The following is a 41785-nucleotide window of genomic DNA, read 5'->3' as shown; positions in this document are numbered from 1 at the left end:
TTGGCGGAGAGGGCCGTGAGGGCGGCCAGGGCGCTCTGGGCCGTCTGCGCGTCGGGGAGGTTCCCGGCCACGGACGGGATGGGCATGCCGCCGCGTATCTGGTGGCCGTTGGCACCGGGGGTGCGGCGGGGGAGGGGGGCGGGGAAGCCGCCGGTGGTGGTGGCGGAGAAAGAGGTCTCGGGCTGGGCCGCCGTCTCGGGGAGTGAGTCGATCCACGCCTGGGCGGAGTGGGCGCGGATGCCCAGTTGGCCGAGGAGCTCCACGGCGTCCTCGCCGCTGGTCTTGCCGCCCAGTACCTGGACGCTGCGTTCGCGCAGGCGGGTCAGGTCGCCCACCACCAGCCAGCCGTCCTGCAGGCGGCGGTCGGGCATGAGGGCCACCAGGACGCGCCACAGCGGCGTCCCGAGGGACGGGACGTCGATGGGGTGCGCGGGGTCGGCCGCGATGAGCTGTTCCTCCGTCGCGGCGGTGCCGAGCCACTCGGTCAGGCGGAACAGGTGGCCGGTCACCGCGGTGGACTCCGGTGACCGCAGCCAGTGGAGCACCCGTTCCTCCGCGGCCCGCTGGGCCTGCGACAACACGTCCCGGTCCACGTGCAGCTCGTGGGCGAGGGTGCGCAGGCTGATCGGCTCGGCGGCGAACAGCCGCTCGATCGCCACGGCCCGCTCCATGGGCGTCCACTCACGGAACACCGCGTCCACCAGCCGCACGAGCGGGTTGTCGGACACGGGCGGCGTGGGGGCCGGGGGCGGTACCGGGGGGGCGGCCGCCGCGGGGGCGGGTGCCGCCCTGGTCGGCGGGGCCGGCCTCACCGGGGGGGAGGACGGCACCATGGGGGCCGCCGCCGGCGGCGCGGCCGGCGCGGGGGCCGGGGCGCCCTGGGACGACACCGCGGGCACACGCCCCAGGATCTCCCTGAACACCGTCGTGATGATCACTTCGGCCGAGGCGGGCACCGCGGGGGCCCGCAGGTCGGCGGCCGTCAGCCGCCGCAGCCGGTCCCATCCGCCCATGCCGTTGATCGCCGAGCGGGCCGGCTCCGGCCAGCCGGTGAGCGCGGGGTCCACCGTGTGCACCTGGAGCGCCGGCAGCACGTCCATGAGGGCGAGGTGGTCCCAGCGGAGCACGGCCAGCCGGGACAGACGGTCGCAGACCCAGTCGACACCGGTCGTGCCGAGCGCGCGACCCAGAGCGACCGACGCCCACCAGCCTCCGGGGAGCCGGGGATCGGCGAGGACCTCGGCGACCTGCTGAGGGCGGCTCCAGCGCAGGGCGGGTACCAGATCACTCAGGCAGATCATTGAATCGGCGTCCATCGGCTGACCGCATCCTCCCGAGTGTGACGCATGTTGCTAATGGTGCAGCTTACGCCGGACGCTGGCAATTAGCGTCATCAAGGAGAACATAGTGCGCACCCTCCCTTTTCGGGGGGCCGAGCGCCGGTTTCCTCCCGCCGCACCGCCCCGACCAGCAAGATCGTCACGTCCGGGCCGCCTCGCCGGGTGAACCGCCCGGCGATCCGGCACCCTCGGTGACCCGGACGTTCCCCACTGTGGCGCGGGCCCTCGCCGCCGTCCGTGAAGGCAGCGGTTCCCGGCGCGCTAACCGCCGTGCGAGGGCTCGCCGGCCAGGGCCGCGACGGGCCGTCCTCCGAGGCGTGTCACCGCTGCCGCGCCCGCGCGGCAGCCGGCTTCGACCGCCTCGTGGTCCGCGGCGCCGCCGAGGAGGGCCGTCAGCACTCCGGCGGCGAACGCGTCGCCGGCTCCTGTGGAGTCGACGGTCTCGCCTCCGGGCCGGCCGGGGACGTGGCGGGTGACCCTGCCGCCGGCCGCGAGCAGGGCGCCGTCGGCGCCGAGTTTGACGATGGCGGTGCCGTAGCGCACGCTCAGGGCCTCGGCGGCGGTGGCGGCGCCGGGGGCGCCGGTGAGCAGGAGGGCCTCGTCGAGGTTCGGGACGATCAGGGTGGCGCCTGACGTCTCGCGCAGGAACCGTTCCGGGCCGAACTCCCGCAGGAAGCCGGTGGACGCCGGGTCCACGCTGACGGCGGCGCCCCGGTCCAGCGCGGCCCGCGTCGCCAGGCGGACCAGTTCCAGGCCGGGCGGGGCGAACAGCGTGTACCCCGAGACGTGCATCCGGCCCACGCCGTCCAGCAGCGCGTCGTCCCAGTCGCCGGGCCCGATGCGGCGGCCGGCGCCGCGGGTGGTGAGCATGGTGCGCTCCCCGGCGGCGTCCACCATGGCGATCACCACGGCGGTGGGGGACCCGGGGTCGATCCGCACGTGCGTCGTGACCCCCGCGCGGGTGAGCTCGCCGACGTGCCAGGCGCCGGTGTCGTACCCGGCCCTGGCCAGCAGCCGGGCGTCCGCGCCGAGATGGGCGGCCCACGCGGCGGTGTTGGCGCCGGAGCCGCCGGGCCGCAGCACGATGTCGGCCTCGGTGTCGGTGCCTGGCGCGACCGGGGACCGGTGCCGCGCCACCACGTCGGTGACGACGTCCCCGATGACGAGCAGGCCCGCCACTCAGCCCTCCACGACGGGGGCCCCGGCCCAGGCCACGGCGATGCGCCCGGCCAGGCGGGTGTTGCCGCGGACGGCGGCGAGGTTGGCCTCGAGGGACGCGCCGCCGGTGCCGCGCACCAGGTAGTCCAGCAGGAAGGGGGTGATCGCCTGGCCGGTGACGCCCTGGCGGTCGGCCTCGGCCAGCGCCTCGGCCAGCACGCGGTCGTGCAGCGCCGGGTCGAGCTGCTCGTCCTCAGGCACCGGGTTGGCGACGATCAGCGCGGCCTCCGGCCCGCCGAGCCGGTCCTGCGCCCGCATGATCTCCGCCGCCTGCGCCGGGTCGTCCAGCCGCCAGTCGACCGGCAGGCCGGTGGTGTGCAGGTAGAACCCGGGGAAGTCGCCGGTGCGGTACCCGGCGACCGTGACGCCCCGGGTCTCCAGGCGCTGGAGGGTGGCGGGCACGTCCAGGATGGACTTCACACCCGCGCAGACGACGGTGATGCGGGTCGTGGCGAGGGTGTCGAGATCGGCGGACTCGTCCTGGCTGGCCGTCCAGCCGCGGTGCACGCCGCCGAGGCCGCCGGTGGCGAACACGCGGATCCCGGCGCGGGCGGCGAGGAAGGCGGTGGCCGAGACGGTGGTGGCGCCGCTGGCGCCGAGCGCGGCGGCGGGCGCGAGGTCGCGGAAGCCGAGCTTGCGCAGGCCCGGCTCGGTGGCGATCCGCTCCAGGCCGTCCTTGCCGAGGCCCACGCGCGGCACGCCGTCCAGCACGGCGATGGTGGCGGGCACCGCCCCGGCCTCCCGGACCAGGCCCTCCAGCTCGGCGGCGACCTCCAGGTTGCGCGGCTGGGGGAGGCCGTGCGAGATGATCGTGCTCTCCAGCGCCACCACCGGCGCGCCCGTGGCCAGGGCCTCGGCGACCTCGGGGGAGGTCTGGATGATCGTCTCGCCGGGACCGCTCGTGTGCATGCTCGCTCCGTGCCCTTTCCGTCGGTACGCTCCAGGGAGATTTGTTCCCCTGATGTGCTGTCTCACCGTACTGTCCGGGTTAGGAGACTTTGTCATGCGACGCTCGCAGTACCAGGTGGTCATCGCGGGCGGCGGGCACAACGGGCTGGTCGCCGCCGCCTACCTGGCGCGGGCCGGGCTGCGCGTGCTGGTGCTGGAACGGCAGCCGTACGCCGGGGGTCTCGCCGTCTCCGCCCAGGCGTTCCCCGGCGTGGACGCCCGCGTGTCCCGGTACTCCTACCTGGTCAGCCTGCTCCCCGGCAAGATCGTCACGGACCTCGGGCTCGGCCTCGAGCTGCGGCGGCGGCGCTTCGCCTCCTACACCCCGGTCGGCGACGGCGGCCTGCTGGTGGACAACGGCGACGAGCGCCGCACGGCCGCGTCCTTCGCCGCCGTCACCGGGAACGAGACGGACTTCGGCGCGTGGCGCCGCTTCTACGCCGGGACGGCCCGCGTGGCCGCCCGCCTGGCCCCCACCCTGCTCGAACCGCTGCGCGACCGGGCGCAGGTGCGCGACCACGTGGTGGCGGACGCGGACCTGTGGCGCGACCTGTTCGAACGCCCCATCGGCGAGGTGGTGGGGGAGACGTTCGCCGACGACACCGTGCGCGGCGTGGTGCTCACCGACGCCCTCATCGGCACCTTCGCCGACCCCGCGACGGACCTGCTCGCCAACCGCTGCTTCCTGTACCACGTCATCGGGGACGGCACCGGCGACTGGAACGTCCCGGTCGGCGGCATGGGCGCGGTCAGCGGCGCCCTCGCCGAGGCGGCCACGAGGGCCGGCGCCGACATCCGCACCGGCATGGAGGTCCTCGCCATCGATCCGTCGTCCGGCGAGGTCGCCTTCCGCGACGCCGAGGGCGCCGAGCACGCCGTCACCGCCGGCCGTGTGCTCGCCACCACCCCGCCCACCGTGCTGGCCCGCCTCCTCGGGGAGGCGCCGCAGGAGACCCCCGAAGGCGCGCAGCTCAAGGTCAACATGGTGCTGTCCCGCCTGCCGCGCCTGAAGGACGCCGCCGTGGACCCCGCCGAGGCGTTCAGCGGCACCTTCCACATCAACGAGGGCCACGACCAGCTCGCCCGCGCCTACGCCGAGGCCGCCGCGGGGCGGATCCCGTCCCTGCCTCCCGCCGAGGTGTACTGCCACTCGCTCACCGACCCTTCCATCCTCGGCCCCGCGCTCCAGGCGTCCGGCGCCCACACCATGACGTCGTTCGGCCTGCACATGCCCGCCCGCCTGTTCCGCGCCGACCCCGAGAGGGCCCGCGCGCAAGCCCTGGCCGCCACCCTGGCCTCCATCAACGGCGTGCTCGCCGAGCCCCTGGAGGACTGCCTCCTGCGCACCCCTGACGGCGCCTTGTGCCTGGAGGCCAAGACCCCCGCCGACCTGGAGACCGAGGCCGCCCTCCCCGGCGGCCACATCTTCCACCGCGACCTGACCTGGCCGTACGCCGAGACCCCCGCCGACACCGGCCGCTGGGGCGTGGAGACCCACCACGACCGCGTCCTGCTGTGCGGCGCCGCCGCCCGCCGCGGCGGCGGCGTCAGCGGCATCCCCGGCCACAACGCCGCCATGGCCGTCCTCGGCACCTGACCATCCTTTGCCATGACCCAGCCGTGCGGCCCGCATCGCCATCCATATCCCGGGTAGGAGCCCGCACCACGGCTCACGCGAAAGGATGGTCAGAGTGGACCACGAGGCTTTCATCGCCCTCCTGAACGAGGACCTGGAGAGCGAGTACCGCTCCATCGTCCAGTACACCCAGCACAGCGCGACGATCAAAGGCCCCGAGTACCAGAGCTTGGTGGACGAACTGAAAGCCCACCTGACCCAGGAACTGACCCACGCCACCACCCTCGCCGAACAGATCACCTTCCTCGGCGGCGTCCCCTCGGTCAAGGTCCCCGACATCCAGAGCGCCCCCGAAGCCCCCGCCGCCCTGGAACAGGACCTCGCCCTGGAGGAAGCCCAACTCCAGCGCTACCGCGACCGAGTAGCCCAAGCCAACGACCTCGGCCTCCCCGACGTCGCCGAAGCCCTACGCCCCCTCCTCCAGCAGACCCAGGACCACGTCATGGACCTGCAGAACGCCCTGGGCCGCTGACCCTCCACCCGCGCGGCCGATTTCACCCGGGCGACAGGCCGGGGCCTCAACAAAGGCCCGGCCTATTCATTCCGCCGTATATCCCCGGCTTATGGCGAGAGGCCAAGAAGGTGCAGGGCACCGGCAAGCTCGTGACCTGGGCCAAAAAGCACCTCCGGCTCACTGTGGAGATCGTCAAGCGCAGTGACGACGTCAGCGGCTCCGTGGTCCTGCCCCGCAGGTGGGTGGTGGACAGGACCCTGTCGTGGATCTGTCAGCGCAGGCGGTGCGTGCGGGACTATGAGCGGTTGTCCGAGCATCACGAGGCCATGGTCTCGCGGGCGATGATCACCCTCGTGGGACGACGACTCGCACGATCCGCATCGGGTGCAGCTCGGGCTGAGTGACCAGTCGCGATGGCGTACTTGACGCACTTGGCACGGTATCTGAGCTGGGAGCTTTGGCCTTCCACCGGGTGTGCCGGATCAGCGACTCGGTCGAAGCCGCACCTTGCCTGATCGCGGCGGTAGCGTCGCCAGCCGGGGGGTGGTCATGTCTACGCTGGTGGCGTGACCTTGGTGTGGGTGACGGGCAATTCAGGGACCGGTAAGTCCGCGGTCTGCGGGGTGTTGCGAGCGCGCGGCTATGTCGCCTTCGACGCCGACATGGATGGATTCTGTCGCTGGATCGACCGAGTTGATGGCGAGGTCGTGATGGATCCGCCGGATCCAGTTCCCGCGGGCTGGCTCGATCGATACGGGTGGGCGATCGTCCGCGAGCAGGTCGAGACCCTCGTCGAGGAGTCTCGCAGCCGAATCACGTTCTTGTGCGGGTCGGCGGAGAACGAGGCAGACGTCCGCGATCTTTTCGACCTCATCGTAGGCCTGGTGATCGACGAGGACATCCTCCGCCACCGGCTCGCGACTCGCACTACGAACACCTTCGGTCGACATCCCGAAGAGCTCGCAGCGGCCCTGAAGTGGAATCCTCGGATGCGAGCTATCTACGAAAGCCATGGCGCGACGATCATCGATGCGTCCAAGCCGCTGACCGAGGTGGTGGACAGCGTGATCGACGCAGTTCAGGAGCTGACAGGGGGCGCCCGATAGCTCGGGGCACGTCTGCGCGCCGCGTGGTCACTCAGCGGCGGTTCCCGGATGTCGCGGTTACGCGTCGCGATCCAATGTGGCTACCGCTCCGTGCTCTCCGCGTGGAACCTGACGTTGATGGGCCAGGCAAGTCACCGTAGTCATGCCAGCCTGCAGCCAGTTCGTCTTTGGCTGTGGTTCCGATCGGGGCATGGTCGGTGGACAGTCAAAGCTCCAGCTCAGATGTCGTGTCACGTGCGTGACGTATGCCGTCGTGATCGGTCACTCAGCCCGAGCTGCACCCATCCGCATCTCCCAGATCGACCTGACGATCAGTGTGTACACGGGCACTCAGGCGCCGGCGCGTTCGGCCGTCGCGTCGACCGCCGTCGCGCCTTCAGGGCCCACGATGACGGGGTTGAACTCCAGCAGGGCCAGATCCTCGGCGTGTGCGAGCGCGGTGGCGCGGGTGGCGAGTTCGGCGAACACGTCGAGGCGGGCCGGTGGACGGCCGCGGCCGCCGGTGAGGAGCGCCGAGCCTCGCAGCCGGCGCACGGCCGCCGCGACCTGCTCCGCCGTGACCGGCAGAGGGAGCAGCGCGGCGTCGTCCAGCACTTCGACCCAGGTGCCCCCGAGAGCCACGACCAGCACCGGCACCATGCCGTCGCGGCGGACGGCGAGCATCACCTCGACCCCCGGTGCCGCCATCTCCTCCACGAGGAGCACCCCTTCCACGGGGAGGGCGAGCAGGCGGGTGGCCGCGGCCCGTACCTCCTCGGGGTCGCGGGCGCCGAGGACGACGGCACCCATGTCGGTCTTGTGGCTGATCGTGCGGCTGCTGAGCTTGACCGCCACCGGTCTGCCGAGGGAGGCCGCCACCGCCACGGCCTCGTCCGGTGTGCGCGCCGTCTGGCCGGCGGGCACGGGGATGCCGTAAGCCCTGGCCAGGGCCTTGACCTCATGCTCGGCCAGCCGCAGCCCGCCGGCGTGCCCCGGGCGGGTGGCCCCGCCGTCGGGATCCGGGCGGGTGGCCCCGCCGTCGGAGTCTGGTCGGGTGGCCGCGGTGGCGGGGTCCGGGCGGGTGGCCCCGCCGTCGGGGTCTGGTTGGGTGGCCGCGGTGGCGGGGTACGGGCGGGTGGCCGCGGCGGCGATGTCCCGCAGCCGGTCGCCGCCGGCGGGGCGGCGCAGCAGGGCTCCGGCGCAGCGGACCCCCTCGGTGAGCCCGGCGACCGGGACGACGCCGTGGTCGGTCAGGCGTTCCGCGATCTCCTCCGGCATGAGCTCGGGCAGGGTGGAGGCGACGACGAGCCGTCCCGGGAGCGCCGCGGCGGCGGCGATGACGCCTTCGAGCGCCCCGTCCCACTCCGCGGCGGCGTCGTCGGGCACGCGCGCGGGCCGGTCGTAACAGACGAGGACCGGCCCTACGGACTCGTCGGCCGCGGCGACGGTGATGACCGCCGCGGTCCGCGGGGCGTCGCCGAAGATGACGGCGGTGTAGTCCAGCGGGTTGCCCGGAGTGGCCGTACCGGGCAAAACGGAGGCGAGCGCCGCCTTGGTGACCGCGCTCAGCACGGCCAGCGGAACCCCATGACGCGCCGCCTCGTCGGCGGCTACGGCCGCGTCCCCACCGGAGCAGGTGACGACCAGCACCCCCCGCCCGGTCTCTGGTACTCCGTGGTTGGTGTGGGGTACTTCTCGTCCGGTCTCTGGCAGTCCGTGGTTGGTGTGGGGTACCCCGCGTCCGGTCTCTGGCAGTCCGTGGTTGGTGTGGGGTACTTCTCGTCCGGTCTCTGGCAGTCCGTGGTTGGTGTGGGGTACTCCCCGTCCGATGTCCGGTACCCCGCGTCCGGTGTCGAGCACTCCGTGTGCGGTGTCCGGCACCTCTCGTCTGGTCTCCTGCGGGGGCTGGAGACGGTGCCTCGCCGGTGTCACGGGTGGCGTGGTGACGGGGCGGCCGGGGGGTGGGGGGCAGGCGAGGGTTTTGGCGAGTTCGAGGAGGTCGTGGGGATTGTGGGCCCAGGCGCCGCCCGCTTCCTCGACGAGGGCGCGCAGGATGCGTGCGTCGCCGGCCACGGCGCCGGTGTGGGCGGCCGCGGCGGCGGCGCCTAGCGGGGTGCCGCCGCCCTTGAGCACAGCGACGCGGATGCCGCGGTCGGCGCAGACGGCTAGGGCGCCGGCGAGCCGTCGCCCGTCTCCCGCGTCCTCCAGGTACAACCCCACCGCGCGCACACCGTCGGTCTCGGCGAGTGCCGTCAGGTAGCCGGCGGCGTCGACCACGGCCTGGTTCCCGCAGGAGACGACGGTGTGCAGCCGCAGGCCGCGAGCGCTGAGCAGCGCGTTCACCGCGAGGTTGCCGCTCTGCGACACCAGCGCCACCGGCCCGGGGCGCCGCGGCCGGTACGCGTCCCCCCACAGCGGCGCACGCGCCGCCACCGCCACGATCCCGTTGCCGTTGGGCCCGCACACCGGCATGTCGTACCGCGCCGCCGCCGCGGCCAGCTCCTCCTGCAACCGCACACCCGGCGCGTCCGCGGCACCCGAAGGCGACGTCTCGGCGAAGCCGGCCGCGAACACCACCGCGCCGCCGCAGCCGTGCTCGCCCGCTTCCGCCACCAGTCCCGGTACGGTCGCGGCCGGTGTGGCGACGACGACGGCGTCCGGCGCGAGGGGCAGGTCCCTGATCCGCGGCACGCACGGCACCCCGTGCACCTCGGCGGCGGTGGGGTGCACCCCGAACACGGGGCCGGGGAACCCGGCCGCCACCAGGTTGGCCACGGCGAGGTTCCCGTACGACCCGGGCCGTGTGGACGCCCCGACCACCGCCACCGACCGCGGCCCGAGCAGACGTGTGAGCTTCACACCCCCCAACCTGACTGACCACCCAGTCAGCGTCAAGCTCTCGCCGCCCCCCGCCGGCCGTGGAATGCACAGAAGAAAGGTTCGAAACGCCCCTGTGAGCTGCGGTGACGCCAGCGGCTCCGGCGAAACGGCTATTGGCGGCGAGAAAGTTTACATTTAAATCCGACTCCGATTGATCGGTTGGTTGCCCGCGCCAACCGATAGCAATTTATCTTTCGGGGTACAGGCCGCGCACCTTCATGATAATTTCCGGCGTCAAACAGAAAACAGGACACCCGGACGGGGCGAGGGAACACGGGATGGTCGGATGAGCGGCCTCAGAACAGGCTTGCGAATCATGACGGGCGCGGCGGGAATGGTGGCGGTTTCCGTGGCGACAAGCCAGGTGTTCGGCGACGGGCGGCTGAGCTGGGGCTGGGCGTACGTCTCGGTCGCCGTGTCGGCGCTGAGCTTGTGGTCGGGAGAGGTGCTGGCCGGGGGGAACACAGAGGCGTGGGCGGCGCGGGGGCCGCGTGGGCGGCGCGGGACGTACCTGCGGCAGTTGCGGGACAGCGTCCGCGCGATCGAGACAATTGGTGTCGGCACTAATCCGCCTTACGCCCTGCAATTACGTCAGGTTTATGTGGACGTGAGCCTCACGCTTAAAGCGCCGCACGACAACGGGCGGACGCCGTGCAACGGCCCACCCGGCGAGCGGAAACCGCTGGAGTCGTTCCTGCGCGGCGACGCGAGCCCGGTGCTCGTCGTCAAGGGCGACCCGGCGTGCCGTGGCCCTACGAGGTCGGCGCGCGGACGCTGCGCCGCCGCCCGGCGGCCGACCGCGAGAGCACCACCCCGTACCTGCGGATCGTGGTGCGGCAGCGGGCGTTCTACGGAGGTGTCGGCTCCGCCGGTCTCCTCGACATCGGCAGGGACGGCCGCCTTCCCGCCGGCCACGTCGAACGGCTGCCCCGCCTGATCTCCTGGGCCGACGCCGTGCAGGTGCGTGAACTGGCACGTGACCTGGCACGTGAACTCGGCGTGCGCGTCGGCGGCCTCGCCAAGGAACGTGACCGCGACTCCGCACTCGACCACGCGAGCCTGTCCGGTTTCCGGCCGTCCGCCCTGGACGCGTTCCAGCTTCTCCTCGCCTGCCGCGCGACGACCAGAGGCCGCAGGTCACGGCCCGGTGAGGAGGTGGCGGACTTCGACGACTACCTCACCGGCCTGGTACGCGGCCCGCTGAAGTCACGCGAGACCACACGCAAGCCGCCGGACATCCTGCTGCGACGCGCCGTTGACCTGCTGCGCGACCTGCCAGGCGACCACGGCGAGCCGATGGCCACGGCACTGGGCCTGGCCGAAGGCGTGCACGCGTCGATCGCCCCGATCCTGGACCGCTCGGCCCCCTGTGACCCGATGACGCTGACTCTCCAGGAGCGCGCCGAGGGCCGCATCATGGGGAACGAGGTACTGCTGCTGGTGCACCAGTGAGGACACGGCCACGGAGGACCGGGACGCCTCCATCGTGACCCAGGTTAAGGAGTGCCGACGCCGTCTACGGCAGCCAGTCGATCTGGCCCGGTGGAGGCAGGCGGTCAGACGAGAGCCGCTCCTCCAGCGCGTGGACAAGGCGGCCCATCGCCGACTTGGTGCGGGGGAAGCGGTGAGCGGCGCTGTAGAGCAGACCCGCGCACGGCCGCCCCTGCGTGAGTCTTTGGACTCGCAGGATCTCGAAGTCACGGACGTTCTCGGTGAGAACGCAGCGGTTCTGACCAATGGCCAGTTCGATCACGCCGTCGTCCGGCGTGCCTGGCCCCGCGTCACACTCAGCGACGGTGATCACGTCGTACCCTCTGGCCCTGAGTTCCGCCGCCAGATAGGGCGCGAACATCTCGTCCAGCAGAAGCCGTGCGCTCACGAGGCCAGTAGGCCCTGCTCACGGCGCCACCGCTCCTCCGCGGCTGTAGCGGCCTGCTCGGCGGCCTTGATCTGCTCGTCTATCTCCTCAGGGTAAGCCGACCAGTAGCGAATCGCGGTTGTGACCTGTTGTGACGTGATGCCCGAGTGTTCGCCGACCATCTCGATGATCTCCTGGGGCGACGCGTCGGTCTCGGATGCACGAGTTGTCTTGACCGCCTGGACGATCTCCCAGACATCCGGGCCGTTCACCGTCACCGCACGCCGTCCAGAAGGCCCGGACCGGAAGACGATGCCAGGATGCTCTTCCATCCGCAGTGCCTCCGCGACGAGCAGGTTCACCGCCGCGGACACGGAGAGACCAGGGTGCTCCATCACGAAACGCGCAAGCTTGTCGAGTACGGCGTCCTCGAACCTGATCGACCGTGGAGTCGGTGCCATGACTACATTGTAGTCAGACGCCGGGACGGAACGCGCTCATGGCGACACGGAGCAGTCCCAGCATCCCTGGTTCCATGATTCACTCGAGATCACGAGGCGAATGCGCCACCAGGCCGTCGGCGCGTCAGACCGGCTTCCGTTCGGGGACGGTCGTGCTGGTGTCCGGCTTGGCGGTGTCCGGTTCGTCGATTCCCGGCATGTCGGTCTCCGGCTCCTGGGGCGGGTCGCTGAGCTGTTCGCGGAGGTAGCTCCACACCACGGCGACCAGGCCGGCGACCGGTACGGCGAGGAGGCTGCCGACGATGCCCGCGAGGCTGCCGCCCAGCGTCACCGCCAGCAGGATCACCGCGGCGTGCAGGCCCAGGCCGCGGCTCTGCACCATCGGCTGGAACACGTTTCCTTCGAGCTGCTGCACGGCGACGATGATGGCGAGCACGATCAGCGCGTCCGTCGGGCCGTTGGACACCAGCGTGATGAGGACCGCGACGAAACCGGCGAACAGCGCCCCGATGATGGGGATGAACGCCGAGACGAAGGTCAGGACGGCTAGGGGGAGGACCAGCGGTACGCCCACGATCCACAGGCCGAGACCGATGAAGACGGCGTCGAGCAGGCCCACGAAGGCCTGGGAGCGTACGAACGCGCCGAGGGAGTCCCAGATGCGTTCGGCCACGGCCGGCACGTCCGTGGCGAGGCGGCCGGGGAGCTGGCGGGACAGCCAGGGCAGGAACCGCGGGCCGTCCTTGAGGAAGAAGAACATCAGGAAGAGCGCCAGGACGGTGGTGACCAGGCCGTTGACCACGGTGCCGAGGCCGGTGAGGGTGGCGGTGACGATGCTGCCGACGCTGGCCTGGATGCGGGAGACCGCGCTGTCGAGCGCGCTGCTGACCTGGTCGGCGCCGAAGTTCAGCGGCGGCCCCGCGGCCCAGTCGCGCAACTGCTGGATGCCGCTCCGCACACCGGTGGCCAGCTCGCCGGACTGGGACGCCACCGGGACGGCGATCAGCACGATGGTGCCGGCCGCGACCAGCAGGAACAGGACGGTCACGGCCGAGGCCGCCAGCGCGGGGGGCCAGCCGTGCCGCCGCAGGAAGCGGGCCAGGGGCCAGGTCAGTGTGGTGAGGAGCAGGGCGATCACGAGCGGCCAGACGACCGACCACATCTGGCCCAGGATCCACAGGCTTACGGCGGTCAGCAGCACGACGAGCAGCATCTCCAGGGAGACGCGCGCCGATATGCGCAGCGCTTCACGGGTCTTCGCGGCATTGAGCGTGGCAGGCACAAGGACACCCTAGACATAGTCCGGCGGAACGGACTCAGACAGGCGCAGATGATGGGGAGCGCCGATGGTAGAGGTCGTGGATCCCGGTGGACGACCGTGGACGGCTTACGGCCCTGCTCCGGTGGGGAGCAGGGCCGTGGATCTCTAGGACGGGCCGACGGCTTTCAGCGTGGTGGTTCCCTCGCCGGTGAAGACGGCCGCGTACCGGCTGTCGTAGTGAACCAGGCCCTCCGTGCCGACCCGGAACACGGGACGGTCGGGGTACCCGGACGGGATGAAGGTGTGCGGCCCGGCCACCAGCCGCAGGTTCCGCGCCTGCCGCGCGTCCCACCAGCCCTGTCCGGACAGGCTGAAGGAGGAGTAGGGCAGCCCGGTGGCGTCGACCGTGACGGCGTGCCCGGTCACGGTGAGCGTCGCCGTACCCCTGCCGGACAGCTCGGAGGCGTACTGCGCGTCGTAGTCGAGGTGTCCCTCGGCCGTGACGCGGAACGGGACGGCGGTCACGCCGCCGATCACGAAGGTGTGCGACCCGGGCAGCAGCCGCACGGCCTGCGTGTGCCGGGCGTCCCACCACCCCTGCCCGCCGATGCCGAAGTTGGGATAGTCCAGGGCGGTGGCATCGATCGTGACGGTCTTCCCGATCAGGGTCAGCGTGCCGGTGCCCTTGCCCCCGAGCAGCGACGCGTACGGCGCGTCGTAGTCGACCCGCCCCTGTCTGGTGACGCGGAACGGGATGGCGGTCACGCCGCCGACCACGAAGGTGTACGGCCCGGCCGGCAGCCGCAGCGTCTGCGCGTGCCGGGTGTCCCACCACCCCTTGCCGCTGAGGCCGAAGTACGGATAGGTCAGGCCGGTGACGTCGAGCGTGATCGGATGGGCGGTGGTGACGGCCAGCCGCTCGTCCATCGCGCGCATCTGCTCGGTGGTCGGCGATGGCTCCGCCGCGGCATCGGCGTCCGCCGTCATGGAGTCGCCGAAGTGGGCGAACGGCAGGGATATCGTCGCCCAGTCGTCGGAGCCCTTCAGCTCCTCGTCGGACCGGGTGTCGCGGCAGCCGGCCGGCTGCCCCGTCACGCTGTCGGCGGTGTTGACGTTGATGGGAGACAGCGGGCCGGTCCGGCTCGGATCCCAGTCGGGTGGGACGTCGAGGTTGCCGGCGACCTTCGCCCCCGCCGCGTTGACGAAGACGAACTGATTCGCGGGGTCGCTCGGGTCCAGTACGGCGGATTCGCTGAGGTTGTCCTCATGCAGCGTCTCAAGGGGCGCCCGGCCGCGCCGCGAGCCGTCGAGCGTGATCCGCGGCGGCGAGTAGTCCAGGATCCGCCCGCCGCCCACACGCCTGATGCCCTCCTGCAGGTCGTAGTTCATCACGCTGACGTAGTTGGGCTTGCAGTTGATGGGATCGCCGCCGCCGTGGTTCAGGTTCAGGTTGTGGCCCAGCTCGTGCATGATCGTGCCCGCGTCGAGGTTGAACACGACGAAGTCGTTGCCGCCACGCTCGCCGCTGCCGCCCGAAGAGGACGGGCACGTCCCGGGACGGGCCGCCATGATCCCGTAGTGGAAGATCGCCCGCCGGGACGCGTCGTAGTTGGCGTTCCGGACCGCGAAGAAGTTCATGTCCCGCGCGCAGGCGTTGACGGTGCGGACCTGCCCGCCCCGCCGGTCGGCCGGATCCAGCGGATCTCCCACGAGGCAGTCGGGATCGGCGGCGTCCGTCAGCCCGTCCGAGTCATCGTCGGCGGGCGGCCGGCCGGCGGCCGGCACGCAGTCACCCGCTCCGGGATCTTCCACGTCGGCGTCCAGGAGGCCGCAGTCGCCGTCCGCGGCGTCCGTCGTGCCGTCGTTGTTGTTGTCGACCCCGTCCACGCAGGTCCCGCCGGGCGCGCCCTCCGCGGCGCGCGGGTCCACCAGGGCGCCGGTGTCCACGTGCAGGGTGATGCCGGGCCGCCCGTCGGGGTTCGGCGGCGCCTCGGCGCCGGGTATCCCCTTGTCGTTGAGCAGGCGCACGGCGGCCTTGCCCGCGTCGGCCGGCGCGGCTGCGAACGCCTTCTTCATCGCCTGGATCCAGGTCCGCCGGGGCGCCCGGCCGGCCTCCCAGTCCAGTTCCAGGAAGACGTCCTTGTGCGCCGGGTCGGCGCCCATCGCCGGCAGGTTGACGTCGATCCGGGAGTCGCGGTCGTGGTCGTAGCCATGGCGCTCCCAGTCATCGAACAGACCGTCTCCGTCGTCGTCCGAATCGGAGGTCGCCCAGGCCTGGTTGGTGTTCCACACGCGGTTCTTGTTCACCTGGAACCGGTTGAGCACCCGGTCTCCGGTCGTGTCCGCCGAGAAGTAGACGGCGCCGGTGTCCCGGTCGATGATCTGCAGCCCCGCCAGGTCCCAGTTGTCGGAGTCGCTCCCGTCGTTGCTCTCCCGTGAGATGTGCTCGAACTCGAACCCGTTGACGAGCTCCCGCGCGGGGACGCACGGCGTCAGCCGGGCCTCCCAGATGAACGTGCCGTTCGTCGTGTCGCCGGTGCCCCCCCGGTGACCGGTGGCCGGGTCGGGCTCGCCGTTCCCGTCGGAGTCGAGGAACGTCACCGCCTGCCCGCCCAGCCGGATGATCTCGGTGGAGTCGTCGCGGATGCCGTCCTGGAAGCCGGTGGCGAGGACGAACCCCAGCCGGCACACCCCGGTACGGCCCGGCGTGAAGTCAGGAGCGGCCTCGCTGGTGTTCCATTTCTGGCCGGTGTGCTTGTGGAAGCGGTGCAGGCGACTGCCGGAATGGCCGGCATTGAAGATCACGAACCCGGTGCCGGCGTCCACGATCTTGAGCTCCCGCAGGTCCCAGTTGTCGGCGAACAGGTCGTCGGCGTCCGTCTGGTGCTCGAACTCGACGCCCTGAGCGAGCTGGGTGCCGTCCGCGCAGCCGTCCAGTTCGGCCGCCCAGACGAATTGGCGATTCCGGTCGTCGCCGGTCCCGCCCCGGTGGAAGGGCTGTCTGTCCGGCTCCCCGTCGCCGTCGGAATCCAGGAACGTCACCGGCCGGCCACCGACCCGGATGATCTCGGTGGAGTCCTCGCGGATGCCGTCGTCACCGGTGGTGAGGATGATCGTCAGCCGGCAGACCTGCGCGGGATCGGCGAGCGCCGGCGGTGGGACGACCGCCAGTGCGAGCGTCGTCAGGATGGCGGCGAGGACCGCCAGAACGGTTTTCCCAATGTTTTCGCGAACGGGCGGTGCCGCGTTCTCAATGTCCATGGCCCTTCTCTAGCTGCGCTTTCGTTGTCCAGCGGTCCTCTGCACAAACCGCGGACAATCACGGCCGAGGCTCCAGCCGCATGTCCCACCAGCCCGCCCAGTCCTGCGCCGCGGTGTCCCCGGCGTCGACCCGGATCCGCAGGCTCGTCGCCCCTTCGTACGGTGATAGGTCGACGTCGAGCCGCGGGGTCCGCCAGTCGTTCCCCACGTCGCGGACGAGCGCCACCCGTCGCGGTCCGCCCTCGTCCAGGACGTACACCGAGAAGTCCACTTCGCCGCCCACCCGGTCACCGGTCGCGAAACCCGGCTCGTCGACGTAGAACCCCACTGACGCCACGAAATGGTCGTTCTCATGAATGGGCCGGGGCAGCGTGAAATCGCCTTCGAGGTAACCATGAGGGACCCATTCCGGGTGGGTCCCCAGCACACGCTCGACGCGGACGCCACTTTCCATGGGAGCCTGGAGCGAGAGGTTGACCGCTCCCGCCTGGACCCGCGACCCCGAGCCCCACGCCACCGGCCCCTGCCCGGACCGCCAGGACGCGGTGCCAGCCAGGGGGATGAGTTCGACGGGTTCGACGGCGCCGCCCCCGCGCAGCAGCACAAGCCCGGCGACCACCACCACGAGCACCACCGCGAGGCCGATCCACCGAACCCGCGTCCCCGGAACCCGCGTCCCCGGAACCCGCGTCCTCGGGACCCTGTCCTCCACCGGGCGGACCGGTGCGGGCGGACGTGCGACCTGGACGTTCAGCTCCCGCCACCGCCGCTCCCACACGGCCTCGTCCCCGCCGCAGGCCCGGACGTACGCGAGTGTGACGTTCAGGGACGGCAGTTCCTTCCCGCCGGCCGCGCTCGCCAGCGCGGACGCCGAGCAGTACGCCTTGGCCGCCAGCGCGCGGTACGGCGGGTTCCCCGCGCCGCGCCGCAGCTCACGGAGCTCATGTGCGAAAGCCTGCACCGGCCCCTCATCGGGGTCGAGCGGCGCTTCCCTCCTGCCCACGCCGCACAGTTGAGCACAGCACGGCCCCCACTGCCAGGGCCGTTCCCGCCCGCGGCCTGAGCGCCGGCTGATCGCGACCCGCCTACAGCGCCGACTGGAACCACACCGTCCTGCCCGACTCGGCGTCGTGGTGCGAGCCCCAGGCGGTCGCGATCACGTTGACCAGCCACAGGCCCCGGCCGCCCTCGCTGTCGGCCTCCACGACCCGGGCCACGGGGGCGCTCGTGGCCGACCCGGCGTCGGTCACCTCCACGTGAACCAGCCGGGAGGAGACGGCCACGCGCACGGTCACCCGCCCACCCGCTGTGCTCCCCGAGGCTGAGTACGTCACCGCGTTGGTGACGACCTCACTCAACAGGAGCAGGACGTCGTCCAGTGCCGGGGGGACGACACGCGTGCCCAGCGGCCCGCGCGCCCACGCCCGTGCCGCCGGCACGGAGGCGACCCCGGCGGGGAAGTCCGCGCTCCACACGTCCGGGCCGGGCATCTCGCCGCCGTGCCGCAGGACCTGCTCGTCCGGCCGCACGACCACCGCCGGCGCGGCCACGCCCGCCGCAGGGCCCGTCCCCGGCGCCGCCGGGCCGCCGGGGCACGAAAGAGCGTTCTCCCGATCACACATAACTCGTCCCCTCGCTGGTCCACGGGCGATGAATTACTTTTCTTTGTCAGCTGAACGAAGAAGGCGTGTGCTTAGATTGCCCCCGTGACCAGCGAACCCAGATCGGAATCGGGCCCCAGAAGATGACCTGTGATGACAGTCGGTTGGTTTAGATAAACCATCGTCCGGCATTACTCCAAAGCTAAAAAGTCCGTTTTTCACCTCTTTCTGGAGGAACGCGATGAGCGTCGAGCCTTTCCCGGGCCCGGAATCCCCCCGCGCGCGTTTCGGTGCCGAGATGCGCCGCCTTCGGGAGGCCGCCCAACTGTCCCAGGCGGCCGTGGCCGCACGGCTGGGCTGCACACAGACCCAGGTGAGCCGCCTGGAGGCCGCCACCCGTACCCCGTCGGTGTCCGACGCCGAGCGGCTGGACCGGCTCTTCGGCTCGGGCGACAACACTTTCTTCACCGACCTGCGTCAGCGCATCGTCGCCCGTCCCAGCGGGCCGTCATGGTTCATGGACTGGGCCGACGAGATCGAGCCGGCTGCCCGTGTCCTCTGGTCCTGGGACCCTCTGCTGGTCCCCGGCCTCCTCCAGACCCCGGCCTACGCCCGGCACATCTTCCACCAGGAGCCCCAGATCGCCCCTGAGGAGGTGGAGGCACGCATCGAGGCCCGCGCGCAGCGGCAGGGCATCCTAGACCGCGATGATCCACCCCTGCTCGTGGCGCTCGTCGACGAGGGTGTGCTGCGTCGTCAGGTCGGCGGGCCGGAGGTGATGCGGGAGCAGTTCGACTACCTCCTGGAAATCACCGAAAAGCCCAACGTCTCCCTCCAGCTCGTCGACCCACACTGCCTCATCGGCTTGCTGGGAGCCTTCATGATTGCCGAGCTCAAGGACGGACGGCCGCCCGCTATTCACGCGGACTCTTCGGCCGAAGGACAGGTGACGACCGAGCACGACATGGTGATCTCGACCCGGAACCGATATGAAGCGATACTGCTCTGGGCCTATCCTGAGCGCATATCCATCCAAATGATCGAGAAAGCGAGGCAGGAATGGACCTGAGTGCCGCCGTGTGGCGGAAGTCGTCTTTCTCTGGCGGTAACGGCGGCCAGTGCGTCGAGGTCGCCGACAACCTGCCCGGCGTGGTCGCGGTACGCGACAGCAAGGTCGCGGATGGGCCTGGGCTGCTTCTCGGTTCCTCCGAGTGGCGGTCCTTCGTCGCCGGCGTCAAGGCGGATGCCTTCATCGCTATGTCCTGACTTGTAGGGATTCGCACTTCTCCCTGATCCGGTAGTGAGCCGTGAGTGCTGAGGGGTGACGGGGCGGCCACTCTTGGTCACGTAAAGTAATTGCAATGCTACTTTGCGTGAGCATAAGCTCGGTTGTGCGGGCCGTTCGCCGGTGCGGGCGGTGGTGGGCCGGTGGCCGGGCGATCATGGTCCCGTTCGGCCGCCGGTGGGCCCGCGACCTTCCGGCAGGTGACGAGAGTGGAGCGTGCGATGGGACGTGGGGTTCGCGGGTGCGTGTTCGGGGTGGTGCTGGTGCTGGGGGTCTGTCTCGGTGGGGTCGCTTCGGCGGATGAGGCGACGTTGACGGCGGTCGAGGTGCTGTATCACACCAATGACGATGACAAGGATCACAACACCGAGTTGTTCACCACGGTGCGGGACAACCGGGGGATCGAGGTGGCGCGGCTGGACGAGCACTTCGGCGACGACACCTGGGACGACGACGAGGACGACGGGCCGTACGGGCTGACGATCGTCGGGCGGGGCACGTGGACGTCCATGAAGGGCGGGCGGCTCGTGATACGGATCCATCCGCAAGGGGGGAGGGGGCATGACACGTGGAAGTTCAACGTGTCGGCCACGCTCTTCTTCTCGGACGGCGAACGGCGGCACGCGGGCGGGCGGAACGAGTACCTGGACCAGAACCGGCAGCAGATCGAGATAGAGATCATCTGAGCGGGGTCCGGGGCGCGGGAGACGGTCGAGCGGGATCCCGGCGCGGGTGGTACGGAGGTTCCGCGCGGGATCCCGGGGCGGGCGGAACAGAGCCGTCCGCAGACGGGCGGGCTCGGCCTCGCGCCGAGCCCGCCCTCAGTTTCGTACTGTCAGTTTCGTACTGTCATCACTGCCGGGTCAGCAGGCCCGGGCGGTAGGGGAGCAGGCCGTATTCGGTGCCGTCGGAGCTGGGGCTGCGGCCTTGGTAGAGGAGCTGGAGGTTGCAGGGGTCGACGGTGAAGGTCTGGTCGGCGCTGACGCGGATCAGTTCACCGTGGCTGATGTCGTTGGTCCAGGTGGCGCCGCTGTTGGCCTTGCCGGCGAACGGGTTGCTCTCGGTCGCGGCGTTGGGGGTCCAGGTGCCGCCGAGGCTGGTGGCGGTGAAGGAGCGGAAGTAGCGGCCCTGGGAGCCGATGGCCTCCACCAGCATGAGGTAGCGCTGCTGGCCCTGGAGCTTGTAGACCTGGACCGCCTCGAACAGGTTGTTGGTCGTGTCGGTCATGATCGTGGTGTAGGTGGAGCCGAAGCTGCTGGGGAAGTTGCCGATCGGCATGCTTTGCCGGTAGACCCGGCCGTTGTCGCCGTTGAAGAACAGGTACATGTTCTGGTCGTCGGCGATGAGGGTCTGGTCGATCGGGCCGGTTTGTGAGTTGGAGATGCTCGCGGTGGACAGGGTCTGCTGCGCCGACCAGCCGTTGGGGTTGGTGGGGTCGCTGGAGGTCCGGTACGAGAACGCGGTACCGCCCCACTGGTAGGCCAGCACCCAGATGTTCCTCGGGGCGAAGTAGAACAGCGTCGGCGCGACGGTGCCGGAGCTCATCGCGTTCTGGCTGGCCGAGCCCAGGTCGGTCAGGTTGGCGACGGTGCTGAAGTTCATCGAACCCCAGCTCGACCCGAAGTCGTGCGTCGTGGCGTAGACGAGATGCCTGCCCTGGTACGGCGCGACGGTGAAGTCCTTCAGCGAGACCCAGCCCGACCTCGGCTGCGCCAGCGGGCCCGTGGAGGTCCAGCGGTACGACGACGGGAGCTGGCACGTGCCGGTCGGCGTCGGGGTCGGCGTGGGGCTGCCGGTCGGGGTGACGGTGGGGGTGGGGACGGTGCCGCCGGTCCAGTTCCACTGCTGGTTGGTGTTGCCGTGGCAGGAGTACATCTGGAGCAGGACGCCGTTGGCCGTGCCGGCGCCCGTGGCGTCGATGCAGAGGCCGGACTGCACGCCGGTGATGGTGCCGTTGGAGTTGACGCGCCACTTCTGGTTGTTGCCGCCGTGGCAGGAGTAGATCTGGACCCTGGCGCCGTTGGCGGTGCCGCCGGCGTCCATGCACTTGTTGCCGTAGACGCGGAACTCCTGGGCGGAGGTGTAGGTCCACTGCTGGTTGGCGTTGCCGTGGCAGTCCCAGATGTTGAGCTGCTGGCCGTCGGTGGTGCTGTTGTTCGGCACGTCCACGCAGCGTCCGGATCCCACGCCTCTGATCTGCCCGGTACCGGTGCCACCGGTCGGCGTGGCGGTCGGGGTGACCGTCGGCGTGACGGTTGGCGTGACGGTCGGGCTCGGAGTCGCGGCGTTGAGTGCGTTGAGCACCGAGGTGTACGCGGGCTTCTTGTTGCCGCTGCCGTCGAACAGCAGGGCGGCGGCGCCGGACCCGAGCCAGGAGTCGGTGTCGCGCACGCCCCACACGGTGATGCCGGTGCAGCGGGGTACCGCCAGGCAGTCGTTGGTCACCGCGGCGTAGGTCTGGGCGGAGCCGCCCTGGATGTCCAGCTCGGTGATCTGCACGTCGACGCCGAGGGCGGCGAAGCTGGAGATGGTGGTGCGGTAGTTGCTGTTGTAGGCGCTGTTGGCGTTGAAGTGGGACTGCAGGCCCACGCAGTCGATCGGCACGCCGCGCTGCTTGAAGTCGCGCACCATGTTGTACACGGCCTGGGTCTTGGCCCAGGTCCAGTTGTCGATGTTGTAGTCGTTGTAGCAGAGCTTGGCGGCCGGGTCGGCGGCCCGCGCGGTGCGGAACGCGACCTCGATCCAGTCGTTGCCGGTGCGCTGCAGGTTGGAGTCGCGGCGCCCGCCGGAGTTGCCGTCGGCGAACGCCTCGTTGACCACGTCCCAGGCGTAGATCTTGCCCCGGTAGTGGCCCATGACGCCGTTGATGTGGTCGATCATCGCCTGGCGCAGACTGCTGCCGCTGAGTGACTGCATCCATCCGGGCTGCTGGTTGTGCCAGGCCAGTGTGTGGCCGCGCACGCGCTTGCCGTTCTGCACGGCCCAGTTGTAGATGCGGTCGCCCTGGGTGAAGTTGAACTGCCCCCGGTTGGGTTCGGTGGCGTCGATCTTCATCTCGTTCTCGGCCGTGATCATGTTGAACTCACGGTTGGCGATCGTGGTGTACTGCGAGTCGCCGAGCTTGCCCGCGGCGATCGCGGCGCCGAAGTACCGGCCGCTCTGCGCGGCCGCCGCGCCGAGCGTGCTCTCCGCGGCACCGGCCGCGGTCGGCACCGTCAGCGCCGTGACGGCGACAAGGACGCCGGCCGCGCCGGCGATCATGGCCCGTAGGCCTGTGAGGGGTCGCCGGTGTCCCGGCGTGGGTATGGCGTTCGTGCCCATGACTGAGTGCTCCAGACCTAATCACGGAAAGGCGGACACGCGGGGAGGTCACCCCACGCGATCGACGCCGCGTCCCGTGATCAGGGAACGCACACCACCAGGGCGTCGCGGACGGCGGTCCCTGCCGTGGGCCACCACATGGCACAAGGGAACCGCCTTGGGGACACAGTGTGGAAACCATGACGAAACATGTCAAGTGCCGTGAGAAAGTTTCAGCGATATGTCCTCCCTGTCACCATCGGCGCATGCCGATAGTGCCTGGTGAGCCGCGTGCCCTTCTGTCGTCCCTCCGTGGGCGCGGTGTGCCTGCCTTGACGATCGCCTGCGCCACGTATTGGCTCGGCCCTGCCACCACAGCATTCCGGCAGAGATGGAACCGCGACAGAAAGAATGATGTTAGCGCTAACAGGCGACGGACCCACCACCTTATGGTCACGGCGCGGGGCGGCCCAGGACAGACACCACGTCTTTGGAGTCGTTCCCCGCGGGGGACGAGGGTGGCGGCATGCCGCCGGCCGGCCCGGACCCCCCTGAGGTCACGAGCTACGGGAACCCCGATGGGACAAGCGGCACCGTCGATGGTGAGACGGTTACGGCGAGCGGTTACGGAGTAGCATCTAGCCGTGCACAGTGCCGGGCGTTCGACGGGGATGCGGGGCAGCAGGGCCGACCAGGCCGACCAGCGGCGGGCCGAGTTGCTGGAGGCCGCGCGCCGCGTCGTGCTGGAACGCGGCATCTCCAGCACCCGCGTCGCCGACATCGCCAAGGCGACCAACGTCAGCGGCGGGCTGATCCACTACCATTTCGCCACCAAGGACGACCTGATCACCGCGATGCTCCGCTCGACCATCGACGGCGAGGTGGTGCGGCTCGGCGAGATCGTGCGCGACTCCGGGCCCGCGGTGGAGCGGCTTGACCGTGTGCTGCGCTTCTACATCCCGCGCACCCGTTCCGACCAGAGCTGGATCCTGTGGATCGACGCCTTCGCCGCGGGGCTGCGCGAGGCGGTGCTCCAGGAGATCCTGCTGGAGCTGGAGTCCGCCTGGATCGGCGCCCTCCGCCAGGTCGTCGAGGCCGGCGTCGAGTCGGGCGAGTTCACCTGCGACGACCCCCAGGGCGCCGCGGAGCGCCTGGACGGCATGCTCGACGGCCTGATCATCCGCTACACCCTGCACCCGAGCGTGTTGTCCCGCAAGCGCGTGCTGGAGCACGCCCGCATCGCCGCCGCCCGCGAGGTGGGCCTGCCCCGCTCGGCCTTCCCCGCCTGAGCCCGCGGCGGTTCACGCCGGAGTGGCCGTCACCGCCTGAGCCCGGAGCGGCTCACGCCGGAGGGCCCGCGCGCAGCCCCGCGAACACGATGGCGAGGGTGCGTTCCTGCAGGCCGGGGTCCCAGCCGGAGCGCAGCGCGCCCTGGCACGTGGCGGTGAGCAGCGCCAGCACCTCGTCGAGGCGGATCTCGGGGCGTACGGCGCCGCACTCCTGCGCCCGCGCCAGCAGGGTCCCGACGGCGGAGCCGAGGGTGAGCACCGGCCCGGTCACCTCCAGCTCGGCGCCGGTGCCGGCGGCCAGCAGGTCGGCGACGGTCTTCTTGGCCGCGGCCTGCTCCACCATGCGGCGGAAGAAGACGAACAGCGACGTCGCGGGGTCGCCGTCCGCGGCCAGGGCCCCGGCCTCCTCGGTGAGCCGTTCGAGCAGGTCCTTGACGATGGCCTGGAGCAGGTCCTTCTTGGTGGGGAAGTGCCGGAAGACCGTGCCGATCGCCACGCCGGCCCGGGCGGCGACCTCCTCGGTGGACGCCGACGCGCCCTTCTCGGCGAAGACGGCCGCGGCCACGGCGAGGATGCGGGCCCGGTTGCGCCGCGCGTCGGCCCGCAGGCGGGGTTCAGGCATGGGGGTCCCGTTCCGTTGACAACATGAGTCACCACTCACTATTTTCCAACATGAGTAGCCACTCATTTTAACCGGCTGAAGGGACCCGCCATGCCCACCCCCCGCGAGCTGTTCGAGAACCACGCGGTGTTCGGCGCCGACGAGGACGTCCTGGCCGAGGACCTCGTCGTCGAGACGCCGTTCGCCCCGCCCGGCCGCCCGCGCCGCTGGGAGGGCAGGGACGAGTGGCTGGCCTTCGCCCGCCCCGGCCGGGCGGCCTTCCCGTTCGAGCTGCGCAGCCGCGGCGTGGTGGTCCACGAGACCGCCGACCCCGAGGTGATCGTGGTCGAGTACGAGCTCGGCGGCACGCTCCCCGGCGGCCACGAGGCCTGGGCGCCGTTCATCGGCGTGCTGCGCGCCAGGGACGGGAAGGTCGTGCACTGGCGCGAGTACCAGAACGCCATCGCGATCGCCGCCGCCACGGGGGGCCTGCCGGACCTGCTGGCCTCGCTCCGGGCGGGGAACGCTATTGACACCGGTCACGCCACTGAGTTGACTGGATGACCAGTCAGCATAAGAGTGACCTGGTGGTGCCATGACGTCCCTGGTACGGCTCACGCCGAGACAGGCCGAGCTGCGCGAGCGGGCCCGGGCCTTCGTCGACGAGGAACTGCTGCCGCACGAGGAGGCCGCCGAGCTCTCCGGGGGGCGCCTGCCCGCCGGCGTCGTGGACGGCATCATGAAGGCCGCCGTGCGGGCCCGCCTCAACGGCGGCAGGCACGCCGCCGCGCACGGCGGCCAGGGCTGGTCGGCCGTCGACTACGTCGTGGCGCACGAGCAGCTCGGCCGCAACACCAACGGCCTGTGGTGGTGGGTGCCCGACGCCTACAACGTGCTGTCCGCGGGCACCCCCGAGCAGATCGACCGCTACCTGCGGCCCGCCCTGCGCGGCGAGGGCTGGCTGTCGTACGCCGTCACCGAGGAGCACGCCGGCTCCGACCCCGCCGGCATCCGCACCACCGCCCGCCGCGACGGCGACGGCTGGCGGCTCGACGGCGAGAAGTGGTTCGTCACCAGCGGCGACGTCGCCGCCGCGCACATCGTGGTCGCCCTCGCCGAGGGGCACGGCCCCACCCTGTTCATCGTGGACGCCGGCACCGAGGGCCTGGCGTTCACCGATGACCCGCCCTTCACCCACACCTTCCCGCACGGCCACCCCACCCTGCGCCTGGACGGCGTCCGCGTGGGCCCGGGAGCGGTGCTCGGCCCCCTCGGCGGCGCCGACGACCTGCAGCGCGCCTGGTTCGTCGAGGAGCGCCTCGGCATCGCCGCCCACTGCGTCGGCGCCATGAGCCGCCTCCTGGAGGAGTCCGTCGCCTGGGCCTCCACCCGCGTGCAGGGCGGCGTGCCCATCATCGAGCACCAGGGTGTCGCCTTCCCCCTGGCGGACTCGGCCGCCGACGCCGCCGCGGCCCGCCTGCTGGTCTACGAGGTGGCCACGCTCACCGACTCCGGCGCCGACCCCAAGATCGTGCACGCCAAGGCCTCCCTGGCCAAACTGTTCGCCAGCGAGGCCGCGTACCGCTGCGCCGACCGCGCCGTCCAGACCTTCGGCGGCCGCGGCTACATGCGCACCACCCCCGCCGAACGCTTCCTGCGCGAACTCCGCGTGGACCGCATCTGGGAGGGCACCAGCGAGATCCAGCGCCTCGTCATCGCCCGCTCGATGACCCGCCGCGGCGTCCCGTCCGTCATCACCTGACCGCGGCGTCAGCCGCGGGGGTGCTGCCGCCCCCGGGGCAGGGACCAGCCCGTGAGGAGGAGGAACACGGCCAAGGCGGGGAGGATCGAGTAGTTCCAGATCTGCTCCCTGAGCACCATCAGGGCGGCGGCCGCGGTGACGTCGGCGGCGAGCAATGTCCAGTACAGCCACCGCCGCCCGTCGTGCGCCGGGTCGCCGGACCGCGCCAGCCGCAGGCAGATCAGGCCTCCGGACAGGACGAAGAAGAAGGCGCTCACGGGCATGTTGGCCAAGGCTTGGGGCGTGACGTCGCCGGCGGCACTGAGCGAGTCCCAGGCGACGATGTGCAACCACGCGACCCAGAGAAGGGGGACATGGAGCAGGGTGACGCCCCAGGGGGCGAGCCAGGCGAGCGCCGGGCGGTGCGGCGGTGCGGCCGGAGCGGGAGCATGGTGTCCGCCGTACGACGTGGCTTGGCCGTAGGGCGCGGCCGGGCTGTACGGCGCGGCCTGGCCGTATGCCTGGTACGTGGAGCTCTGAGGGGAAGCGGTGTACGGCAGGCTGGGGGAGGAGGATTCACCGCTCCGCGACCGGGCGCGTTCTCGCCGGTCGGCCCGCCACCCGTCCACGGCCACCAGGGTCGCCACGAGGGTGAGAAGCGGGACCACCACGATGTTCATGACGGTCTGGACCGTGTCCATCGGGACAGCATCCCACCGGCGTGAAGCCTCTACAAGGAGCGCCGGCCGTCCCCGTCGAGCACCCCGGTCAGCCGTGCCGTCAGTTCCCGTACACCCTCGGACGGCAGCGACCTCACCTCGCGGGCCGAGACGGCGATCTCGCGCTCGCCGCGGGTGAGCCGTACGGTGACCTCCTCCGGGCGGGTGTCCAGCCACCGCACCACCATGCCGGCGAGCGCCGCCAGTGCCTCGTGCGACTCCAGGGTCACCTGTAAGGAGTCCGCCAGGGGGCCGAGGCGGTCTCCCTCCGTCTCGACCTCCACGATCCGAGCGCGGCCTCTGATGGCGCGTTCCCTGATCACCCACGTGTGCAGCTCACGCAGCTCACCGGCGCTCTCCGACCATGCGGTGACCACGAACGTCATATGTCCTCATCACTGGAAGCCGATAAACATCATCCAGTGTGACGCCGGACCGTCGGTAACCGATGACTCCTGAATCTCAATCAGGGATTCATGTCGTGCGCACGGTCGCCACGACGGCGAGAAGGCATCCCGCCGTGTAGAGGATCGCCACGATGGAGAACACCGTGCGGGGGGTGAGGATCTCCGCGATCGGGCCGCTCATGGCGAGGCCCACGGCGCCGGCGGCCAGCACGACCGTCACGAAGGCCGACGTGCCCTGGGTGCGCAGCCCCGGCGGGATGCGTTCGATCTGCATCGCCGCGCCGGGGCCGTTCAGCAGGCCGAGGAACACCCCCGCGAGCAGCAGCATCACGCCGAGCGTCACCAGGCGGGTGTCCACGGCGAGCACCCAGAGCGCGAGCGGTTCGAGTACGCACCCGGCGAGGATGAGCTGGGTCCCGGTGAACCGCCGCAGCAGCATGAACACGACCACGTTGCCCACGACGGCGCCGCCGCCGAAGAGCATCAGCAGCACTCCCGCCGTGCTCGCCTCCCCGCCGTACCGCAGGAACGCCATGACGGGGATGGCCGCCAGCACGATCTGCACGGCCATCTCGCACGCGCACTGCCCGGCCGTCCACGGCCGCAGCACGCGGTCCCGCAGCAGCACGAGCAGCCCGGCGAACACCTTCGACGGCGCGCCCCCCGCCGGGCCGGTGTGCCGCACGGCCAGCGTGACCAGCAGCGACGCCACCACGAAGCTGACGGCGTCCAGCACCAGCACCTGCGCCGCCCCCACCCAGGCGATGAGCACCCCCGCGACCGCGGGCCCGAGCAGCGCCGCGCTGCGGGCGGCCCCGACGAGCAGCGTGTTGGCTCGCTCCAGCGCCCGCTGGTCGTCCCCCACCAGGGACGGCAGCAGCACCCGCTGCGCGGCGTGGTAGGGCGCGAAGAACGAGCCGACGAGGAAGACGATGACGAGCAGCGCGGGGAACGACAACGCGTCCGCGGCGTGCAGGACCGGCACGAGCCCGATCAGCATGCCCTGGGCGAGGTCCGACACCTGCAGCACGCGGCGGGGGGTGAACCGCGCGGCGAACGCGCCCCCCGGGATGCCGCAGATCGCCATGGCGGCCATCTGGGTGGCCAGCACGGCGCTCATCTGTCCCGCCGACGCCGTCGTCTCCAGCACGAACCACGGCAGGGCCAGCCGCGTGGCGTGGTTCCCCGTGACCGAGATGACCTCGGCCATGAGCAACGCCGTCAGAGGAGCCCGCGCCACCAGCGCGGGTCACATCGAGGCCATGTCCCGCAGGGCGGCGGTGGAGTCCCGGCGGCGCAGGACGAGCCAGGCGAGGACGAGGGCCAGGGCGGAGGCGGCCAGCAGCAGGGTCGCCAGGGCGTTGAGCGCGGGGGTGGGGGCGGTGCGGACGGCGCTGTACAGCTTGATGGGGACGGTCATCGAGGAGGCGTCAGGGGACAGGAACGCGCTGATCACGAAGTCGTCCATGGAGGAGGCGAAAACGATCATGGCACCGGCGAACACGGCCGGGGTGAGCAGGGGCAGCACGACCAGGCGCAGCGCCTCGATCCGGGAGGCGCCGAGGTCGCGGGCCGCGGTCTCGTACTCGTCGCCGACGGAGGCGAGCCGGGAGCGGACGATCACCACGACGTAGGAGACGGAGAACGTGACGTGGCCGAGCACCTGCGCCGGGCGGCCGAGGGGCACGAACAGGTAGAGGTTCGTGAAGACCAGGTACAGGGCGCTGCCCATCACGATCTCGGGGGTGGCCAGGGGAAGGAGCATCAGGCCGTTGGCCGCCCCGCCGGCGCGCCCGCGCCACCGCGACAGGCCGATGGCCAGCGCGACGCCGAGCGGGGTGGCGACCAGGGTGGTCAGCGCCGCCAGGACCAGGCTGTTGACCAGCGCGGTGTGCAGGCCGGGGTCGGCGGCGACCGACGCGGGGTCCCCGGCGTACCAGCGCAGGGAGAAGCCCTGCCAGGTGCTGCGCGACCGGCCCGCGTTGAAGGAGAACTGCACGGCCACCAGGACCGGGACGATCGACCAGACGACGTACAGCCAGGTGAGGGTGGCGAGCACGACCGGCCTGCGGCGGGCGGCGCGCCCGCGGGAGCGTTCCTTGGTCATGTGAGGTCGCGTTCTGCTCGGCGGGTGGCGATCAGGTAGTAGGCCATGAGGGCCATCAGCAGGGCGGACAGCAGCAGCACCAGACTGGCCCCGAGTTCCTTCCTCGACCCCCCGAGGAGGTAGAACTCGATCTGGTTGCCGATCATGGTGGTGGTGGGGGAGCCGGAGACCAGGGTGGTGGTGTAGTAGTCCCCGAACATCGGCAGCGCGGTGATGGCGGCGGCGGTCAGCAGGCCGTGGCGCGACAGCGGCAGCGTGACGTGCCAGAACGCCCGCGCGCCGGTGCAGCCGAGGTCCCGCGCCGCCTCCAGCAGCCGCTCGTCCACCCGGTCGAGGGTGGAGAACAGCGGCACGATGAAGAACGGGATGTAGCCGTAGACCAGCGCGAGGACCACGGTGGAGGGGTTGCCGGACAACCAGCGCACGGGCTCGCTGATCAGGTGGCCGGCCAGGAGCAGATCGTTGACGTAGCCGTCGTCCTGGAGCAGGTTGAGCCAGGCCAGCATGCGGGTGATGTAGTTGATCCACCACGGTGCGAGCACCAGCGCCAGCAGCAGCCCCTTGCGCCGCCCGGCGTGCCTGGCGAGGTAGTACGCCACGGGGTAGCCCACCAGCACGCACGCGGCCAGCGCGACGGCGACGTACAGCAGGGTGCGGAGGAAGACCGGCTGCAGGTCGCCGGTGACGCTGCGCCCGAGAACGTTCCCGAACGCGGTGAAGTCCCAGTACCTCGGGTCCCACTCGGGGACCGGGGCGTTGAAGAGCGGGTCGGTGTACCCGAACGCCACCGCGGCCACCGCGTAGAACGGCACCGCGAACAACGCGAGGATCCATGCCGTCCCCGGCGCCGCCAGCGCCGCCCACAGACCCGTGCGCGCCACCGAGCCGCGGTTCCGCCCCGGGGCCTTCTCGCTCCTCGCCGCCCCGGGCTCCGTCACCCTCACCCGTTCGTTCACCGCCTCACCGTCCGAACCTCTATCGTCTCCCACCTCCTCGCCGTTGCGCCGCCCCGATGTCCGGCACCGGCCGTCGCGCGATCGTCAGCGGCCGGCCTTGAACGCGGCCCAGGCGTCGTTCCACAACGCCTCCGCCGGCGGGCTGATCTGGAGGATCTGCAGGCTGCGGGCGTAGACCTCGGGGGTGACGATCGTGGACTTGAGCTGTTCGGTGACGAAGCCGTCGCCGGCCATCTTCTCGGGCGTGATGGCGGTGAGGGCCGGCTGGTAGCCGGTGTAGGAGAAGTTCTGCTCGGCGACCTCCGGGTCGAGCAGGTGGTCGAGGAACATGTGGGCGAGCACCGGCTTGGACGCGGAGCGGGGGACGGCCATGGTGTCGGTGCCGACCACGCCGAGGGACGCGTCGGGGTACCAGTAGCCGAGCACGCCGGAGTCCACGCCCTTGGGCAGGTAGGCCTGAGCGTTGATCATGTCGCCGGACCAGCAGTGGTGCACCGTGGCCTGGCCCTCGGCGACGAGCTGGTAGGCGGTGATGCCCAGCTTGATGTTGGTCCGCGGGATCAGGCCGGTCAGCCACGCGCCGGCCTGCTTGATCTTGGCGGGGTCCTCGGTGTTGATGTCGGTGACCCCGTTGCGCAGCATGGCCAGCGCCAGCCCCTCGCGGGCGTCGTCGATGAGGTACGCCTTGCCCTTGTAGGCGGTGTCCCACAGCAGGTCGTACCCGTTGGCGGGCACGGTGGACACCCGGTCGGCGCGGTAGCCGACGCCCGAGGTGTAGGCGTTGTACGGCACGGTGTACCGCGAGCCCTTGTCGTAGAACGGGTCGCGCAACTGCGGCCAGACACCCGCGAGGTTCGGCAGGTAGGAGGCGTTGAGCGGCTGCAGCAGCTTGCCCACCGCGATCTTGCCGACCACGTCCGGCGTGGGGAAGCACACGTCGAAGCCCTCCCCGGCGGTGCGCAGCTTGGCGATCATCTCGTCCATCGTGGTGAACACGGTGACCTCGACCTCGACGCCGTGCTCCTTGCCGAACGCCTTGCACACGTCCGGCGCGATGTACTCGGCGTAGTTGAGGAGCCTCAGCTTCCCGCCCTTCTCGGGGGAGAGCCCGCTCGCGACGGCGGGCACGTCGGAGTGGAGGGGCAGCGTCGCGGGGGCGGTCGGGCGGCTCAGCGGCACGGCGGACGCCCCGGCGGCGGACCGCCGCGGCCGCTCGCCGCCGCAGGCCGCCGTCAGCCCGGTCAGCCCTGCGGCCAGGAGGAATCGGCGCCGGTTCAGAGGTTCGCGGGGGTGGGGGGGCATGCGCGGCTCATTTCCGGCGTCAGGTCACCTCTTGCCAGACTGACTGGTTAACCAGTTAGTCTGGTGAGGAGGGTCTGCCGCCACAAGGCTCTCAGACCATATTTTCCAGGTCGTTACGGGGGAAACCGTACCCCTCGAATGTGGCAGGAAGGGCCCGGCCAGTGGACCGGAGCGCAGACAACCGAACACGCGGAACCTACGACGCCATCATCGTCGGCGGCGGGCACAACGGACTCGTCGCCGCCGCCTTCCTCGCCAGGGCGGGACTGCGGCCCCTCGTGCTCGAGGCCCGCGCCGTCACCGGCGGCGCGGCCACCACCGAGACGCCATGGGGACCGGAGTTCAAGGTCACCGCGCTGTCGTACGTGATGAGCCTCATGCCCCCCACCATCGTCAACGGCCTGCGGCTGCCCGAGCACGGCTACCGGGTGGTCCCCATGGGCCCCGACTTCATGCCCTTCCCCGACGGCAGGTCGCTGCTGCTCACCGGGGACGAGGGCCACGACCACGCCCAGCTCTCGGCGTTCAGCGGCAGGGACGCCGACGCCATGCCCCGGTACGAGGCCTGGTTGCGCGGCGTCAGCGACGTGCTCGCGCCGCTGCTGATGAAGACCCCGCCGAACGTCGGCTCCACCCGTCCCCGCGACCTGATCGAGCAACTGCGCCTGGCCTGGGCCATGCGCGGCCTGCGCACCCGGGGCGCCGCCGACGCCGTCCGCCTTTTCACCATGTCCATCTCCGACCTGCTGGACGAATGGTTCGAGTCGCCGCAGGTCAAGGGCACCATGGCCATCAACGGCGTCATCGGCACCTGGGCCGGCCCGGCCGAGCCCGGCACGGCGTACGTCATGATGCACCACACCATCGGCGACGTCGGCGACGGCAAGATGGGCGGCTGGGGCTACCCGATCGGCGGCATGGGCGCGGTGTCGGCCGCGATCCGCCGCTCCGCCGAGGCGTCCGGGGCGCACGTGCTCACCGACGCCAGGGTGGCGCGCATCCTGGTGCGCGGCGGCCGGGCGGGCGGCGTCGCGCTGGCGGACAGCCGCGAGTTCACCGCACCGGTGGTGGTCGCCGCCACCCACCCGAGGATCACCTTCCTGGAGCAGGTGGAGCGCGCCGAGCTGCCGGACGACTTCGTGGCCGACATCGAGCGCTGGCGGTCCCGCAGCGGCGTCGTGAAGATCAACGTCGCGCTGTCGCGGCTGCCCCGCTTCACCGCACGCCCCGACCTCGCCCCCGAGCAGCTCAGCGGCTCGGTGGAGCTGTGCCACGACCTGGAGTACGTCGAGCGGGCCTTCCAGGACGCCCGGGAGGGCCAGCCGGCCGCGGCGCCGTTCTCCGACAGTGTCATCCCGTCGATCCTCGACCCGAGCCTGTGCCCCGAGGGCACGCACATCATGTCGATGTTCACCCAATGGGTGCCGCACACCTGGGCCGCCGAGCCGCGCCGGGCCGAGCTGGACGCGTACGCCGACCGGGTGATCGGCCTGTACGACGACCTCGCCCCCGGCTTCAAGGCGTCGGTGCTGCACCGGCAGGTGATCGGGCCGCACGAGATGGAGCGGGAGTACGGCCTGGTCGGCGGCAACATCTTCCACGGCGAGCTGTCCACCGACCAGCTCTTCCACCTGCGCCCCGCCCCCGGCTACGCCGGCTACACCACGCCGGTGCGCGGGCTGTACCAGTGCTCCTCCGCCACGCACGGCGGTGGCGGGGTCACCGGCATCGCCGGATACCTGTGTGCCAAGCGAATCCTGCGCGACCGGAGGTGGCGTCGATGACCCGTACGGCCGGGGGGCGCACCGCCCCCCTCGACCTGGACGGGGTGCGCGCCGCCATGGCCGCGCCGGGCACGATGCTGCCCGCCGCCGCGTACCTGTCCGACGACGTGCTCGCGTTCGAGCGCGAGGTGATCCTCGCCGGCGGGTGGGTGTGCGCGGGGCGGTCCGCCGACCTCGGGCCCCGCTCCCGCACGGCGGTCGCCGTGGGGGACGACAGCGTGCTGCTGGTGCGCGACGAGCACGGCACCCTGCGCGGTTTCTACAACGTCTGCCGCCACCGCGGCCACGAACTGCTGCCGTGCGGCTCGCGGGCCACCGGCCGCTTCATCGCCTGCCCGTACCACAACTGGGTGTACGACCTGACGGGCGCGCTGCACCGCCTGCCGCGCGACCACGGCGGCGCCTTCGACATGAGCGGGCTCGGCCTGGTGCCCGCCGCGGTGGAGGAGTGGCACGGCTTCGTCTTCGTCAACGCCTCCGGCGACGCGCCGCCGCTGAAGGAGTACCTCGCCGGGCTGGAGGAGATCGTCGCGCCGTACGGCATGGAGCGCCTCACGGTGGCCGCCTCGCACGAGTACGACCTCGCGGCCAACTGGAAGCTCGCGGTGGAGAACTACCACGAGTGCTACCACTGCCCGGCCATCCACCCCGAGCTGTGCCGGGTCTCCCCGCCCGACAGCGGGGACAACCACCCGCCTGCCGGGCTCTGGGCGGGCGGCAGCATGACCCTGGTGGACGGCGCCGACACCATGTCGATGACCGGCGCGTCCGGCGGGGTGTACCTGCCGGGCGTCACCGGCACGTCGCGGCGCAAGGTCGAGTACATCCAGCTCTTCCCGAACCTGCTGCTCAGCATGCACCCCGACTACGTCATGACCCACGTGCTCGAACCGGTCGCCGCGGGACGGACCAGGGTCACCTGCCAGTGGCTGTTCCCGCCCGAGGCGGCGGGCACGGACCCGTCGTACGCGGTGGACTTCTGGGACGTCACCAACCGCCAGGACTGGGAGGCGTGCGAGGGCGTGCAGCGCGGCGTGGCGTCGCGCGGCTACGTGCCCGGCCCGTTCGCCCCCGAGGAGGAGGTCACCCACCGGTGGATCGCCTGGGTCGGCGCCGCTTACCTGACCGGCCGGTTGCCGGCGGTCGAAAGGAACGAAGATGTCCGTCGCCAGTGAACCCGTCGTCGACCAACGAGATCTCGGCCTGCTGGACACGCTGATCGCGGCGGAGGAGGCGGTCTTCCTCGCCCGCACCTCCGAGTCGCGCCGCGTGCGGGCCGCCAGCGCCGACGTGCTGCCCGGCGGCGTCGTCTCCAACTGGCAGGACGCCCCGCCCGGCACGGTGTGGATCTCCCACGGCGCCGGCTCCCGGGTCGTCGACGTGGACGGCACGTCCTACGTGGACCTGCACGGCGGCTTCGGCGTGGGCCTCGCCGGGCACGCGCACCCGGCGATCGTGGAGGCGGTGTCCGACCGGGTGCGCCGGGGCACCCACTTCGCGCAGCCCACCGCCGACGCGGTCGTGGTGGCGCGCGAGCTGGCCCGGCGGTTCGGGCTGCCGCTGTGGCGGTTCGGCAACTCCGGCACCGAGTCCACCATGGACGCCGTGCACCTGATGCGGGCCGCCACCGGCCGCATGAAGATCATCAAGGTGGAGGGCACCTACCACGGGCACCACGACAGCGTGCAGGTGTCGGTGTACCCCGACCCGGAGAGGTCCGGCCCGGCCGGGCGGCCGTACTCGGTGCCGACCGGCCCGGCGGTGCCGCCCGCGCTGGCGCAGCTCACGCTGGTGGTGCCGTTCGGCGACCTGGAGCCGGTGGAGCGGCTGCTGGTGGAGAACCCCGGCGAGATCGCCGGCATGATCATCGAGCCGATCATGATGAACATCGGGCTCGTCCCGCCGCCGGACGGCTACCTGGCCGAGCTGAAGCGGCTGCTGCACCGGCACGGCGCGTACCTGGCGTTCGACGAGGTCAAGACCGGTCTCGCCGTCTCGCGGGGCGGGGCGGTCCAGTGGTCCGGCGTGGTGCCCGACCTGCTCTGCCTGGCCAAGGCCCTGGCCGGCGGCATCCCGTGCGGCGCGATCGGCGGGGTGCCGGAGCTGATGGGCATGATCTCGGACGGCACCTACGAACAGGTGGGCACGTTCAACGGCAACCCGCTCACCATGGCCGCCGCCCGCGCCATGCTGTTCGACATCCTGGACGACGGCGCGTACCGGCACTTCGAGCGGCTGCGGCGCGTCATGTCCGACGGCGCCGAGGAGATCCTGCACCGGTACGGCCTGCCCGGCCACGTGCGCTCCTACGGGGCCAAGGGCGCCGTCATCTTCCACGACCGGCCGTTGCGCGACTACCGCGACTTCGTGCTGTACCCCGACCAGTGGGGCAACGCGCACTGGCTGTACCAGCACAACGGCGGGGTGTTCCTGCCGCCGTGGGGCAAGTGCGAGCAGTGGACGATCTCGGTGCAGCACACCGAGGCCGACGTGCGGCGCTTCGTCGGCAACCTGGAGCGGATGGCGGCGCACCTGCGTCCCCGGTGACCGGCGGGCACGGCGGGCCCGGTCGGCTCAGGCGGGCATCGCGGCGAGCAGGTACGCCAGCCGGGCGGCCGCGGCGTCGATGTCCTCCACCGTGCCGAGGCGGTACCCCCACGAGGTGACGAACGCGCCCTCGGGGCTGCACGTGACGATCTCGTGCAGGTTGTTGCTGAAGCGGTTGCGCACGCGCACGCTCGCCGGGGAGCCGTTCACCACGCGGACCGCGAGGTCGATGTGGATGCGGGTGGAATCCGCGAAGCGCTCAAGGCAGGACATCGTGTCGAGCACCGGCCTCACCTCCGCATCACCCGGGGAGGTAAGGATTGCATGATCTTGTGATTTCCGGCAAGCAATTGTGCGGATCAAGGCCCCGATTGTTTCGAGTATTCGACCAGTACGCGGACGATGAGCTCGCGGGCCTGTTCCTGGAAGACCGAGGCGGCCCGCAGCTCCTCGAACGCCGCCGCGTAGAACGTGACCTCCTCCGGGTCGCGCAGCAGCAGCTCCTTGGTGCGGGTGGCCACGCCCACCAGCGTGTCGTTGTAGATCCAGAAGCCGTTCAGCGGCGCCGACGGCAGCTCCACGCCGAACGGGATGAGGCCGAACTCGACGTTCGGCAGCGTCGTCACCGCGAGCAGCCGGTCGAGCTGCCCGCGCATCACCTCGTCCGGCGCGAGGCGGTAGCGCAGCGCGGCCTCCGGCATCAGGAAGTGGAAGCGCCGCGCCGGGTCGTAGAGGATCTCCTGGCGGCGCATCCGCACCCGGATGGCCGCGTCCACGTCGTCGCCGGTGCCCTGGAGGCGGCGCACCTTGGCGAAGATGTTCCGGGCGTACTCGGCGGTCTGCAGCAGGCCGATGATCACGCCAGGCTCGAACACCCGGAAGAAGCGGGTGCGGGCCTCCAGCTCGCGGACGTCCTCCTGCAGGGCGGCGAGGCCGGACTTGTACCGCTGCCGCCAGGAGTCCTGCCGTTCGATCAGGGTGACCGCCTGCGCGATCAGCTCGTCCATCACCTCCGGCGGCGCGCCCACCGCCTGGCCCCAGACGACGACGTCCTCCTCGGACGCGCTCTGGCGGGCGTTCTCGATGCGCGACACCTTGGACGCCTGCCAGCCGAGCCGCGCCGCGAGGTCCTTGCCCGACATCTGTGCGGTCTCACGCAGTTGCCGGAGCTGCGAGCCCAGGTGGACCCGCGCCTGCTGAAAGCCGCTCACACGTACCTCCCTCCGGCTCGGGCGTCGGACTCGCACGAGGGTAGACCCGGTGCGCGACTCCTGCCATAGGGATCTCCCTATTCGTGATCAGAGCGATGTCACCGCAGGTGAGGGCTGGGCCTGTTTCCCGCACGAGCCCGGAAAGCCGCTGGCCGGGCGCCGTGTGCCACCGGGCGCCGGTGAACGATCGCCGCAGGTCGTCGAGGGCGGTGTGCGGAGAACGGGCCTAGGGAAGGAGCCGGCGGGCGATCTCGGTGAGCAGCTCGCGGGGGACCTCCACCGCGGTCTCGCCCTCCAGCACGTGCCGCAGGTCGGCGCGGGCGTCCGGATCGGTCACCGCCATCCCCTGCACGACGATCGTGCCTCGGTCCGTCTCGTACAGCGACGGGCAGGCACCGGCCTCCGACAGGGACCCGAGAAAGCGCAGACGCATGGATGTCCTTCCCCCGAAGGGAGATAATGCCGCAATTGCGCGCAATTGTAGAGCATCCATGCGTTGCGAACGGCTGTGCGAGGCGAGGTAGACCGGTTGGGTTGGTGTCGGGTCAGTCCCCGGTCACCCCGTCCGCCATCTCGCGGAGGATGTCGATGTGCCCGTTGTGCCGGGCCGTCTCCTCGATCAGGTGGTGGTAGATCCACCGCAGGTTGACGTGCCGCCCGTCCCTGAGCGGCCTCTTCGTCCAGGTGTCCAGGTCCACGTCCCGCAGCAGCGTGCGGTACCGCTCGCACTGCTCCGCGTACTCGGCCAGCAGCCGCGCCAGCGGGATCTCCACCGCGATCCGCATCTCCCGGTCCGGATCGTCGTCCGTCCACGGCCCGGCGTCCTCCTCGCCGAACAGGCGCACCTGGATCCAGTGGTACTCCACCCACCGCAGATGGCTCACCAGCCCGCTGATCGACATCAGCGGCGACGTCGCCAGCGGCGCGCTGCGGGCGTTCTCCTCCGACAGCCCTTCGCACTTGGCGTGCACGGTGGCCCGGGTGTAGTCGAGGAGGTGCTCCAGAACCGCCCGGTCGTCCCAGGCGTCAGGTATGTCAGTTCGTGTCACAGTCGCCGAGCATGCTGGGCCACCCGGCGGCCTGTCCACCGGTTATCCGGCCGGTGACCTGCCACTCCGGCCGTGCGTGCCTCACCGCGGCGTCTCGGGGCGGGCCGGCAGCACGTCGAAGTGCACGACGACCTTGGCGGTGGCCGGGGCCGGGGTGAAGGGGGACTCCGCCTCGCGGCGGTCGGACAGCTCGCGGTAGAGGGCGAGCACCTCGTGCACCTGGCGGGACATCTCGGTCACCTCCTCCAGGGTCAGGCGCAGCGACCGGCGGGTGAGCCCGCCGGCCTCCATCCACTCGGCGGGGAGTGAGGGCTCCTCCGCCCGCCAGCGGGTCAGCTCGGCGGCGCGGTGATGCACCAGGTGGTCCATCAGGGTCTCGACCGCCGAGGCAGTCTCCGGCTCTGCGTCCGGCGGAGGGCCGAAGGAGAACCCGCCCGGGGTGACGCGCCAGTACTTCTCCTTGCCCTTGCCGAGGCCGGGGACCTGCTCGATCATGCCGTGCTTGGCCAGCTCACGCAGGTGGTAGCTGGTCACGCCGGTGTTCTCCCGCAGGCGCTCGGCCAGCCGGGTGGCGGTGGAGGGGCCGTGCTCGTCGAGCAGCTCGTACAGGCGCAGGCGGGTGGGATGCGCGAACGACTTCAGCGCGTGCGCGTCGAGGGTGCGTGCGGAGAAGCTCTTGCCTTCCATCAGTGTGCACACCTATCTTTGCAAAGGAATCTATGCACATTTCTGCTTGCACACACCTTACCGGAGGAGCCGTGACCACCGACAGGACCTCCACCTCCCGTACCGCGGCGACCGCGACAAGCTCGTCATCCGTCACCGTGGCCACCGACAGGACCTTCACCTACCTGTGGGCCTCCACCGGCCTGTCCAACCTGGCGGACGGCGTGCTGAAGGTCGGGGCGCCGCTGCTCGCGGTGAGCCTCACCCGTTCGCCCTTCCTGGTGTCGCTGACCGCGGTGGCCGCTACCCTGCCGTGGCTGCTGTTCACCCTGCACGCCGGCGCCGTCGCCGACCGCCGGGACCGCAGGCGCGTGATGGCCCTCACCCACTGGCTGCGCGCCGGGACACTCGCCGTCACGGCGCTCCTCGGCGTCCTCGGCCACCTGACGCTGCCCGTGCTGCTGGTGGCGCTGCTGCTCGTGGGGACCGCCGAGGTGTTCGCCGACACCAGCGCCCAAGCCGTCCTCCCCATGACGGTCCCCCCGGAGCGCCTCGCCCCCGCCAACGGCAGGATCGTCGGCGCCCAGACCGTCGGCAACGACTTCCTCGGCGCCCCCGCCGCCGGCCTCCTGGTGGGCCTGGGCGCCGCCGCCCTGTTCGCCGCCCCCGTCGCCGTCTACGCCGCCGCCGCCCTCCTCCTCCTGGGCATGCGCGGCCGCTTCCGCCCCCACCACGTCTCCACCCGCCCTCTGCGCTCCGACATCGCCGAAGGCCTCCGCTACCTACGCGGTCACCGCATCCTGCGCTCCGTGGCCCTCAGCGCCGGCATCCTCAACCTGGCCAACGCCGCCTACTGGGCCGTCTTCGTCCTCTACGCCGTCGGCCCGCACACCCCCCTGGCCCTCACCCCCACCGCCTACGGCCTCCTGATGACCGCCATCGCCACCGGGATCCTCCTCGGCTCCCTGACCGCCCACCACGTCATCACCCCCCTGGGCGACAAACACACCCTCCTGCTCACCTGGCTCGTCAACAGCCTCCTGCTCCTGGTCCCCGTCCTGACCCCCCACCCCGCCGCCACCTACACCGCCGCCGTCCTGATCGGCATCACCAACGCCATCTCCAACGTCATCGTCCTCTCCCTGCGCCACCGCCTGATCCCCGAGAACCTCCTGGGCCGAGTCAACTCCGCCTACCGCCTGATAGGCATGGGCGGCCTCCCCCTGGGCGCCGCCCTAGGCGGCCTCCTGGCAACCCTCACCACCCTCCCCACCGTCCTGACCACCACCGCGACCCTCTGCCTAGCCGGCCTCCTCCCCGTCGCCCACACCCTCCCAGCCACCACCCCATCCCCTCACCCCACCCCCGCCCCACCCTCCTGACCGTTGCCCCTGCCTGCGGTGCGCGCTCATGGCGCCCCCCGCGTCGCGTCCCAAGCCGAGCTGGCGATTGCCCACGGCGGCGCCGCCGGCGCGCCCCCGTCCCCTCGCCCCGTCCCTGTCCCCCCTTCCTTGGCGTTGCCGTCTGTCTGTGTTGCGCGCTCGTGGCGGTCCCGCGTCGCGGGACATGGCGAGTCGGCAGTTGCCCGCCGCGGCGTCGCCTGCGCGCTCCGACACGGCGGCGTCGCCTGCGCGCCCCGGCACGTGCCTGTACGCCCCTGAATCGGCGCCGCGTCGGCGGGACGGGGTACGGCGAACTCGGCGCCGCTGTACGGCGGGACACCGGTGTAGGAGTTACCGGGTAATGGCGAGTCGGCAGTTACCCGCCGCGGCGTCGCCTGCGCGCTCCGACACGCCGGCGTCGCCTGCGCGCCCCGGCACGTGCCCGTACGCCCCTGAACCGGCGCCGCGTCGGCGGGACGGGGTACGGCGAATTCGGCGCCGTTGTACGGCGGGACACCGGTGTAGGAGTTACCGGGAGGGAAAGAGATGCGCGGGGAGGGGGACGGGCTGGGCGCGGAGTTGCTCGCCCAGTGCTTTGGCTTGGGGGTCGAGGCGGGGGCTGGCGGCTACACCGCGGCCCAGCAGGCCGTGGATGACGAAGTTCAGGGCCAGGAGGTTGGGGAGTTCGTAGCGGTCGATCGTCAGGTCCCCGGTCTCCGGGAGGAGCTCTCGTAGGCGGTCGGTGGTGAGGTAGACGCTCAGCCAGGTGTACTCGTCCGGGGTGCGGACCCAGACGCCGAGGTTGGCGTTGCCGCCCTTGTCGCCGGAGCGGGCACCGGCGATCGTGCCCAGAGGGGTCCATCGGACATCGGTGCTGTCCGGTCCTGGGGAGGGTTCCCCGCCGTAGGGCGGCGCCGGGATCGCCGTGCCACGTCCCGCCGCGTCGGCGCCGGAAACAGGTGCTGCTGGGACGTGCGGTGAGCGCGCGGCGGACTCCGGGGCCGAGGCGGGCCCCGGCCCCGGGGCGGCGGCGGGGGCGGGGGCCGCGGCCACGACGGGGGACGGAGCCGGGGACGGAGCCGGCGATGGGGCGGAGGGTGGGGCGGGGGGTGGCTGCGCGGCCGCGCGGGGTTGCTGGTCCGGGTGGCCGGACAGGTGGATCTCGGGGTGGACGGCGCTGGTAGGGACGGTGGTGGGCCAGTAGATGCCGTAGGGGGAGGCGTCGCCGGGAGGGGTGAGGGCGTAGAAGCCGGGGTAGCTGGCGAGACCCGTCTCCACCACGGCGGAGGAGAAGGTGCGGCCGGCCAGGCGCTGGTCGGGGGACATCACCGTGATGCGGAGGAGGGCGGTGGCCGCAGGGGAGGGAAGGCTGGGGGCGGTGCGAGATGAGGGGGTGGTGTGGTCGGTGCGAGATGAGGGGGTGGTGTGGTCGGTGC

At 71.4% G+C, this 41785-nt stretch carries 36 protein-coding genes and 2 pseudogenes; 14 read left to right on the top strand and 24 right to left on the bottom strand.

All coding sequences use genetic code 11. From position 1 onward, the window contains the following. The 3 genes and pseudogenes from ABGB17_RS35410 to ABGB17_RS35400 all read right to left on the bottom strand — a co-directional run. A pseudogene (locus ABGB17_RS35410) lies at positions 1-1316 on the bottom strand (hypothetical protein); the annotation flags it as partial. A 285-nt stretch (positions 1317-1601) separates the two neighbouring features. After that, on the bottom strand, positions 1602-2519 hold the full coding sequence (locus tag ABGB17_RS35405) for a PfkB family carbohydrate kinase (protein ID WP_347638085.1): 918 nt from the start codon (positions 2517-2519) through the stop codon (positions 1602-1604). Continuing rightward, a complete protein-coding gene (locus ABGB17_RS35400; protein WP_347638083.1) occupies positions 2520-3467 on the bottom strand; it encodes a pseudouridine-5'-phosphate glycosidase in 948 nt (315 codons plus the stop codon). A gap of 94 nt (positions 3468-3561) precedes the next feature. Between ABGB17_RS35400 and ABGB17_RS35395 the strand changes: the two genes are divergently transcribed. The 3 genes from ABGB17_RS35395 (at position 3562) to ABGB17_RS35385 (ending at position 6702) form a co-directional block, all read left to right on the top strand. Further along, a complete protein-coding gene (locus tag ABGB17_RS35395) occupies positions 3562-5103 on the top strand; it encodes an NAD(P)/FAD-dependent oxidoreductase (RefSeq protein ID WP_347638081.1) in 1542 nt (513 codons plus the stop codon). A 94-nt stretch (positions 5104-5197) separates the two neighbouring features. Next, a complete protein-coding gene (locus ABGB17_RS35390; protein ID WP_347638079.1) occupies positions 5198-5614 on the top strand; it encodes a ferritin-like domain-containing protein in 417 nt (138 codons plus the stop codon). A gap of 548 nt (positions 5615-6162) precedes the next feature. Further along, entirely contained in the window at positions 6163-6702 is a 540-nt protein-coding gene (locus ABGB17_RS35385) for a hypothetical protein (RefSeq protein WP_347638077.1), read from the top strand. Between the two features lie 330 nt (positions 6703-7032). Here the strand turns inward: ABGB17_RS35385 and ABGB17_RS35380 are convergent, their stop codons facing one another. Continuing rightward, positions 7033-9540: an acetate--CoA ligase family protein gene (locus ABGB17_RS35380; protein ID WP_347638075.1), complete on the bottom strand. Its 2508-nt coding sequence runs from the start codon at positions 9538-9540 to the stop codon at positions 7033-7035. Positions 9541-10302: 762 nt separating this feature from the next. Between ABGB17_RS35380 and ABGB17_RS35375 the strand changes: the two genes are divergently transcribed. Next, on the top strand, positions 10303-11013 hold the full coding sequence (locus tag ABGB17_RS35375; protein ID WP_347638073.1) for a hypothetical protein: 711 nt from the start codon (positions 10303-10305) through the stop codon (positions 11011-11013). A gap of 64 nt (positions 11014-11077) precedes the next feature. Here ABGB17_RS35375 and ABGB17_RS35370 read toward each other — a convergent pair whose 3' ends face one another. The 6 genes from ABGB17_RS35370 to ABGB17_RS35345 form a co-directional block, all read right to left on the bottom strand. After that, positions 11078-11440: a DUF5615 family PIN-like protein gene (locus ABGB17_RS35370; protein ID WP_347638071.1), complete on the bottom strand. Its 363-nt coding sequence runs from the start codon at positions 11438-11440 to the stop codon at positions 11078-11080. Continuing rightward, a complete protein-coding gene (locus ABGB17_RS35365; RefSeq protein ID WP_347638069.1) occupies positions 11437-11880 on the bottom strand; it encodes a hypothetical protein in 444 nt (147 codons plus the stop codon). Before ABGB17_RS35365 ends, ABGB17_RS35370 begins: the two co-directional genes overlap by 4 nt. 124 nt (positions 11881-12004) lie before the next feature. Next, complete coding sequence (locus tag ABGB17_RS35360) at positions 12005-13162, bottom strand: AI-2E family transporter (RefSeq protein ID WP_347638067.1); 1158 nt, start codon at positions 13160-13162, stop codon at positions 12005-12007. Between the two features lie 144 nt (positions 13163-13306). Beyond that, positions 13307-16402, bottom strand: a complete 3096-nt coding sequence (locus tag ABGB17_RS35355) for a hypothetical protein (protein ID WP_347638065.1) — start codon at positions 16400-16402, stop codon at positions 13307-13309. A gap of 58 nt (positions 16403-16460) precedes the next feature. Beyond that, entirely contained in the window at positions 16461-17405 is a 945-nt protein-coding gene (locus ABGB17_RS35350; RefSeq protein ID WP_347638063.1) for a hypothetical protein, read from the bottom strand. An 82-nt stretch (positions 17406-17487) separates the two neighbouring features. Beyond that, a complete protein-coding gene (locus ABGB17_RS35345) occupies positions 17488-18024 on the bottom strand; it encodes an ATP-binding protein (RefSeq protein ID WP_347638061.1) in 537 nt (178 codons plus the stop codon). A 220-nt stretch (positions 18025-18244) separates the two neighbouring features. Here ABGB17_RS35345 and ABGB17_RS35340 point away from each other — a divergent pair, with 220 nt between their 5' ends. The 3 genes from ABGB17_RS35340 to ABGB17_RS35330 all read left to right on the top strand — a co-directional run bounded on the left by ABGB17_RS35340 (position 18245) and on the right by ABGB17_RS35330 (position 19974). Continuing rightward, positions 18245-19072 (top strand): helix-turn-helix transcriptional regulator, encoded by an 828-nt coding sequence (locus ABGB17_RS35340; protein WP_347638059.1) that lies wholly within the window; start codon positions 18245-18247, stop codon positions 19070-19072. Next, a complete protein-coding gene (locus ABGB17_RS35335; protein ID WP_347638057.1) occupies positions 19063-19269 on the top strand; it encodes a DUF397 domain-containing protein in 207 nt (68 codons plus the stop codon). Before ABGB17_RS35340 ends, ABGB17_RS35335 begins: the two co-directional genes overlap by 10 nt. A gap of 240 nt (positions 19270-19509) precedes the next feature. Next, positions 19510-19974, top strand: coding sequence for a hypothetical protein (locus tag ABGB17_RS35330; RefSeq protein WP_347638055.1), 465 nt, complete (start codon positions 19510-19512; stop codon positions 19972-19974). Between the two features lie 166 nt (positions 19975-20140). On the opposite strand, the gene ABGB17_RS35325 is transcribed toward ABGB17_RS35330, so the two are convergent. Then, entirely contained in the window at positions 20141-22549 is a 2409-nt protein-coding gene (locus tag ABGB17_RS35325; RefSeq protein WP_347638053.1) for a non-reducing end alpha-L-arabinofuranosidase family hydrolase, read from the bottom strand. A 683-nt stretch (positions 22550-23232) separates the two neighbouring features. Between ABGB17_RS35325 and ABGB17_RS35320 the strand changes: the two genes are divergently transcribed. Next, a complete protein-coding gene (locus tag ABGB17_RS35320; protein WP_347638051.1) occupies positions 23233-23877 on the top strand; it encodes a TetR/AcrR family transcriptional regulator in 645 nt (214 codons plus the stop codon). A 52-nt stretch (positions 23878-23929) separates the two neighbouring features. Here ABGB17_RS35320 and ABGB17_RS35315 read toward each other — a convergent pair whose 3' ends face one another. Further along, a complete protein-coding gene (locus ABGB17_RS35315) occupies positions 23930-24499 on the bottom strand; it encodes a TetR/AcrR family transcriptional regulator (RefSeq protein ID WP_347638049.1) in 570 nt (189 codons plus the stop codon). 90 nt (positions 24500-24589) lie between these two features. Between ABGB17_RS35315 and ABGB17_RS35310 the strand changes: the two genes are divergently transcribed. Together ABGB17_RS35310 and ABGB17_RS35305 are read left to right on the top strand one after the other, a co-directional pair. Next, positions 24590-25042: a nuclear transport factor 2 family protein gene (locus tag ABGB17_RS35310; RefSeq protein ID WP_347638047.1), complete on the top strand. Its 453-nt coding sequence runs from the start codon at positions 24590-24592 to the stop codon at positions 25040-25042. A gap of 31 nt (positions 25043-25073) precedes the next feature. Next, positions 25074-26240 carry an acyl-CoA dehydrogenase gene (locus ABGB17_RS35305; protein ID WP_347638045.1) on the top strand — a complete coding sequence of 389 codons (1167 nt, stop codon included), beginning with the start codon at positions 25074-25076 and terminating at the stop codon, positions 26238-26240. Between the two features lie 8 nt (positions 26241-26248). Here the strand turns inward: ABGB17_RS35305 and ABGB17_RS35300 are convergent, their stop codons facing one another. From ABGB17_RS35300 to ABGB17_RS35275, 6 genes are all read right to left on the bottom strand, one after another. Further along, entirely contained in the window at positions 26249-26920 is a 672-nt protein-coding gene (locus tag ABGB17_RS35300; protein ID WP_347638043.1) for a hypothetical protein, read from the bottom strand. Positions 26921-26949: 29 nt separating this feature from the next. Continuing rightward, complete coding sequence (locus ABGB17_RS35295) at positions 26950-27324, bottom strand: hypothetical protein (protein ID WP_347638041.1); 375 nt, start codon at positions 27322-27324, stop codon at positions 26950-26952. 88 nt (positions 27325-27412) lie between these two features. Further along, the gene (locus ABGB17_RS35290) at positions 27413-28585 is read right to left on the bottom strand and encodes an MFS transporter (protein ID WP_347638039.1); all 1173 of its coding nucleotides are present in this window, start codon (positions 28583-28585) and stop codon (positions 27413-27415) included. A gap of 9 nt (positions 28586-28594) precedes the next feature. Beyond that, a complete protein-coding gene (locus ABGB17_RS35285) occupies positions 28595-29452 on the bottom strand; it encodes an ABC transporter permease (RefSeq protein WP_347638037.1) in 858 nt (285 codons plus the stop codon). Then, positions 29449-30408, bottom strand: coding sequence for an ABC transporter permease (locus ABGB17_RS35280; RefSeq protein ID WP_347638035.1), 960 nt, complete (start codon positions 30406-30408; stop codon positions 29449-29451). Before ABGB17_RS35280 ends, ABGB17_RS35285 begins: the two co-directional genes overlap by 4 nt. An 84-nt stretch (positions 30409-30492) precedes the next feature. Next, the gene (locus tag ABGB17_RS35275) at positions 30493-31710 is read right to left on the bottom strand and encodes a spermidine/putrescine ABC transporter substrate-binding protein (RefSeq protein ID WP_347638033.1); all 1218 of its coding nucleotides are present in this window, start codon (positions 31708-31710) and stop codon (positions 30493-30495) included. Positions 31711-31871: 161 nt separating this feature from the next. Between ABGB17_RS35275 and ABGB17_RS35270 the strand changes: the two genes are divergently transcribed. Genes ABGB17_RS35270 through ABGB17_RS35260 form a run of 3 tightly spaced genes read left to right on the top strand, consistent with a single transcriptional unit; the run spans position 31872 to position 36041 of the window. Next, positions 31872-33494, top strand: coding sequence for an NAD(P)/FAD-dependent oxidoreductase (locus ABGB17_RS35270; RefSeq protein ID WP_347638031.1), 1623 nt, complete (start codon positions 31872-31874; stop codon positions 33492-33494). Beyond that, positions 33491-34669 carry an aromatic ring-hydroxylating dioxygenase subunit alpha gene (locus ABGB17_RS35265; RefSeq protein ID WP_347638029.1) on the top strand — a complete coding sequence of 393 codons (1179 nt, stop codon included), beginning with the start codon at positions 33491-33493 and terminating at the stop codon, positions 34667-34669. The genes ABGB17_RS35270 and ABGB17_RS35265 overlap by 4 nt, the downstream gene beginning before the upstream one ends. Continuing rightward, a complete protein-coding gene (locus ABGB17_RS35260; RefSeq protein WP_347638027.1) occupies positions 34653-36041 on the top strand; it encodes an aminotransferase class III-fold pyridoxal phosphate-dependent enzyme in 1389 nt (462 codons plus the stop codon). Before ABGB17_RS35265 ends, ABGB17_RS35260 begins: the two co-directional genes overlap by 17 nt. A 27-nt stretch (positions 36042-36068) precedes the next feature. On the opposite strand, the gene ABGB17_RS35255 is transcribed toward ABGB17_RS35260, so the two are convergent. From ABGB17_RS35255 to ABGB17_RS35235, 5 genes are all read right to left on the bottom strand, one after another. After that, positions 36069-36326 carry a hypothetical protein gene (locus ABGB17_RS35255; RefSeq protein WP_347638025.1) on the bottom strand — a complete coding sequence of 86 codons (258 nt, stop codon included), beginning with the start codon at positions 36324-36326 and terminating at the stop codon, positions 36069-36071. A gap of 74 nt (positions 36327-36400) precedes the next feature. Then, a complete protein-coding gene (locus tag ABGB17_RS35250; RefSeq protein ID WP_347638023.1) occupies positions 36401-37252 on the bottom strand; it encodes a helix-turn-helix transcriptional regulator in 852 nt (283 codons plus the stop codon). 226 nt (positions 37253-37478) lie between these two features. After that, positions 37479-37685, bottom strand: coding sequence for a hypothetical protein (locus tag ABGB17_RS35245; RefSeq protein WP_347638021.1), 207 nt, complete (start codon positions 37683-37685; stop codon positions 37479-37481). Between the two features lie 112 nt (positions 37686-37797). Further along, positions 37798-38301, bottom strand: a complete 504-nt coding sequence (locus tag ABGB17_RS35240; protein WP_347638019.1) for a DinB family protein — start codon at positions 38299-38301, stop codon at positions 37798-37800. Between the two features lie 81 nt (positions 38302-38382). Continuing rightward, positions 38383-38988, bottom strand: coding sequence for a helix-turn-helix domain-containing protein (locus ABGB17_RS35235; RefSeq protein WP_347638017.1), 606 nt, complete (start codon positions 38986-38988; stop codon positions 38383-38385). A gap of 71 nt (positions 38989-39059) precedes the next feature. Between ABGB17_RS35235 and ABGB17_RS35230 the strand changes: the two genes are divergently transcribed. Then, positions 39060-40349: an MFS transporter gene (locus ABGB17_RS35230; RefSeq protein WP_347638015.1), complete on the top strand. Its 1290-nt coding sequence runs from the start codon at positions 39060-39062 to the stop codon at positions 40347-40349. Between the two features lie 528 nt (positions 40350-40877). Here ABGB17_RS35230 and ABGB17_RS35225 read toward each other — a convergent pair. After that, a pseudogene (locus ABGB17_RS35225) lies at positions 40878-41785 on the bottom strand (exopolyphosphatase); the annotation flags it as partial.

Origin of the sequence: Sphaerisporangium sp. B11E5, assembly GCF_039871875.1 — a bacterium.
Taxonomy (GTDB): domain Bacteria; phylum Actinomycetota; class Actinomycetes; order Streptosporangiales; family Streptosporangiaceae; genus Sphaerisporangium.
Note: the sequence above shows the minus strand (reverse complement) of the source record. Positions and strands in the feature narration are given on the sequence as shown.

What these genes read in the sequence shown, in the direction of transcription:
- ABGB17_RS35400 (WP_347638083.1), bottom strand. Translation starts at nt 3,467, where the DNA reads ATGCACACGAGCGGTCCCGGCGAGACGATCATCCAGACCTCCCCCGAG.
- ABGB17_RS35395 (WP_347638081.1), top strand. Translation starts at nt 3,562, where the DNA reads ATGCGACGCTCGCAGTACCAGGTGGTCATCGCGGGCGGCGGGCACAAC.
- ABGB17_RS35365 (WP_347638069.1), bottom strand. Translation starts at nt 11,880, where the DNA reads ATGGCACCGACTCCACGGTCGATCAGGTTCGAGGACGCCGTACTCGAC.
- ABGB17_RS35355 (WP_347638065.1), bottom strand. Translation starts at nt 16,402, where the DNA reads ATGGACATTGAGAACGCGGCACCGCCCGTTCGCGAAAACATTGGGAAA.
- ABGB17_RS35345 (WP_347638061.1), bottom strand. Translation starts at nt 18,024, where the DNA reads ATGTGTGATCGGGAGAACGCTCTTTCGTGCCCCGGCGGCCCGGCGGCG.
- ABGB17_RS35340 (WP_347638059.1), top strand. Translation starts at nt 18,245, where the DNA reads ATGAGCGTCGAGCCTTTCCCGGGCCCGGAATCCCCCCGCGCGCGTTTC.
- ABGB17_RS35335 (WP_347638057.1), top strand. Translation starts at nt 19,063, where the DNA reads ATGGACCTGAGTGCCGCCGTGTGGCGGAAGTCGTCTTTCTCTGGCGGT.
- ABGB17_RS35330 (WP_347638055.1), top strand. Translation starts at nt 19,510, where the DNA reads ATGGGACGTGGGGTTCGCGGGTGCGTGTTCGGGGTGGTGCTGGTGCTG.
- ABGB17_RS35325 (WP_347638053.1), bottom strand. Translation starts at nt 22,549, where the DNA reads ATGATCGCCGGCGCGGCCGGCGTCCTTGTCGCCGTCACGGCGCTGACG.
- ABGB17_RS35315 (WP_347638049.1), bottom strand. Translation starts at nt 24,499, where the DNA reads ATGCCTGAACCCCGCCTGCGGGCCGACGCGCGGCGCAACCGGGCCCGC.
- ABGB17_RS35310 (WP_347638047.1), top strand. Translation starts at nt 24,590, where the DNA reads ATGCCCACCCCCCGCGAGCTGTTCGAGAACCACGCGGTGTTCGGCGCC.
- ABGB17_RS35305 (WP_347638045.1), top strand. Translation starts at nt 25,074, where the DNA reads ATGACGTCCCTGGTACGGCTCACGCCGAGACAGGCCGAGCTGCGCGAG.
- ABGB17_RS35300 (WP_347638043.1), bottom strand. Translation starts at nt 26,920, where the DNA reads ATGGACACGGTCCAGACCGTCATGAACATCGTGGTGGTCCCGCTTCTC.
- ABGB17_RS35295 (WP_347638041.1), bottom strand. Translation starts at nt 27,324, where the DNA reads ATGACGTTCGTGGTCACCGCATGGTCGGAGAGCGCCGGTGAGCTGCGT.
- ABGB17_RS35285 (WP_347638037.1), bottom strand. Translation starts at nt 29,452, where the DNA reads ATGACCAAGGAACGCTCCCGCGGGCGCGCCGCCCGCCGCAGGCCGGTC.
- ABGB17_RS35275 (WP_347638033.1), bottom strand. Translation starts at nt 31,710, where the DNA reads ATGCCCCCCCACCCCCGCGAACCTCTGAACCGGCGCCGATTCCTCCTG.
- ABGB17_RS35265 (WP_347638029.1), top strand. Translation starts at nt 33,491, where the DNA reads ATGACCCGTACGGCCGGGGGGCGCACCGCCCCCCTCGACCTGGACGGG.
- ABGB17_RS35260 (WP_347638027.1), top strand. Translation starts at nt 34,653, where the DNA reads ATGTCCGTCGCCAGTGAACCCGTCGTCGACCAACGAGATCTCGGCCTG.
- ABGB17_RS35245 (WP_347638021.1), bottom strand. Translation starts at nt 37,685, where the DNA reads ATGCGTCTGCGCTTTCTCGGGTCCCTGTCGGAGGCCGGTGCCTGCCCG.
- ABGB17_RS35235 (WP_347638017.1), bottom strand. Translation starts at nt 38,988, where the DNA reads ATGGAAGGCAAGAGCTTCTCCGCACGCACCCTCGACGCGCACGCGCTG.